This is a genomic window from Citrobacter sp. MGH 55, assembly GCF_016906145.1.
GTDB classification, from domain to species: Bacteria; Pseudomonadota; Gammaproteobacteria; order Enterobacterales; family Enterobacteriaceae; genus Citrobacter_A; species Citrobacter_A amalonaticus.
Window position 1 is genome coordinate 248,744 of the sequence record NZ_CP070239.1, and the last position, 57,671, is coordinate 306,414.

The window sequence follows — 57,671 nt, forward strand, 5'->3', positions numbered from 1 at the left end:
ACGCAGCTCTTTTGGCACTTCGAAGACAATATTCTCTTCGCGGCCTTCCAGCGGAACCGCTTCGCCACCGCCGAGTTCCTGTAGGCGAGCGATGACGTTTTGCACCAGAATATCCGGCGCTGACGCGCCTGCAGTCACGCCCACGCATTTCGCCTCTTTCACCCAGGCTTCCTGGATATCGGTCGCATCGTCAATCAGAAACGCCGCTTTCCCCATCCGCTGCGCCAGTTCAGCCAGACGGTTGGAGTTCGATGAGTTTTTTGAGCCCACCACCAGCACAACATCCGCCTGCTCCGCCAGCGCGCGCACCGCTTCCTGACGGTTGGTAGTGGCGTAGCAAATGTCATCTTTACGCGGTCCGACGATTTTCGGGAAGCGCTGACGCAGTGCGTCAATCACGTCTGAGGTATCGTCCACGGAGAGCGTGGTCTGGGTCATAAAGGAGAGCTTGCCTTCGTTTTTCACCTTGAGCGAAAAAACATCTTCCGGCGATTCAACCAGGTACATGCCCCCTGCCGGGTTGCTGTACTGCCCCATTGTGCCTTCCACTTCAGGGTGTCCGGCGTGACCAATCAGGATCGACTCTTCGCCACGACGACTGGCGCGCGCCACTTCCATATGCACTTTGGTTACCAGCGGACAGGTCGCATCAAAGACGGTAAGGTCACGGCCTTTCGCTTCGTTGCGCACCGCCTGAGAGACGCCGTGCGCGGAGAAGATCAGGATTGCGCCGTCTGGCACTTCGCTGATCTGCTCGATGAAAATCGCTCCGCGTTCGCGCAGGCTGTCGACCACGTAGCGGTTATGTACCACTTCATGACGAACGTAAATCGGCGCGCCGTAGATGGCCAGCGCGTTTTCAACAATGCTGATAGCGCGGTCTACACCAGCGCAAAAACCGCGCGGGTTGGCCAACAGGATCTGCATGTTACGCCTCCAGTGCCGGATCGACTTCCAGCACTTCAATATCAAAATGAACGGTATGCCCGGCCAGCGGATGGTTAAAATCGACGGTGATGGAGTCACCGTTGATTTCGCGGATCACACCAGGCATCTCACTGCCGTCCATTGCGGTAAAGAGCATAATAGCCCCGATTTCAGGTTCGCCGGCGTCCATAAATTCGCGGCGCGAGAAATACTGAATCAGGTCAGGCGTCGTGATGCCAAACGCGGCATCCGGCTCCAGGGAAAAAGTGGTTTTATCGCCGTCTTTCAGTCCGAGAAGATGTTGCTCCAGTCCTTCAGACAGAGAGCCATCCCCCAGGCGAAAAAGCGCGGGCTTGCCGTTATTACGGGTTGACTCTGCGGTGGAGCCATCGTCGAGTTTTAAGGTGAAGTGCACCAGCACCGCACTGTTACTCTGTACTGATTTAGACATGCAGGTTGCTCACTTGTTGTGACTCACCAGTTAGCCCGATGGCACTTGCACTTATCGGGCCTACAAGGATCGCGCTATTTTATAGGCCGGATAAGGCGATTACGCCACCATCCGGCACTGTATTACGCCTGCTTTTTCGGCAGGAATCCTTCCAGGACAATCATTGCGGCGCCGATACAGATCGCACTATCGGCGAGGTTAAACGTAGCAAAATGCCAGTCCCCGACGTAGAAATCGATCATATCGACCACGAAACCATGCCACAGGCGGTCGAACAGGTTCCCCAGCGCGCCGCCAATGATTAGCGCATACGCGATATTATTCAGCTTTTGCGCCGCGCTGGAGCGATACATCATCACCGCCAGAATGACACAGATACCGATCGCGATACCGGCAAAGAACCAGCGCTGCCAGCCGCCGCTATCAGCGAGGAAGCTAAACGCCGCACCATAGTTACGCGCATAATGCAGATTAAGCGACGGGAACAGCGGCACCGTATCCCCCAGAGCAAAATTCTGGAGGATCAGGTACTTGCTGCCCAAATCGATAATCAGCACGACTACCACCAGCCACAGCCAGCGTAGCCCTGTTGAACAAAGAGGCTTACTCATCAGGCAAACTTACGTTTTTCGCCATCACCGGCGATGTTGCTGACACAGCGTCCGCAAATTTCTGCGTGTTCCGCTACCTTGCCGACATCCGTCGTGTAATGCCAGCAACGCGGGCACTTATCACCTTCGGCTTTACTCAGGGCGATTTTCAGCCCTTTGAGCAGTTCGCTCTGCTGCGCATCTGCAGGAGCCCCGGCATAGTCAGCGACTTTCGCCCCGGAGGTCAACAGGACAAATCGTAATTCATCGCCCAGTGCGGTCAGCTTCGCAGCCAGTTCAGGTTCGGCATACAGGGTGACTGCCGCTTCCAGGGAACCGCCCACTTTCTTATCCGCACGCGCCTGTTCGATCACTTTGTTCACTTCGCCACGCACTTTCAGCAGCTCGTCCCAGAAGCTATCGTTCATCGCTTCGCTGTCCGCCAGACCAAACAGGCCTTCGTACCACTCACCGGTGAAGACATACTGCTCACGAGAACCCGGCAGGTAGCCCCAGATTTCATCTGCGGTGAAGGACATGATCGGCGCCATCCAGCGTACCAGCGCTTCCGCGATATGGTACAGCGCGGTCTGACAGCTGCGACGCGCCCGGCTTTCCGCTTTCGCGGTGTACTGACGGTCTTTGATGATGTCGAGATAGAACGACCCCATTTCGACGGAGCAGAAACGCATCAGGCGCTGTACCACTTCGTGGAAATCGTAGGCTTCGTACGCTTTCAGAATGTCTTCCTGCGCCGCTTTCGCGCAGCCCACCGCCCATCTGTCCAGTACCACCATCTCTTCCGGTTTCACCATGTCTTTCGCCGGATCAAACCCGTTCAGGTTCGCCAGCAGGAAGCGCGCGGTGTTACGGATACGACGATAGCTGTCGGCAGCACGTTTGAGGATCTCATCCGATACCGCCATTTCACCAGTGTAGTCGGTTGATGCCACCCACAGACGCAGAATGTCAGCGCCCAGTTTGTTCATCACATCCTGTGGCGAAACGGTGTTACCGATAGACTTGGACATCTTGCGGCCCTGACCATCGACGGTAAAACCGTGCGTCAGTACCTGGCGATACGGCGCTTTGCCTTTCATCGCGGTGGAGATCATCAGAGACGACATGAACCAGCCACGATGCTGGTCGGAGCCTTCCAGATACATATCCGCGGCATGACCGGCGAACTCCGGGCGGACATCCACGACGGAGGAGTGCGTTGAACCAGAGTCAAACCAGACGTCCAGGGTATCCGGCACTTTCACGTACTGATCGGCTTCGTCACCCAGAATGTCTTTCGGGTCGAGATCCCACCAGGCCTGAATACCGTCAACTTCAACGCGTTTTGCCACTTCTTCCATCAGTTCGATGGCGCGCGGGTGCAGCTCTTCAGTGTCTTTGTGAACGAACAGAGACATCGGCACGCCCCAGGTACGCTGACGAGAAATACACCAGTCAGGACGGTTCGCTACCATCGATTCGATACGCGCCTGGCCCCAGTCCGGGATCCACTGCACGCCTTTGATCTCTTTCAGAGACTGCTCGCGCAGACCTTTCTGATCCATGCTGATGAACCACTGCGGGGTTGCACGGAAGATGATAGGTGATTTGTGACGCCAGCAGCACGGATAGCTGTGCTGCATTTTCTCAACGTGCAGCAGCGCGCCTTTTTCGGTCAGCAGCGCAACCACAATATCGTTCGCTTTAAAGACGTTCACACCGTCCAGTGTCGGATAAGTACCCGGCAGATAAGCACCGTCCGGACCTACCGGGTTAGCAACTTCCAGACCGTATTTCTGGCCGATGACATAGTCATCCGGACCATGGCCTGGCGCGGTATGTACCGCGCCCGTACCGGCATCCAGCGTCACGTGATCGCCGAGGATCGCCGGAACGTCGAAGCCCATAAACGGATGGGTAAAGCGCAACAGTTCAAGCTCCGCCCCTTTTACGGTGGCGAGAACGGTATAGCCTGTCGCGCCAATGCGCTGCATCACGCTTTCAACCAGATCTTTTGCCAGGATCACCGCCTGACCGTCGATTTGTACCAGCGCGTAGTCAAAGTCCGGCGCCACGGAAATCGCGCGGTTTGCCGGCAGCGTCCACGGTGTGGTGGTCCAGATGACCAACGAGATTGGCCCGTTGACATTCGCCACGCCAAATTTTGCCTTCACCGCGTCCTGATCCGCAGCAACAAAGGCCACGTCGATCGACGGAGAGGTTTTGTCGTAGTATTCCACTTCCGCTTCTGCCAGCGCAGAACGGCAATCTACGCACCAGTGCACCGGCTTCGCGCCTTTATGCAGATGACCATTGCCGATGATTTTGCCCAGCGCGCGGATGATGTTGGCTTCCGTTTTGAAGTCCATCGTCAGATACGGATGCGACCAGTCGCCGAGCACGCCCAGACGGATAAAGTCTTTACGTTGCCCGTCAACCTGAGTTGCTGCGTACTCACGGCACTTCGCACGGAACTCCGCCGCGGTGAATTTTTCGCCCGGCTTGCCGAATTCCTGCTCCACTTTCAGTTCGATCGGCAGACCGTGACAGTCCCAACCCGGAACGTAAGGCGAGTCATATCCCGCGAGTCCTTTGGACTTCACGATAATGTCTTTCAGAATCTTGTTAACCGAGTGACCAATATGAATGCTGCCATTCGCATAAGGAGGGCCATCATGCAGAATGAAGGTTTTTTTGCCTTTTTTGGCCGCACGAATGATGCCGTACAGGTCATCATCAGTCCAACGCGCCAGCATTCCCGGTTCACGCTTGGCGAGATCGCCGCGCATCGGGAACCCTGTTTCCGGCAAATTCAGGGTTGATTTATAGTCACTCATCAGATTCTCGGTTCCGTATTGATTACCCAGGCCTTTAAGCCGGTTTTGATAGCCCAAAAAAATCACGGGCAGTTAATTCATCTCGCGCAATCTGCGCTTTGAGTTCATCCAGCGAAGCAAATCGCTGTTCATTGCGTATTTTTTTACGCAGCACTACATCTATATGGCGACCATAGAGGTCCATTGCAACATCCAGCAGATGCACTTCCAGTTGCTGGCGCACGCCCGAAACCGTCGGACGGGTCCCGATGTTCGCCACGCCGGGCAATGGCTTCTCGCCAAGCCCCATCACTTCTACCGCATAGACCCCTTTTACCGGGGAAACCTGACGACGCAGCGGTAAGTTTGCCGTCGGGAAACCAATGGTGCGCCCGAGTTCATCACCGTGTACAACACGGCCTGAAATGGTAAACGGATGGCCCAACAGGCTTTCGGCGAGGGCCAGGTTGTCCTGTGCCAGCGCCTGACGCACGGCGGTACTGCTGATACGCACGCCGCCTTCGCAGAAGGTTTGGGTGCTGGTAATATCGAAACCATATTCCACACCCGCCTTCTGTAATAACAAGAAATCGCCTTCGCGACCAGCGCCAAAGCGGAAATCATCCCCCACCGCGAGAAATTGCACCCCAAGACGATTCACCAGCAGTTCGCTGATAAAGGTCTGTGCCGTCAGGGCGGCGAAACGGCGGTCAAAGCGCACGCACAGCACGTAATCGACGCCGCATTGCGCGAGATAACGCAATTTTTCACGCAGGCGGGTCAGCCGCGCAGGGGCTTTGTCTGTCGCAAACAGTTCGAGCGGCTGCGGCTCAAAAATCATCACCATCACCGGTAAGCCACGCCTGCGCCCTTCTTCCTGCAAACCTTGCAGCAGCGCACGATGACCACGATGCACGCCGTCGAAATTACCAATAGTCAGCACACACCCGTGTGGGGCCTGACTGAGATTATGTATGCCGCGTATCAGCTTCATGTCTGGCTCAAAACAGTGAAAATCGCCAAAGTATACCTTGTACGGCGGTCAAGGTTAACCGGCGATTGATGTGGCGAAACAGAAAGCAGATGGATTTCATTACCCTGAGGCAAATACCGACCACAAACTGACAAAGCAATTCAATTTTTATCGCTGAAAAGCTGTATTCACAGACCGCAAGCTGGTAGAATCCTGCGCCATCACTACGTAACGAGTGCCGCTAGATTAACGGCGCTTATTTGCACAAATCCATTGACAAAAGAAGGCTAAAAGGGCATATTCCTCGGCCTTTGAATTGTCCATATAGAACACATTTGGGAGTTGGACCTTGGCTAATATCAAATCAGCTAAGAAGCGCGCCGTTCAGTCTGAAAAGGCTCGTAAGCACAACGCAAGCCGTCGCTCTATGATGCGTACTTTCATCAAGAAAGTATACGCAGCTATCGAAGCTGGCGACAAAGCTACTGCACTGAAAGCATTTAACGAAATGCAACCAATCGTGGACCGTCAGGCTGCTAAAGGTCTGATCCACAAAAACAAAGCTGCACGTCATAAAGCTAACCTGACTGCACAGATCAACAAACTGGCTTAATCGCCTGTTGATTGTTGCTTTGTGAAAAAACCCGCGCAAGCGGGTTTTTTTATGTCTGGACTATTTGTTCTGGGGCGTAAATAACGCCGAATAGTTCGTATTACAGATACGCTGTACCGCCGGATGCTGAATCATCCTCTCGGCAAAGATGGCATGGTATTCCTCCATCACATTCTCCACGCGACCAATTTCAACCACCGAATCGTCTGCGTAAAAGTCATGCGCATAGAGCGTCGGGGCCACGAAAATCGCGTTGTGCGTTGCGCCAAAGGCTTTCATCAATGCGGCGTCATCGAACTCTCCCAGAATCTCGACCTTCAGCCCCTGGGAATTAATCCAGTTCAGCAACTTGCGTCCTAACATCGAACGCCGGCCGGGGATCAGCAAACGTCGCTCTTCCAGACAGGCCGGGAAGGATTTTTCCGGTAACGGCTGGGTACACCAGAAGCTCACGCTACACTCGCCAATCTTCACCGAAAACAGCCCTTCCTGTTGCGTCGAGTCAATCGGGCAATCCGAGATAATCATATCCAGCTTATGCTGGCTGAGCTGTTCCAGCAGCATTTCGTGGGTTGATTCAAAACAGCGCAGGTGGATCTGTTCCCCTTCAACGACGGCGGCATCCAGTACGTTGCTGACCAATCGCTTCGACAGCGCATCCGCCACCCCCACATCAAATAACAGATTGGACTCTTTGCGGTAGTTCACGATATCCAGCATCTCCTGGCTGAGAGTAAACATTTTATCCGCATAGCGAAAAACCAGCTCACCAAGCTCGCTGGGCTCCAGACCTCGCCCCTTACGCTTGAAGAGTTTGCCCTGCAGGCGTTCCTCAAGCGCTTTAATCTGTCCGGTGATAGTTTGCGGCGTTAAATAAAGCGCTTCCGCCGCACCGACCACGGACCCCTCCTTATAGACGTGCCAAAAGTAATAGAGATGGTTGTAATTAATGTGGGACATACACTCTCTCTGATAAATATCACAAAGGGGGAGCCGAACGAGGCTCCCCTGCTAACTCGCCCAATCAGACTGACGGGCGTAAACGTGCGCGCAGCAAGCTGTAGCCAATCACCGCTGACAGCAAGGAGCCAATCAGGATCCCCAGCTTCGCCCAGTTAATCAGCTCCGGATCCACGCTGCCAAAGGCCAGGCTGGCGATAAAGATCGACATCGTAAAACCAATGCCGCACAGGATGCCGACCGCCATGATTTGCGGGAATGAGGTTCCTTCCGGCAGTTGCGCCAGCTTCAGACGCAGCGCCAACCAACAGAACAGGCTGATCCCCAGCGGCTTACCTACCAGCAGGCCCGCAATAATGCCGAGCGGCAGAATGGACGTCAGTCCGTCCATCGTCACGCCCTGCAATGAAACGCCCGCATTGGCAAAAGCAAACAGCGGCAGGATCAGATACGCCACCCACGGATGCAGAACATGTTCCAGACGCTTTGCCGGGGAACGCCCGTGTTTCTCTTTCAATGGAATGAAAAAGCCGACGATCACCCCTGCCAGCGTCGCATGGACGCCGGATTTCAGCACCGCGGTCCACAGTATTGCGCCAATGAGGATGTACACCCCCGTGCGCCGGACGCCGCACAGATTCAGAATCGCCAGCAATGCTATGGCAAACGCCGCAACGCCCAGCGAAACCATCGACAGATCGTTGGTATAAAACAGAGCAATAATGACTATCGCGCCGAGATCGTCGATGATCGCCAGCGCCATCAGGAAAATTTTCAGCGCCAACGGCACCCGACTGCCGAGCAGCGCCAGAACGCCCAGCGCAAACGCAATATCCGTGGCGGCCGGGATCGCCCAGCCTTCGCGAGTGATCGGATCGGCATAGTTAAAGGCCAGGTACAGCAGCGCCGGGACAATCATTCCGCCGATGGCGGCAATCACCGGGAAAGCCGCCTGACGCAAACTCGCCAGTGAGCCCTGCATCAGCTCACGCTTAACCTCAAGGCCAATCAACAGGAAAAACACCGCCATCAGGGCGTCATTGATCCATAACAGCATGTTTTTATTGATCTCAAGCGCACCAACGCGCAGTTGGACAGGCGTCTCGAGAAAGGCGTGGTACCATCCACTGGTTACACCCATGTTGGCCATCAGCATGGCCAGTGCGGCGGCGATGATAAGAATGATGCCCCCAGAGGCATCACTGCTGAAGAAACGATGCAGATGTTTCACTTTTTATTCTCTCTATAAGGTGAATACTTCGTAATTACTATCATACTCCCCACAACTCATCGTTAAAATTAGATTATATATGGTTAAACGATCGGTTTTTTCGAGTAAATTGTATCATGAAGTATGACGGAATCAGCGATCGTACTGTTCGTTGCACAGACGATTGAAGGTGTAGCGGAGGTAGTCCAGCGTGGCGGTGACATTGGCTGGGGACATACGATTAAGCTGCGGTAGAAAAGGATGATTATTGACGTATTGAATGAACGCCGTTGCGCCAGCAAGCGTGGCATAGCGCAACATGCTCGTTTTCTTAGTACCGGTGAGATTACATATCGCCAGTGCATAATCCCGGGTAGAAAACGTGCGCCAGACATTGTTACGAATACCGCCACTCTGAAACATTCGGTATGGGATGTCGTTTTGCCGCGGTGAACACCCTCTTTCTCTCACAAAGGAAATATGGCAACGGCCTTGCTGAACATGCTGCAAATTCGCCATCAGGCATCCACCAAAGATAAAACATTCCTGTTCTATGTAGTGTTGAACGTTGAGGGAACGTTCATCCGTCAACGCTTTCACTAACTCAAAATGTCGGTAAGCAGGCAGAACCGGTTTGACCAACATCCCTGGATCGTTTTTATGCAGCGACGCGGGGCCATAGTCCACATCGAATAAGATATTGCGGCGCATGATGATCAGCTCTTTACGCTGGACGAGATGCGTTAATGTGCCGGGTGCGAGGCGCTCTTCATAATAAGATGTGTACCGGTATTCGTCTTCTACAGGCAGCGTTGAATAATTCGTGGTGACGGCAATCACCCTGCCACTGTTCTCCTCTGCCGTGACCAGAACATACAAACAGCCGTCGCCGCCGTTAAACTTTACCCGAAAAGCACGGGTACTCATGATTAAATCCAATTTTTGGAAAATATACGCACGTTCCACCTGATTCGACTGGCGGGATAATTTTTGTAATAGCCGGTTCAGGCCCGTGCTATCGAGCGTTAACGAGGTACGAATATCTGCCAGCGAGTGTCCTTCTTGAATAAGCCTGGCGAGCGCTTCCTGGCGAGGATCGGTTTTATCCCCGACGGGAGAAATAAAAGTTTTATGGCACTGGAGACAATAGAGCCGCGGAGCTCCCTGAGCGGAAAAGCCATACTTCTTTAATGTGGCCCCTCCACAGCCCGGGCAAACTTTAATCAGACCTGACCATAGCTGATTAGCCGATTGGCGAAAAAGGTTCAGCGAACGTTCAGAAATCAGAGGGAACAAAAATCCACACGCACGACACAGGACATATTTCCCCTGCACCGAATAGTCAGGGCTATTCAACACGCCGAGGTTTTTACAGCCTGACGTTTTGCATGCATCGACATTAATACGTGAAAACATATTCACTCCCTGCGAGTATCGCCTTCAAGCGAATAACGATTTTATCTCTGAAGGTGAAATACCTTTTTCATAGAGCGCTTTCATTGATTTCATTGCGGGTGCGGTGTGGGCAAAAAAGGCCTGGTAGCCCGCGCACAGGTAGTTTTGTGCAAAAGAGCCGAAGTCGGTCGGCAAAAAGCGGTGTTTAGGACAGCCACCGTGACAGGCAAACTGCCACGGACAGGAATGGCACTCCTGCGCCATGGTTCGACGCTTCTCATCGCCAAACCGCATATTTTGCTCACTGTTATTCATCGCACGCAGTGTCGTGTTCTTAATATTTCCCAACGCGTACTGCGGATAAACAAAGTGATCGCAGTTATAGACATCACCGTTCATTTCCATTGCAAAAGCACTGCCACACGTTGGAGAAAATACGCATACCTGCGGCGGCAACCCACACCAGGCCGCCAGCGTCTGCTCAAATAACTGTATACCGATATCGCCAATATCCTGACGGAGCCAGATATCAAAAATGGCATTAAGAAACTGGCCAAATGCCAGGGATTCAACAGACCATGGCATCACTGCGGCTTGCTTATCCGCAGGCGTCGCCAGCATCGAATTATTACTGGCAGACCTTCGTTCGACCAGTGGAATAAACTGCATATAGCGACTCCCGATACTTTTCAGAAACTGATAGACCAGGAGTGGATGGTGCATATTCGTGCCGTTCACCACCGTGAGCGTATTAAATTCAACATCATGGCGCACCAGACATTGAAGCGCCCGGACAACGTTAGCATGCGTCGATTTGCCGGCACGCGTCACCCGCCATTCATCATGCAATGCAGCATCACCATCAATAGAGATGCCGACCAGAAAATCCTGTTGCCTGAAAAAACGCGCCCATGCATCGTCGATCAAAATGCCGTTCGTCTGAAAGGTATTAATGATTGTTTTTCCGGCCGCATAACGCTGCTGGAGTTCAACGGCCCGCCGATAAAACGCAATCCCCATCAGCGTAGGCTCTCCTCCCTGCCACGCAAAAATAACGTCATCCACATCCTGTGCGGCGATATGCTGTTTGACGAATAATTCAAGTATCTCATCTGACATTCTGTAATGACTTTTTCTATCGGGATAGAGCTTCTCTTTCTCCAGATAAAAACAGTATTTACAGTCCAGATTGCAGACCGATCCTGTTGGTTTCACCATGACCTGACAGCTTTTTCTTTGCATCACCAGACCCATTAATAAAAGGACCTGATTCAGCACGATGTACTGAATCAGGCGGGCAGCGCCCTAAGTGGCATACTTACTGTTCTTATTATTCGTCCATTAACTCCAGGTAACCGGTGTCGGTTTATCACCGCGAGCCTTCATTAAAGAATCGTTATCAATGTTCTGTTTATATTTCAGGAATTCGCCATACATTCTTTTTTCGATTTCAGGCTGTTTACCCAACTGATTAAGCGTCTCGGAACGATCCTTTTTCAGGTTATAGAGATACTTGGGTTTATTTTCACGATCGATGATCATTTTCCAGTCGCCATCCCGAATCGCCCATTCATCGGTCGGATCATCCTGTAACGGCATATCAATACCAAAGATCATCGGTTTTTCGCGTTTTAAGGTTTTATGCGCCAGTACGGGAGCCAGGGATTGCCCGTCATAAGTACGATCGGTTGGCAGTTTAAAATTCATCATGCTTGCCAGCGTCGGCAGCCAGTCAAGACCGTAAGCCGGTGTATCCGTGACCATTCCCTGTGGAAGATGATTGCCATACTTAATGATTGCCGGAACACGAATCCCACCTTCCCACAGGTTATCTTTACGGCCACGTAACCCATCCGTCTCACCCGCGAGATTCAGTTCATATATTTTACGCGCCTCACGCGTCACCGGGCCGTTATCGCTGGTAAAAATCACAATGGTGTTCTCTTCTTCACCCATTGCTTTTATCTTATCCAGCACTTTACCGACCTGGGCATCCAGGTAACTGATGTTCGCGTAATATTCTCCCGTGCCGCGCCAGGGTTTATCCGCCCAGTCACCGTAGAACTCCTCCGGATGCTGTTTCTGATAAGCGCTCATATATTGCGAATACATATCGAGGTATTTTTTCGGAGAAGCCAACGGGCTGTGGACCTCCGTAAAGGCGACATACAAGAAAAACGGATTATCATCTTTTTTGTTATCCAGCCAGTTAACCGCTTCTGAACTGACCAGTTCACCGCTGTAAGTTTCCGCTCGACCAATGGGTTTGCCATTACGCAAAAATCCGGTCGGATACACCATGCCGTTACGCGGTCGTTCTTTTGCATTATCTAACGTGGAATCTGTCACGAACCCCGCCGCATTCACCAGACTGTAGTCAAAGCCCATATCTTTTGCCTGCGGCTGATCGGTACGCTCACCTCCCGCATTGAGGTGTAATTTCCCCATCATCGCCGTGTCATAACCCTGCTGCTTTAACAAGTTGGCAATCGTCAGTTCGTTACGGCCCAGTGCGACATTTTTTCCTTCCGGGATCCAGGAGCGGATCCCGGTGCGAAATGGCATTCGTCCGGTTAATAACCCGGCCCGAGAAGGAGAACACAACGGAGCGGGTGCATAGTAGTCGGTGAATTTCACCCCGTCCTGCGCCAGTTTGTCGATATTAGGGGTTTTTACGATTTGATGCCCATAAGTGGCTAGATCACCATAGCCCAGATCATCAGCCATAATAATGACCAGATTAGGCCGTTTACCCAACGCCGCCTGCGCGGTTTGCAATGTGCTTCCGGCACATAACGCCAGACCAATCATACTGGCAACGATTGTTCTTTTCATTTCAACTCCTTTGCCTTTTATTAAAATTCATATCCGACCATATAAATCATCTGGTCACCGAAACCGTCGTAACCTAATTTATTTTCGAAATAACGCCAGGTGACTGTCGCCTTCCAGCAGGGATAGAATTTCCATGCCAGCGTCAGGCCGCCATTAATGCCATAGTCACCATATTGCTGTTCCGCGTAAGCGTTATTGCGATCGAATTCAATTTCATTCCAGTTTGAGAGAACGAATTTCTCCTCAAGAAGCGTAAAATTATAGGCCGCAGTCCATCCCAGCACATAACCGTTCCAGCCACTGGTTTGCCCGTATTTCTGCGAAACATAATCGCCAGATTGATTATGTAATCCAATATACGGTTTAAAGAACCCCCAATTACCTGTCCAGCCGAGATAGCCCAGGCCATAAAACATATCAAGGTCATCGCCCCAGGTGTTTTCCCACTGACCATAAAGTTTGCCGAAGAAGGTATAGTTGGAATCAAACAGGCGGACATGGGTCATGGCTGATACCGTATGGTTACGCCCGGCAACAGAGTGATTTAAGACATTGCTTTCATAAAATGAATAAAACTCAGCCTCTTTAAAATTGATACCGAAATCTGCTGTCGCTTTCCAGACTTCGCCACGATGAACATTGACAAACCCGCTATTCCAGTCAGCATAACCCGCATTAATTGAACCGAACGCATTTTTATATTCCAGCGCCTGTGCGGAGTGGCTAAAAAGAGAAGGCGCAGCCAGCACCAGACTGGTTAATAATACGTTTTTTATCCGAGGCATTTAATCTATTCCTCATAGCTATATTTTATTCCGCAGTAAAACCCCTTTACCACGGCGACAAATACTAACTGAACAGAATCGAAGAAGAGTGATGTAAATCTCACATCAGAAGAGTTAAAGCCTGCCAAAAACAAGGTGTCAAAAAATGTTGTTTTAGAGATGCTAAGTCCATCACTTTTAATAAAGACTCATCTATTATTTTATTCTGGTGCCGTATACCTGTTTATTCAGCTTGTTATAAAAATCACATTCATTTTTATAAACAGTGGGTCCAGATAATAAAAAACCGGTATCCCCTCACAGGGAATACCGGTTTTTACTCAATGAGAACGTCGTTAGCCAGTGATTAGCGGGTCAAATCGTCAAAGAACTTTTTCACACCGTCAAAGAAACTCTTGGAGCGCGGGCTGTTATTTTCGCCGGTTGGGCCGCCAAAGCTTTCCTGCAGGTCTTTCAGCAGTTGTTTCTGCTTCTCGTTCAGACCGACCGGTGTTTCGACCACGACGCGGCACAACAAATCGCCCTGCGCGCCACCACGGACTGACTTCACGCCTTTGCCACGCATGCGGAACAGTTTTCCGGTCTGCGTTTCGCTGGGCACTTTCAGCTTCACGCGGCCATCCAGCGTCGGAACTTCAATCTCACCGCCAAGTGCAGCCATCGCAAAGTTAATCGGCACTTCACAGTACAGGTTGTTACCTTCACGTTCGAAGATCGGGTGCTGTTTCACCTGAACCTGAACGTACAGGTCCCCTGCCGGTGCGCCGTGCTCGCCAGCTTCACCTTCGCCTGAAAGACGAATGCGGTCGCCGGTATCCACGCCAGCCGGGATTTTAACCGACAGCGTTTTGCTCTTCTCGACGCGACCATGGCCGTGGCACTTGTTGCACGGATCTTTGATCAGCGTACCGCGTCCCTGACAGTGCGGACAGGTTTGCTGAACCGCGAAGAACCCCTGGCGCATCTGCACCTGACCGGAACCATGACAGGTCGGACAAGTCTGCGGCTGAGTCCCCGCTTTCGCGCCACTGCCGTGGCAAACATCACACTCTTCCAGCGTCGGAATGCGGATCTCTTTGGTCACGCCACGTACGGCTTCTTCCAGGGTGAGATCCATGTTGTAACGTAAATCGGCCCCACGCGCAGCACGTTGACGACCCCGACCACCGCCAAAGATATCGCCAAAAACGTCACCAAAGATATCGCTGAAGTCAGCGCCGCCGCCAAAACCGCCGCCGCCACCCATACCGCCTTGCTCAAACGCAGCATGTCCGTACTGGTCGTAAGCGGCGCGTTTTTGCGAGTCGGTCAGGACTTCATACGCTTCTTTGATCTCTTTAAACTTGGCTTCGGCCTCTTTATCACCCTGATTACGGTCCGGGTGAAATTTCATGGCCAGGCGCTTGTAGGCCTTTTTGATTTCACGCTCTTCCGCTGATTTGGAAACGCCTAAAATCTCGTAATAGTCTTGCTTAGCCATCTCTTTTTATCTGCCCTTAACATGCGTGCACGGGCGGAGAGGAAACCTCTTCGCCCGTGCCAGTAATTACCCGTTCAAAGGGCGATTATTTTTTGTCTTTCACTTCTTCAAACTCAGCGTCGACAACATCATCATCTTTCGCGTTGTTTGTGGAAGCGTCAGCGGAACCTGCCTGCTGCTGTGCGTGCTGCTGTTGAGCGATTTCCATCAGTTTCTGGGAAACCTGCGCCAGCTCCTGCATCTTCGCTTCGATAGCCGCTTTGTCTTCACCTTTCAGCGCCGTTTCCAGTGCGCTCAGTGCAGACTCGATAGCGGTTTTGTCGTCAGCTGGCAGTTGTTCGCCGGCTTCCTCAACCTGCTTGCGAGTGCTGTGCAACAGATGGTCACCCTGGTTGCGGGTCTGAACCAGCTCTTCGAACTTACGGTCAGACTCGGCGTTCGCTTCCGCTTCGCGAACCATTTTCTGAATTTCTTCTTCATTCAGGCCAGAAGACGCCTTGATGGTGATCTTCTGCTCTTTACCGCTGTTTTTGTCTTTCGCGGAAACGTGCAGGATACCGTCAGCATCGATATCGAAGGTCACTTCGATCTGCGGCATGCCGCGCGGTGCCGGGTTGATCCCATCCAGGTTGAACTGACCCAGAGATTTGTTATCAGACGCACGTTTACGTTCACCCTGCAGCACATGGATGGTTACCGCAGACTGGTTGTCTTCCGCAGTAGAGAACACCTGGCTGTGCTTGGTTGGGATAGTGGTGTTTTTGGAGATCAGCGCCGTCATCACACCACCCATGGTTTCGATACCCAGAGACAGCGGGGTAACGTCCAGCAGCAGTACGTCTTTCACATCACCGGTCAATACACCACCCTGAACGGCAGCACCGATCGCCACGGCTTCGTCCGGGTTCACGTCTTTACGCGGTTCTTTACCAAAGAACTCAGCTACTTTCTTCTGCACCATTGGCATACGCGTCTGACCACCCACGAGGATAACGTCGTTGATATCAGATACGGACAGGCCAGCGTCCTGCAGAGCGACTTTCAGCGGCTCGATGGAACGGTTCACCAGATCTTCGACCAGGCTTTCCAGTTTCGCGCGAGTCACTTTGATATTCATGTGTTTCGGACCGGTGGCATCTGCAGTGATGTACGGCAGGTTCACGTCGGTCTGCTGCGCAGAAGAAAGCTCAATTTTCGCTTTTTCTGCCGCTTCTTTCAGGCGCTGCATGGCCAGCGGATCGTTACGCAGGTCAATGCCCTGATCTTTCTTAAATTCTTCAACCAGATAGTTGATCATACGGCTGTCGAAGTCTTCACCACCCAGGTGGGTATCACCGTTGGTTGCCAGAACTTCGAAGGTTTTTTCGCCGTCAACTTCGTCGATTTCGATAATAGAGATATCGAAAGTACCACCACCGAGGTCGTAAACCGCGATAGTACGGTTACCGACTTCTTTATCCAGACCGTATGCCAGCGCAGCGGCAGTCGGTTCGTTGATGATACGTTTCACTTCCAGACCTGCGATACGACCGGCGTCTTTGGTTGCCTGACGCTGAGCATCGTTAAAGTAAGCAGGTACAGTGATAACCGCTTCCGTTACCGGTTCACCCAGGTAATCTTCAGCCGTTTTCTTCATTTTCTTCAGCACTTCAGCCGAGATCTGCGGCGGTGCCATTTTCTGACCTTTCACATCCAGCCATGCATCGCCGTTGTCGGCGCCAATGATTTTGTACGGCATGATGGAAACATCACGTTGAACTTCTTCGTCCTGGAAGCGGCGGCCAATCAGGCGTTTAATCGCAAACAGGGTGTTTTGCGGGTTTGTCACTGCCTGACGTTTAGCCGGCTGACCAACCAGAGTTTCACCATCCTGGGTATAAGCAATGATAGAAGGCGTGGTGCGATCGCCCTCGGCGTTCTCCAGCACACGTGCAGTAGTGCCGTCCATAATCGCTACACAAGAGTTGGTAGTACCCAGGTCGATACCAATAATTTTACCCATCTAAACGTCTCCACTAAAAATTCGGTCAACATGTGGTTGTGAGTCTGTAATAAGGGCGAAACGTGCGGTTTCAACTACCCTGATTCGTTTTTTTTCAGACTCACCACTGCGGTTGACTACTAAGTGGGGTCGTAACCCACTTCATCAAGGGGGGAATGAAAAAAATTTTTGCTTTTGTTGAAATAAATCGCCTGGATGATGTGTGATGGCGATCACGGCAGAAATTCACTCTTTTCCCCCGATGAGATCATAGACAGCCCCTTCTCTCCTGATTATTATGCCGCGCCCCGAACGGCGTCATGTTTTAGCGGGGATAACTATTTCACCATTCAATTAATGATGATCTTGAGGATTTATGGGCAACACTAAGTTGGCTAACCCGGCACCGCTGGGCCTGATGGGCTTCGGCATGACCACCATTCTGCTTAACCTGCATAACGCGGGTTTCTTCGCTCTTGACGGTATTATTCTCGCGATGGGAATTTTCTACGGCGGTATCGCGCAAATTTTTGCTGGCCTGCTGGAATACAAAAAAGGGAATACCTTCGGTTTGACCGCTTTCACCTCTTACGGCTCGTTCTGGCTTACGCTGGTCGCGATCCTGCTGATGCCGAAAATGGGTCTGACAGAAGCGCCGAATGCCCAGTTCCTTGGCGCCTACCTGGGCCTGTGGGGCGTATTCACACTGTTTATGTTCTTCGGTACGCTGACGGGCGCACGCATGTTGCAGTTCGTGTTCCTGAGCCTGACGGTTCTGTTCGCTCTGTTGGCTGTGGGTAACATCGCGGGTAACGAAGCCGTGATCCACTTTGCCGGCTGGGTTGGCTTAGTGTGTGGCGCCAGCGCCATTTACCTGGCGATGGGCGAAGTGCTGAACGAACAGTTTGGCCGTACCATTCTGCCGATTGGTGAAAAACACTGATTCATCAGTATCCCCCCGCTAAGGGGGGATCATTATTACGGCTGTTGTAGCTCAGCCTGCATTTCCGTATCGCGATAATACATGTCCTGTCGCAACCAAATTCCCAGTCCCAATCCCACCAGCGACAACGCCAGCACATACCAGCCTGGAGCCATCGGCGAGACGCTCATCAGCAATGTGACGACAATCGGCGTCAGCCCACCGAAAATGGCATAAGAAACATTGTAGGAAAATGAAATGCCGGTAAAGCGGACTTCCGCAGGAAACGCGCGCACCATCACGTATGGCACTGCGCCCACCACTCCCACACACAGCCCCACCAGCCCATAAAGCAGGAACAGATATTGCGGATGTGTGCCCGCCAGGTGGTAGAACAACCCGCTCGAACAAGCCAATAACAGGCTGCCAACAATAAAGGTTTTGCTGGCGCCAACGCGGTCGACAATATAGCCCGCCAACAGGCAACCCACGCAAAGCATAATGGTCGCCACGCTGTTTGCCTGCAACGTCAGGGCTGGGGCCAATCCGTACTGTTTTTGCAGCCAGACCGGCGACATCAAAATCACCACCACAATCCCTGCGGAGAGCAGCCAGGTCAGAAGCATGGAGATCACCACTGCCTTCTGATGTTTCACTACGACCGACTTCACCGGCAGTTCCTGCGCCAGCCTCTTACGCTGCTGCATCTCCAGAAAGATCGGCGTTTCCTGTAACCAACGGCGTAAATACATCGCCACCAGCCCAAAAATCCCACCCAACAAGAACGGAATTCGCCAGCCATAGTCATGCACAGCCTGTTGCGTTAAAAGGGTATTCACCTGAGTGGCCACTACGGAACCCAGCAGGATCCCCACCGTCAGACCCGCCGTTAGCGTTCCGCAGGCAATGCCGATACGACGTTCGGGAACGTGCTCGGCCACAAACACCCATGCACCCGGAACTTCACCGCCAATCGCCGCCCCCTGCAAAATACGCATCAGCAGCAACAATAGCGGCGCAATAATTCCCATAGAGGCGTACGTTGGCAGCAGACCAATCGCCAGCGTGGGAACCGCCATCAACAAAATGCTCAGGGTGAACATCTTTTTGCGCCCGACCAGATCGCCAAAGTGCGCCATGATGATGCCGCCTAACGGACGCGCCAGATATCCGGCAGCGAAGATGCCAAAGGTTTGAACCTGACGTAGCCATTCGGGAATATCAGCGGGGAAAAACAACTCCCCTACCACTGCAGCGAAAAAGACAAAGATAATAAAATCATAAAACTCAAGCGCGCCGCCAAGGGCGGCCAGCGTCAGCGTTTTGTAATCCTGGCGATTAAGGGGGCGTGTATGTTGTGACATAGCGAACCATAAGTCTGAGGAGCGTTGTTATGAACGATACATGTAAAGTAAAACTTACTATATCGTAAACAAATCAACACGCCACTTTCACCGCCGCTTATCTTACAAAAAGACTAATTTCAGGCGTTTATTTCACGTCTTGCGCTTTTCGGGCGAAAAGATGCTACGATTTCCGGCGCGGTTTCCACATACGGCCCATCGAGAAGCTGTATACAATACGGTACACTTGCGAAGATACCCGCCACAACGACATTCCCTTCGGCATCCTTCACGCCTTCCAGAGTCTCTTTAATGGATTTCGGCTGGCCCGGTAAATTGAGGATTAACGCCTGCTTGCGAATCACCCCGACCTGGCGCGACAGGATCGCCGTCGGTACAAAGTGCAGGCTAATCTGCCGCATCTGTTCGCCAAAACCAGGCATCTGGCGATCGGCAACTGCGAGGGTCGCATCCGGCGTCACATCACGACGCGCAGGACCGGTGCCGCCGGTGGTCAGCACCAGATGGCAACTCATCTCGTCCACCAGCTCACACAGCGTTTGTTCGATGATGGCCTGCTCGTCAGGAATCAAGCGTGTCTGCACCTCAAAAGGGGTGGTCAGCGCCGTCGATAGCCACTCTTCCAGCGCCGGAATACCTTTATCCTGATAGACACCGCTGGAGGCGCGGTCAGAAATGGAAACTAAGCCAATACGTAAGGTGTTCATGATTATTCCATTTAAACAGTCTCGTTAAACAGAATGATACACTGCGAAGGGAAGGACAGACAGGGTTGAGAAGAGGTAGCGTGACCGGCGTACCGGTCACGCATCAATGATTACAGCAGGTCGCCGATCATTTTTTCCAGTTTTTCCTGGTCAACAGCAAACTTACGGATACCGTCCGCCAGCTTGTCTACCGCCATGGGATCCTGGTTGTGCTGCCACAGGAACTCAGACTCGGTGATGCGTTCCGGACGCGCTTTCACTTCGCCAGAGAAGGACAGTTTACGCTCGATAGCCCCTTCGCTTTCCGCCAGCTCTTTCAGCAGCGCCGGTGCGATGGTCAGGCGATCGCAGCCAGCCAGCTCAAGAATTTCACCGATGTTACGGAAGCTTGCGCCCATCACTACGGTCTCATAGCCGTGCTGTTTGTAGTATTCGTAGATCTCCGTTACGGAAACCACGCCCGGATCTTCCGCCGGCGCATACTCTTTCTTGTCGGTATTGGATTTATACCAGTCAAGAATACGGCCCACGAACGGAGAGATCAGGAATACGCCCGCTTCAGCACAAGCTCGCGCCTGCGCAAAGGAGAACAGCAGCGTCAGGTTACAGTTGATGCCTTCTTTTTCCAGCTGCTCAGCAGCGCGGATGCCCTGCCAGGTTGAAGCCAGTTTGATCAGAATGCGATCGTTACTGATGCCTGCGTCGTTATACAGCTTGATGATGCGTTTCGCTTTGGCGATAGAGGCATCGGTGTCATAAGACAGGCGAGCATCCACTTCCGTGGAGATACGACCCGGGACCAGTTTCAGGATCTCCAGACCGATGTTTACGGCCAGTTTGTCGGTAGCGTCAACAATCTGCTGTGCGCGGTCATTGCTCTGCTGCTTAGCCCACGTCACGGCGTCATCAATCAGCTTACGGTATTCCGGGATCTGCGCTGCGTTAAGAATGAGAGAAGGGTTGGTTGTGGCATCCTGCGGCTGATACAGCTTCATTGCCGCGATGTCTCCGGTGTCGGCCACCACGGTGGTGAACTGACGAAGGGAGGTCAATTTGTCCGTCATGATAGTGTTTCTCTTTAAACAGCTTGTTAGGGGGATGTAACCGGTCTGCCCTGATGATAACACGACGTTGTGACAGCGCAACCGCAGACAATGCGCTTATCCCCATGAGGGCATCTGCGGACAATTTCTGGTCCGGGCTTGATGTGACGCGCCATTCCGGTACACAACCTCATGTATACTACTCGGCCGCTATCAATTGTCCGGCAGCGTATATACTATTCGACAATTGGTAACGCTTACACAGGGTTGTTACAGCGTACCGGCAGCAACAAGAGGGATGTTAATGCCTGATTTTTTCACGTTCATTAATGATGTGCTCTGGGGATCGGTAATGATCTACCTGCTCTTCGGAGCAGGGTGTTGGTTTACCTGGCGCACAGGCTTCGTCCAGTTTCGCTATATCCGCCAGGTTGGCAGAAGTCTGAAAAACAGCATTAACCCGCAGCCGGGAGGGTTAACCTCTTTTCAGTCACTCTGCACCGGCCTTGCCGCCCGTATCGGTAGTGGTAACCTGGCGGGTGTGGCGCTGGCCATTACCGCAGGTGGACCAGGTGCGGTGTTTTGGATGTGGAGCGCCGCCATCATTGGGATGGCGACCTCATTTGCTGAATGTGCCCTCGCACAACTCTACAAAGAACGCGATCGCCACGGTCAGTTTCGCGGCGGCCCCGCCTGGTATATGGCACGTGGTTTAGGCATGCGCTGGATGGGCGTGTTATTCGCCATCTTTTTGCTGATCGCCTACGGCCTGGTGTTCAACAGCGTGCAGGCCAACTCCGTCTCCCGTGCTCTCAAATTCGCGTTTGATTTCCCTCCGGTTGCTACCGGTATTGTCATGGCGATTGCCGCCCTGTTGGTTATCGTCCGCGGGATCAAAGGCGTGGCGCGGATGATGCAGTGGTTTGTCCCTGTGATGGCGTTGATGTGGGTGGTCACCAGCCTGGTGGTTTGTCTGATCAACATCGACCAACTGCCGGACATCATCATTTCTATCGTCAAAAGCGCGTTTGGCTGGCAAGAAGCGGCGGGCGGCGTGGCGGGGTATACGCTGAGTCAGGCGATCACCAGCGGTTTTCAACGCAGTATGTTCTCCAATGAAGCCGGAATGGGCTCAACGCCTAACGCTGCTGCCGCAGCAGCATCCTGGCCGCCGCACCCTGCGGCACAGGGGATCGTGCAGATGATCGGCATTTTTATCGATACGCTGATCGTCTGTAGCGCAACGGCAATGTTGGTTTTACTGGCCGGTAACGACGCCACCTATGCGCCGATGGAAGGGATCCAACTGGTGCAGAAAGCGATGAATACACTGGTCGGAGAGTGGGGCGCGGCATTCGTCGCAGTCATTGTGATTCTGTTTGCCTTCAGCTCTATTGTGGTTAACTACATCTATGCGGAAAACAATCTGTACTTTCTGAAGCTGGACAATAAGCGCTTCATCTGGGCTTTACGCATTACCTCCTGTTCAACCGTCGTGGTCGGCACCTTGCTCAGCTCCCCGCTGCTGTGGCAACTGGCGGATATCATCATGGCCTGCATGGCGATCACTAACCTGACGGCAATATTGTTGCTCTCTCCGGTGGTGCGTACCCTGGCCAGCGACTACTTGCGTCAGCGTAAACTCGGCGTTCGCCCAGTGTTTGATCCACTGCGTTACCCGGACATCGGACAGCAACTGGCACCAGATGCCTGGGACGACATACCGCGAGACTAATCGCAACTATCGATCAACTCAGTCGTGTTTTTTGCTACAGTCGCAGTAAATTTCCTGCAAGGACTGGATATGCTGATTCTGATTTCACCTGCAAAAACGCTCGACTACCAGAGCCCGCTGGCAACAACGCGCCATACGCTACCTGAATTACTGGATCACTCGCAGCAACTGATTCATGTGGCGCGTAAACTTTCAGCCCCGCAAATCGGCAAGCTGATGAACATCAGCGACAAACTCGCCGATCTAAACGCCACCCGTTTTCATGACTGGCAGCCGGACTTCACGCCAGAAAACGCGCGTCAGGCCATTCTGGCTTTCAAAGGCGATGTTTATACCGGACTACAGGCCGAAAACTTCAGTGAAGCCGATTTCGATTTTGCCCAGCAGCATTTGCGTATGCTCTCAGGTTTATATGGCGTGCTGCGCCCGCTGGATCTGATGCAACCTTATCGTCTGGAAATGGGTATCCGTCTGGAGAACGCCAAAGGGAAGGATCTGTATCAGTTCTGGGGCGATATCATCACGGATAAGCTTAATGAAGCGCTCGCCGCACAGGGCGACCAGGTGGTGATTAACCTGGCATCGGATGAATACTTCCGCGCCGTGAAACCGAAGAAACTGAATGCCGAGCTGATTAAACCTGTCTTCCTCGACGAGAAAAACGGTAAGTTCAAAGTCATCAGTTTCTACGCCAAAAAGGCGCGCGGCCTGATGAGCCGCTACATCATTGAAAACCGCCTGACGACGCCTGAACAGCTCACCGGCTTTAACAGCGAAGGTTACTTCTTTGATGACGCCGCGTCTGGCAACGGCGAACTGGTGTTTAAGCGTCACGAGCAGTAATGCGCATTTCGCCGGATGGCGGCTACGCCTTATCCGGATTTCTCATCTCCACCGCCTGACAGGCCCGGTAAGCGATAGCGCCACCGGGCAGACGGTTTAGCGCGTCATCATCAGCTTACGCAGGGCGGCAAAATCCGCCGGCAGATGTTGCGAAAGCAGCGGTAGATCCGCACGTTCTGCCAGTTCTTTCGGCAGATCCAGCGTTTCATTGAGGATCGCTTCCACGCTCTCTTTAAACTTCGCCGGGTGCGCAGTGCCGAGGAACAGACCGTACTCGCCCGGATTGAGCTGATCACGCAGGGCGCGGTAGGCCACGGCGGCATGAGGCTCAGAAGTGTAGCCCTTCGCTTTCAGTTCGCGCATCGTTTCCTGTGTGGTTTCATCATCTACAGCCGCATAACCCAGCTCATTCAGACGCCAGATTTTACGGCGGAACAACTCCTCAACGCGCGGCCAGTTGTTCGGCTGACTCACATCCATCGCGTTAGACAACGTCGCCTGGGTCGCTTTTGGCGCCCACTGCCCGTCCTGCAGGAAGCGTGGCACCGTGTCGTTAACGTTGGTGGCAGCGATAAAACGCTTCACCGGCAGGCCGAGAGATTTCGCCAGCAGGCCCGCCGTCAGGTCGCCAAAGTTACCGCTTGGAACAGAAACCACCAGCTGATTCCGCGCCTCCTGCGGCAATTGGGCAACGGCTTCAAAGTAGTAGCAAATCTGTGCCAGCAGGCGGCTGATGTTGATGGAGTTCGCCGAGTTCAACCCCAGCGCCACTTTCAGTTCTTCATCATCAAACGCCTGTTTGACCAGCGCCTGGCAGGCATCAAAATCACCATCGATGGCGACAGTTTCAATGTTACCGCCCAGCGTGCAGAACAGTTTTTCCTGCAACGGACTGATTTTACCGTTCGGATAGAGGATCACCACGCGCACGTTCGGCAGACCATAAAACGCATGCGCCACGGCCGCGCCGGTATCACCAGAGGTTGCCGTCAGAATGGTCACCGGTTTTTCGCCACTGATGTGGGTCAACATCTGCGCCATAAAACGACCGCCGAAATCTTTAAACGCCAGCGTCGGGCCATGGAACAGCTCCAGACAGCCGACATCCCCTTCCACCTGAGCAACCGGCGCCGGGAAAGCAAAGGCTGCGCGCACACGTTCTTCGAGGATCTCCTGCGGGATTTCATCGCCGATGAATGCCGAGAGGATCTTTGTGCTACGGCTGACGAAGTCCTGGTTCAGCATCTCATCCACTTCTGTCAGGTTGAATTCCGGCAGATCGTGCGGGAAAAACAGCCCCTGATTCTTGCCCAACCCCTGCGTGACGGCCTGTGCAAAACTAACCTGTTCGTTGTGATCTTTAAGATTGTAGAGTTTCATCAATTATCCCAGTACTCGTGCGCCCGCCGTGTCCAGCCGGCAAATATGAACAAAGCCTTCCTGATTTTGCAGGTAGTGACTGCCCAGCCAGTCCGCCACACGCTGCGCGGTCTCCGTTTTATCGCAGAGCGCAAACAACGTCGGCCCTGAACCGGAAATACCGCTGGTCAGCGCGCCAATTTCCGCGACGGCCTGACGCGCCTGAGCAAAACCAGGCAACAGACGTTCGCGATACGGTTCGGCAATCACATCCTTCATCAGTTTCGCCGCAAGCCCAGGCTGACGGGAATAGCAGGCGTGAATAAACCCGGCCAGGTGACGCCCGTGGGCAATGCAATCCTGGCGACGATACTGCGCAGGCAGGATCGCCCGCGCTTCTGCCGTGGAGACTTTAATGCCAGGATAGGCCAGTACCCACAGCCACTCATCAAAGCCTGGTACCTGCTGGCTGATAATGCCGTTTTCTTCAATCATCAACTGCATACCACCGAGAAAACATGGCGCGACGTTATCGTAGTGAATGCTGCCGGAGATACGCCCTTCCAGCTCGCCCATTATTGCCAGCAGACGCGTGTCATTGAGCGGCTTGCCGCAGTACTCATTCATCGCGACCAGTGCCGCCACCACCGAGCAGGCGCTGGAACCTAATCCGGAGCCGATCGGCATATTCTTTTCCAGGGTCATCGCCACCGGAATTTGCTTACCCAGTTCCTGACAAAAACGTTCCCAGCACTGGTAAACAATATTTTCTCGCGGTTCTGGCGGTAGCTTGTCGGCAAAGCGGCCCAGATTATTCAGGCTGAAACTGTCCGCCGCCTCAACCGACACTACGTCGCCCAGCAGTGAGCCATCAACGGGCGTCACCGCCGCCCCAAGCACATCAAATCCAACGCTCATATTGGCACTGGAAGCCGGGGCATAAACTTTAACCATGTTAGACTCCTAGCTTCCATGAGAGAGTACGCAGCAGGTCAGCAAACACCCCTGCCGCCGTGACGTCGTTACCCGCACCATAACCGCGCAGAACCAGCGGTAGCGGCTGATAGTAGTGGCTGTAGAACGCCAGCGCGTTTTCGCCGTTTTTCACTTTGTACAACGGATCGTTACCGTCCACTTCAGAAATCTTCACCCGACAGACGCCGTCTTCTTCGATGTTGCCAACATAGCGCAATACTTTGCCCTCATCACGGGCTTTTGCCACCCGAGCGGCAAAGGCATCGTCAAGCTGCGGCAGATTCGCCATAAACGCGTCAACGTCGCCTGAATCATCAAACGCTTTCGGCAGCACCGGTTCAATGACGATGTCTGACAGTTCCAGCTCGCGCCCGGTTTCACGGGCGAGGATCAGCAGCTTACGCGCCACGTCCATTCCCGAAAGATCGTCACGCGGATCGGGTTCGGTGTACCCCATTTCACGCGCGATACGAGTCGCTTCAGAGAGGCTCATACCCTCGTCGAGCTTACCGAAAATAAATGACAGCGAACCGGACAGGATGCCGGAGAACTTCAGCAATTCATCGCCCGCATTCAACAGGTTTTGCAGGTTTTCGATCACCGGCAGACCGGCACCCACGTTAGTGTCATAGAGGAATTTGCGCCGTGACTTCGCGGCAGCGAAGCGCAGCTGATGGTAGTAATCCATTGACGAGGTATTCGCCTTTTTGTTCGGCGTAACCACATGGAATCCTTCACGCAGGAAGTCCGCGTATTGATCGGCCACCGCCTGACTGGATGTACAATCCACAATCACCGGGTTCAGCAGGTGATATTCCTTCACCAGACGGATTAAGCGACCAAGATTGAACGGCTCTTTCGCTTCAGCCAGTTCAGCCTGCCAGTTTTCCAGGTTCAGGCCATGCACATGGGTCAACAGCGCTCTCGAGTTCGCCACACCGCACACGCGCAGATCGATATGTTTTTTCTTCAGCCAGGTTTGCTGGCGCTTAAGCTGCTCCAGTAACGCGCCGCCTACCCCGCCAACGCCAATGACAAACACTTCAATTACCTGATCGGTATTGAACAGCATCTGATGGGTGACGCGTACGCCCGTCGTGGCATCGTCGTTATTGACCACGACCGAAATGGAACGCTCGGAAGAGCCCTGCGCGATAGCCACGATATTGATATTCGCGCGCGCCAGTGCGGCAAAGAATTTCGCCGAAATACCCCGCAGTGTCCGCATGCCATCCCCAACGACGGAGATAATCGCCAGTCGTTCAGTGACCGCCAGCGGTTCCAGCACGCCCTCTTTCAGTTCGAGATAGAATTCATCCTGCAAGGCACGCTGCGCGCGCGCGCAGTCGGCCTGCGGCACGCAGAAGCTGATGCTGTACTCAGAGGATGACTGGGTAATCAGTACCACGGAAATGCCTGCGCGGGACATCACCGCAAACACGCGCGCCGCCATCCCCACCATCCCTTTCATGCCAGGACCGGAGACGTTGAACATCGCCATATTATTAAGGTTGGAAATCCCCTTCACTGGCAGATCGTCTTCATCGCGGCTGGCGCCGATCAGCGTGCCTGCCGCCTGCGGGTTACCGGTATTTTTGATGAGGCAAGGGATCTGGAACTGCGCGATGGGGGTAATGGTACGAGGGTGAAGCACTTTTGCGCCGAAATAGGAGAGCTCCATCGCTTCCTGATAAGACATCGATTTCAGCAACCTGGCGTCAGGTACCTGGCGCGGGTCACAGGTATATACACCGTCGACATCTGTCCAGATCTCGCAACAGTCGGCGCGTAAGCAGGCCGCCAGAACCGCCGCGGAGTAATCGGAGCCATTGCGCCCCAGCACCACCAGTTCACCCTTCTCATTACCGGCGGTGAATCCGGCCATCAGCACCATGTGATCGGCGGGAATACGTCCGGCGGCGATGCGGCGAGTCGATTCGGCGATATCGACAGTAGATTCGAGGTAGTGCCCCACCGCCAGCAGTTTTTCGACCGGGTCAATAACGGTAACGTGGTGGCCGCGGGCTTCCAGTAACCCCGCCATGATGGCGATCGACATCTTTTCGCCACGGCAGATGAGTGCAGCGTTAATGCTGTCCGGACACTGTCCGAGCAAGCTGATCCCATGCAGCACATGTTTGATTTGGGCAAATTCCTGCTCAACAAACACTTTCAACTGCGCCAGCGGAAAGCCCGGCTGGGCGTCGGCGAGTCCGGTCAGAAGTTCGGCAAAAATACGTTCGGCATCACTGATATTGGGTAATGCGTCCTGACCTCCGATGGTTTTTTCAATCATCGCCACCAGATGGTTGGTAATTTTAGCGGGGGCAGAAAGAACGGTCGCTACCTGCCCCTGCCTGGCATTGCTTTCCAGAATATCGGCAACCCGCAGAAAACGTTCTGCATTTGCCACTGATGTACCGCCGAACTTCAACACTCGCATGGTTGTTACCTCGTTACCTTTGGTCGAAAAAAAAGCCCGCACTGTTCAGGTGCGGGCTTTTTTCTGTGTTTCCTGTACGCGTCAGCCCGCACCGTTACCTGTGGTAATGGTGATGGTTGTGGTAATGGTGGTGCTGATGCGTTTCATGGATGTTGTGTACTCTGTCATTATTTACCCTAAATAATTCGTCTTGCAGGAAGGCGGCAATTGCGTGAAGCCCCTGGCGCATAGAAAACGATGTGACTGGGGTGAACAAAAATCGCCAACGCAGATGCAACTCGAAGTATGACGGGTAATCTGTCTGTGCTGTATGTCTATATTGGTTAAAGTATATGGTGAGCTAAGTCAATAAATATTTGATTTACTCACCTGACGAAACTTGTTCATGAGCTGCTGGCGAAAGGTTTATTTTCAACCAAACCCGCAGGAAAACCCCTCTTGAAATCAGCAGTTATCACCATAAATACAACTAAAGGAAAATTATTATTTTGTGACTTTTTTTTCGATATCATGGACCAGGCGGTGCAACATTGCCGTGTCTCGCTGCCCTAATTGCCCCAGACGCTGTTGCAGCCAGTCGACCAGTTTGCTGTCATCTGCAACCTCCAGAGTGGCCAACAGGCTCATGATGCGTGAGCGTAATGCCTGTAACTGAAATTCATCAGATGAATCGACTTCTTTAGCAGGTTGTTGCATTAAATTTGTTAATTGATAGCAGTAGACCATCACCGCCTGCCCCAGATTCAATGAAGGATAATCTGCAACCATTGGCACGCCGGTCAGAACATCCGCCAGTGCCAGTTCATCGTTGGTCAGTCCGGAATCTTCACGACCAAAAACCAGCGCGGTGTGATTCATCCAGGCCGATTTTTCTTCCAGCAGCGGAACCAGTTCCGCCGGCGTCGCGTAGTAGTGAAATTTTGCCCGACTGCGAGCCGTGGTGGCGACGGTAAAATCGACATCGACAAGCGCGTCCGCAAGCGTCGGAAAAACAGTAATATTATCAATAATATCGCTGGAGCCATGCGCCACCCAGCGCGTGGCGGGTTCAAGATGCGCCTGACTGTCAACGATACGCAACTGAGTGAATCCCATGGTTTTCATGGCGCGAGCCGCAGCACCAATGTTTTCCGCTCTGGCGGGAGCGACGAGGATAATAGTAATGCGCATTTTTTACTCTTTATGCCTGTCCGCGGGCAATTGTGTGAACTATGTCAAGATATTACGCGGAGCGAATTTACAAAATTTTAACCAAAATCAGTGGAAAACCGTTTCACCTTTCATAAAAGGCGCTAAACTGTTTCCTTACTTTACTAATGTTTTTTATGTTAACAGAAACAGTATATCCTTCTGTTTATCAGAGATAATTTGATTTAAAATGAATCTCATTCATAGGATTCGCCGTGTTAATTAGTTATCCTGTGCAACTAGTTGGATTATTGCAATTTTGTGATGAAAGCTAGCATTTAGATACGATGATTTCATCAAACTGTTAACGTGCTACAATTGAACTTGATATATGTCAACGAAGCGTAGTTTTATTGGGTGTCCGGTACGTCTTAGCCTGTTATGTTGCTGTTAAAATGGTTAGGATGACAGCCGTTTTTGACACTGTCGGGTCCAGAGGGAAACTACCCACGACCAAGCTAATGATGTTGTTGACGTTGATGGAAAGTGCATCAAGAACGCAATTACGTACTTTAGTCATGTTACGCCGATCATGTTAATTTGCGACATGCATCAGGCAGGTCAGGGACTTTTGTACTTCCTGTTTCGATTTAGTTGGCAATTTAGGTAGCAAACATGCAGACCCCGCACATTCTTATCGTTGAAGACGAGTTGGTAACACGCAACACGTTAAAAAGTATTTTCGAAGCGGAAGGCTATGATGTATTCGAAGCGACTGATGGCGCGGAAATGCATCAAATCCTCTCTGAATATGACATCAACCTGGTGATCATGGATATCAACCTGCCAGGCAAAAACGGTCTTCTGCTGGCGCGTGAACTGCGCGAGCAGGCTAACGTTGCGCTGATGTTCCTGACTGGCCGCGATAACGAAGTCGATAAAATCCTCGGCCTCGAAATCGGTGCAGACGATTACATCACCAAGCCGTTTAACCCGCGCGAACTGACTATCCGTGCCCGCAACCTTCTGTCTCGTACCATGAACCTGGGTACCGTCAGCGAAGAACGTCGTAGCGTTGAAAGCTACAAGTTCAACGGTTGGGAACTGGACATCAACAGCCGTTCTCTGATCGGGCCTGATGGCGAACAGTACAAACTGCCGCGCAGTGAGTTCCGTGCCATGCTTCACTTCTGCGAGAACCCAGGCAAGATCCAGTCCCGTGCTGAGCTGCTGAAGAAAATGACTGGTCGTGAGCTGAAACCTCATGACCGTACCGTTGACGTGACCATCCGCCGTATTCGTAAGCATTTCGAATCCACGCCGGATACGCCGGAAATTATCGCGACTATTCACGGTGAAGGTTACCGTTTTTGTGGCGATCTGCAGGATTAATCGGGTTACCACCATCAAAAAAACGGCGCTCAATGCGCCGTTTTTCTTATCTGCTTATTGCTGAATTTACTTCCACACGCGTAGCGCATCGTCCACGGGTGCGGACGGTTTCGGCGCCGTTGGTGTAGGTGTCGGTTTCGCACGAGAGAATGCATACCAGTCAAGATGCCGCGTCAGGAACCTCACACTCCCCAGCGCCAACAGCAGCACACTCGTCCCCAACAGCAGCGCGCTGTCTTCCGAGCGCAACAGTACCCACATCACACCATCCAACGCTAACAATGCCAGAGTGAAAACCACGCTGCTACGCCAGCCCTGTAGCACTGCCTGGAGATAAACCCCGTTCATCAGCGCGCCCACCAGGCTTGCGACAATCCATGCTAGGGTGAAACCTATATGTTCTGAGAGCGCCAGCAACAGCAAATAAAACATCACCAACGACAGCCCCACCAGCAGATACTGCATCGGGTGTAATTTTTTACCCGTCAACGTTTCGAACACAAAGAAAGCCATAAATGTCAGTGTAATCAGCAAAATGGCATATTTCGTCGCCCGATCCGTCAGTTGATACTGATCGGCAGGAGTGGCAACCGCGACGCTAAACGACGGCAAGTTATACCACCCGTCTTTTCGCGCATCCACAAACCGCTCGCCCAGGTTAGTGGCAAACCAACTGCTTTGCCACTGTGCCTGAAACCCTGACTCGCTGATTTCGCGCTTGTCGGGTAGAAAATCACCGAGGAAGTTGGGATGCGGCCAGTTGCTGGTGAGCGTCATTTGGCTGCTACGTCCTACCGGAACCACCGAGAACGCGCCGGTTCCGCTTAAATTGAGTGACATCGCCAGGTTCACATCGCGCATCGCCCATTGCGCATCCGGAAGCGGAATGTGGAGCCCTTCTCCGCGGTCTGTTAGCCCCGTCCCCGGTTCGACGGCAAGCGCCATTCCATTCACCTTCGGTGCTTTCACCACGCCAATCCCTCGCGCATCACCCACGCCCACCACGATAAACGGTTTCCCAAGGGTTATGTTGGGCCGGTTCAGTTCACTCAGTCGTGCAACATCAAACTCCGCTTTCAAGGTAACATCGGTATGCCAGACCTGCCCTTCGTAGATGCCCACTTTTCGCGGTTCGACGTTCTGGTTCCCCTCCACCATCAACGACTCCGGCAGCCAGAAGTGGATAAAACTGCGTCTGTGCTGCACCTCTTTTTCGTTTTCCAGCACGGTGTATAACTCGGTCACAGGTACGGCAATGAGCGGGCCGACCACTTTTTGCGGTCCGCTGGTACTCTGCCGAATCGCATCCTCTACCGCATCACGATAATCAGCACGTTCCACAATAATCTGCCGGACCATCATCAGGGGGATCAGCAGCAACACAATCGCGCCACCTAAGGTGACGATTTTCCAGAACAGGGGGGATTTCAACATAGCGTTCTCCTTATGCAATACTCGCAGAGTACGCACGCTATGTGGGGGGAATTTGAAGTTATGTGAAGTGACGGTGAAGTGTAAGCGTGGCCTCGACGCCGCCCTCAGGCCGGTTACGTAATTTTGCACTCCCCTTCAGCAGTCGCGCCACTTCGCGAACGAATGCCAGTCCCAGACCGCTGCTTTTGAGGCCATTCTCACGCGGCAAGGAGTAAAAGCGCTCGAAAATACGGGCCAGGGCAAAATCAGGAATACCTGTACCCGTATCGGTCACCGTCAGCGTCACCGTCTCTGCATGCGCTTGTGCGCTGAGGGTGATCGCTCCGCCTGCCGGGGTGAAATCAATGGCATTGTCCAGCAAGTTGCCCAACGCCTGCTCCAGCAGCGCCGGCTCCGCAGAGACGCTTAACGCCGAGGGGACAATCTCCAGCGATATCGCCTTCGTCGCCAGTTGAATCGCGCGCGCGTCGCTGATTTGCGCAAACAGTGCATCGACCGCTACCGGGGAGAGGGCAATATCCTGACGGTTTTCCAGTCGCGCCTGGCGCAGCAAGGTTTCAACCAGCGCCTGCATTCGCGCATTTTGGCTGAGAATATTGTCGGTAAAGCGCTTAACAATGTCCGGAGGCGGATTTTCCCGCAGAATTTCCGCCGCGCCGCGAATGGCCGCCAACGGACTCTTTAGCTCGTGGGTGAGCGCGTATACGTACTGTTCAATGTAATTCTTGCCTTCCAGCTTCAGACGCATGCTCTCCAGCGCCTGCGCCAGTTTGCGCAACTCACTGCTGCCCAGTTCAGGCAGCGGCATCGGCTGGTTTTCGGTCACGGAATCCGCATAGCGCGTCAGGCGGGCAATCGAACGGTTTATCCACCAGACCATCCCGGCGCCAATCACCAGCGCAATGCCAAGCAGAATCGCGCTGGCCCAAAGGATCCGGCGCTCGCTGCGTTTAATCACCGGTGCCATCGCGGCATTGGGTTTTCCCACGCTGAGCACGCCGATGATCTTTCCGTTGTCGACAACCGGCGCAGCAACATACATGACCGAGCTTTCCGGATCGGCGGGATCCTGCGGCGTACTGCGCGCGCCATACTGTCCACGCAGCGTTAGCCAGACATCGTTCCAGCGAGAGTAATCCTGCCCGACCGCTTTATTGACGGAATCAAACACCACTTTGCCCTGCGCATCCGTCATGTAAACATGGTACTCATTGCGGACTTTATTGATTCCGCTGATGTTGGCGCGAAAAGGACGGTTATGCAGTTGCGTAAACGCCTGCGCCAGTTGGCCATGCGCCGGGTTACCCGACAGGAGATCGTCACGCGCCAGCGCCGCCAGCAGCGTGGCAGTATCGATCAGCGTCCCTTCCGTTGCGCGCCGTACGCCAGGTTTAATCTCCTGTACAAAAATAGAAAGAACAAACCACGCAGCAACAGCGACAATCAGGAAATAGCCCAACAGCAAACGCATGCCAATGCGCATCAGAGGCTCCTCAGGCTGTAACCCATCCCACGATGCGTGTTGATCGGCGAAAGCGTCGGGTTGATCGCGCGCAGTTTGGCGCGCAGCGTTTTGATGTGCGTATCGACCGTCCGGTCGTATGTATCCTGCGCATCGGCCCAGACGATATCCATCAGTTGCTGGCGCGAATAGACACGCCCTGGAGATAACAGCAGCGTTTTCAGCAGCAAAAACTCATAGCGCGTGAGTGACAGGGGCGTGCCAAACCAGGCCACTTCAGCCGCCGGTTCATTCAGCTCAAAATGGCCGGTTTTGACGACAGGCGACGGTGTGGAAAACTTCTTCACCCGACGTAGCAGCGTGCGGACTCTGGCGCAGACTTCCCGCGGTGAAAACGGTTTGGCGACGTAATCGTCGGCACCGATTTCCAGACCCAGCAAGCGATCCACCTCATCGCTACGCGCCGTCAGAAAGAGGATTGGTAACGCCGGATGGTACTCAAGCAATCGCCGGCACAGCTCAAAACCGCTGATATCCGGCAATCCGACATCGAGAATCGCCACATCCGGACACTGATGACGCGCTTTCTCCAGCGCGGGCAACCCGCGCTCAAAGGCTTCCACGCTAAACCCTTCCTGCTGGAGCATATAAATCAGGGTATCCGCAATACCCTGCTCATCTTCCACCAACCAGACCGACACCTGCTGCATAATGCTTCCCTGTTATTCGCGCCACGGCATGATAGGTACCGCGCTAATGGCATTTTTCGGCGACCCATCGACCACCTTGTCGGAATAGGCCAGATAAGCCAGCGCGTTGCGTTTGGCATCATAGAAGCGCACGACCTGTAATGATTTGAAGACCAACGAAGTGCGTTTCTTGAAGACCACTTCGCCCTGCGCTTTACCGTTCTTGATTCTGTCGCTCAGTTCTACCGGTCCTACCTGCTGGCAGGAGATGGCGGCATCAGAAGTATCTTCCGCCAGCCCCAGCCCGCCTTTAATGCCACCGGTTTTGGCACGGCTGACGTAGCAGGTCACGTTTTTAACATCGGGATCGTCAAACGCCTCCACGACGATTTTATGATCCGGCCCAAAGATCTTAAACACCGTATCGACGGAACCGATCTGCTCAGCAGATGCCAGCGGCGCCAGCATAAGCAACAGAGTGGACAGAACTAAACTCTTGTATTTCATATTGTTACCATTCTTTAAAATGACGCTGCGCAATTATTCAGCATTGTAAAAGAAACTGTTTACAGATCACAGGATTACAATAATCACGTTTTATTAGATTCAAAAAAAGCATTAATGCGCAAAAAAAACACTGAATGCTAAAACAACAAAAAATGCTATTATCCAATAATCTGATGTCAGGTGTTTGTAGTTGAAAGGATGAGGATATTTTATGGATCAGGCCGGCATTATTCGCGACCTATTAATCTGGCTGGAAGGTCATCTGGATCAGCCGCTGTCGCTTGACAATGTGGCGGCAAAAGCGGGTTATTCCAAGTGGCATCTGCAGAGAATGTTTAAGGACGTGACGGGTCATGCGATTGGCGCGTATATCCGCGCACGCCGCTTATCGAAATCTGCCGTTGCGCTTCGCCTGACGGCTCGCCCGATTCTGGATATTGCCCTGCAGTACCGCTTCGACTCTCAACAAACATTCACCCGCGCCTTTAAGAAACAGTTTTCCCAGACGCCTGCACTGTATCGTCGTTCACCGGAATGGAGCGCATTCGGTATTCGCCCGCCTCTGCGTCTGGGCGAATTTGCCATGCCTGAGCATAAATTTGTCACTCTGGAAGATATGCAACTGCTGGGTGTCACCCAGAGTTACTCCTGTTCGCTGGAGCAAATTTCCGATTTCCGCCACGAAATGCGCTATCAGTTCTGGCACGATTTCCTCGGCCACGCGCCAACTATTCCGCCTGTACTCTATGGCCTGAACGAAACGCATCCCAGCCATGAAAAAGATGATGAGCAGGAAGTGTTCTACACCACCGCGCTGCCGCAGGATCAGGCCAACGGCTACGTACAGTCGGCACAGCCGGTGCTGTTGCAGGGCGGCGAGTATGTGATGTTTACTTACGAAGGGCTGGGAACGGGCGTTCAGGAGTTCATCCTGACGGTCTATGGTACCTGCATGCCGCTCCTGAACCTGACGCGCCGCAAGGGCCAGGATATCGAGCGGTACTACCCGGCTGAAGATGCCAAAGCCGGTGACCGCCCCATTAACCTGCGCTGCGAATTCCTGATTCCGATTCGCCGTTAACGCTGTAGCTCATCCAGTGCAGGGGCATCCAGATGCGAAATGTCCCCTGCCGTTTCGACCACCCATCCCGGCGCCAGCCACAGACTTTCCTGATAATCCACCCGCGAAATCGAGCAGTTACGCAGGCGTAAGCGGCGTTCAGCGTAGGCAGGAAGTCCCAGAATCGTACTGACCAGACAGCCCAGCGCAATGCCATGACTGACCAACAGCGGACGACTCCCCTGCGGCAAATCCAGGCACGCAGTGAGCGCGCCATGAACGCGATCGCTTAACTCCTGCATCGACTCCCCTTCGGGAATCCGTCCGTCGACGGTGCCGTTGACTAACTGACGACGCCAGTTCTCTTCTTCTTCAGTCAGGGTATCAATATGACGTTTTTCCAGCACGCCCATGTGCAGCTCGCGCAGGCGAGCATCTAAGGTGATATAACAGCCACAGGCCTGGGCGATGATTTCAGCGGTGCGGCGGGTACGTCCCAAATCGCTACTAATGACGTGGGTGATGCCGAGACTTTTCGCGCGGTCACCTACCTGCATAGCTTGTTGCTCACCTTTAGCGGTCAGCGGACTGTCGGACTGGCCTTGAATGCGTCGCTCGGCGTTCCACTGCGTTTCACCGTGGCGAACAAGGTATACCTGTAACATGCTATTTTTCCGTATACTGCAAAGAGTTTTTATAAAATCGAGCTTAATTATGCACCATGTTGTCTCAGCAACCACCAATCCCGCCAAAATTCAGGCAATTCTGCAGGCATTTAACGAGATCTTCGGTGAAGGATCCTGCCATATTGAGTCTGTGGACGTCGATAGCGGCGTACCGGAACAACCCTTCGGAAGTCCTGAAACGCGTGCTGGCGCACGGAATCGGGTCGAAAACGCCCGTCGTGCGCGCCCCGATGCCGACTTCTGGGTAGCCATCGAAGCGGGTATTGATGAAGATGCGACCTTCAGTTGGGTGGTTGTCGAAAACGCCACCCAGCGTGGCGAAGCGCGTTCTGCGACGCTGCCGCTGCCTGCGGTGATCCTTGAAAAAGTGCGCGAGGGTGAAGCGCTGGGTCCGGTAATGTCACACTACACGGGTATTGATAAGATTGGCCGAAAAGAAGGGGCGATTGGCGTGTTTACCGCCGGGAAACTGACGCGCGCCAGCGTTTACCACCAGGCCGTGATTCTGGCGCTCAGCCCGTTTCATAACGCGATTTATCGTTGAGTTCGTAAGCCGGATAAGACGAAATTGTCATCCGGCGATAGTGCGGTTGCAAGCCTGATGGCGCTACGCTTATCAGGCCTACGAAATCACTTTTCAGGCGTTTTTCAACAATATGGTTTCCAGCCACTGCCGCAGTTCGACGGGCGCCGATTTCAGGCTGTTAGAGCCGCGGGTAATCGTCGCAATCCCCGCGCCCAGCTCGTTTTTAAGCTCGCGCTGGCTCATTTCGCCACGTAATAACTCTTCGATAATGCGTACACGCGTCCCCAGCGCTTCGCGCTCATCCGGGGTCAGCATCAGTTGCAACAGCGGTAAGTGCAGATCCTCTGCATAAGACTGGCGGAGCAACTCCACAAAACGAAGCCACTCCTGATTACGTTGTTCGGCCATCGCCGATGAATAAGGGGAATGCTGGGTCATGTTATGCCGCCCTGTTGTACTCATACACGAGTACAAATCATAACATAACCCACCAGATTAATAACGTCTCTGCCACTCAGAATCGCTCATCAGGGTGTCTTTCTGCCCCATGAAATAACGATAGTAAGCGTCGTAGGCCAGCACGTTCTTCACATAGCCACGCGTTTCCGAGAAGGGAATACTCTCGACAAACGCCACGGCGTCGATCCGTCCCGCGCTGTTGCCAAGCCAGGTGCGCACGCGCCCTGGTCCGGCATTGTAAGCTGCTGACGAGAAGATCCGATTATTGCCAAACTGCTGATAGACGTACTGCAGGTAGCTGGTGCCGATATTGATATTGGTTTCCGGATCCAGTAACTGATTCTGACTGCTGTAACCCGGAATAGAGAACATCTTCACCGTGTGCGTCGCGGTGCCTGGCATAATCTGCATCAGCCCGCTGGCGCCGACCGGCGATTTCACCTTCGGATTCCAGGCGCTCTCCTGACGCGCGATCGCCATCGCATAGCTTTGCGGAATATCTTTGCCACGGGTATAGCGGGTAAAGAGATCCTGATACGCCAGCGGGAAGCGCTCCTCCAGATGATCCCAGAGTTTACCGGCGATCGTCGCCTGCACGCTCAGATCCCACCACTGATTGTTGAAGGCATAACGCGCCAGCTGCGCCTGCTCCGTCTTCGTCCGGCTGGTGACCAGGTTTGCCCACTCGCTGCGGGCGGTGTTATCCATATTCCAGTACATCAGTTCGCGAACGCGGGCCATTTCGGGTCCCTGAGTTAACGCGTTATTCACATTATCGGGCGCTTTATCAATTTTCAGTACGTATTCTTCCCCCAGGCGCTGCGCCGCCGCCATCGGGTAGAAACCGCGCTGCTGCATCAGCGCATGCAGGATCTCTTTTGCTTCCGCTTCCCGTCCTCGTTCCAGCAGCAAATCGGCCTGCCAGTAGCGCCATTCGTCCTTCTCTTTCGCTTCCATCGGCAGACGCGCCAGCCAGGTATTCAGGCCACGGCGATCGCCGGTCCCGAGCGCCATGCGCACCCGACGCTCCACCAGCGTGGTGGACTGCGAGCGCATAATCGCGTCGTCTCGCCATTTCGCCTGCTCGTCGGTGACGTCGTTGCCCATTAATCGCCAGGCGACGATATCGCGCAGCTCCTGGGTTTGATCCTCATTCAACTGCTGCGCCTGTACCAGTGACGGAATCATCAGACGCGCGTTTTCCGCATCCTGACGAGCGACGCTGGCAAAGGCCACAGCGGCCATCTGACGAGTGAAATCGGTCGCGCCGGTGGTGCGCGCAAAGGTCATGACGCTGTTCGGGTTGTTCGCCAGTGAGATAATCGCTGACGCGATAGTCTGGTACTCCACCGGCATCTGCCCGGCCAGTACCGTCACCAGTCCAGTGTTGCCCGCTTTCATCGCCAGGCGAATGCGCTCCAGGTAAGAAAGCGGATCCTGGGTGCCAGATGCACGCCAGACGCTGAACAGTTTGTCACAGGCATTAGGTTGGCTTTTACCGGTCAACCACAGCTCTTTCGCCCCCTGCCAGGCTTCTTCCGTTTGCCCGGTATTCCACTTCGCGTAATAGTAATTGCACTGCGCCTCGGTGGTTCTCGGCTTCTCCGGGCTAAACGCTAATAGCCCGCGCCAGTCTTCACGCCGCGCCAGTTCGTTAACGAAACGCGATTCCAGCGTACGCGCTGGCGGCAGGGTTGGGTTGGCACGGACAAAGTTAGTCACCGTGACGGTCGGCTGATTCATCAGATCATCGGTGATTTGCCGATATTCCAGATAGGGATACAGGGGGTAATTCTTCAGGCCCGGCATCATCTGCTCCACGACATCCATCTGTCGGTTATCCCAGGCCTGCTTAATCTGTGCGTAACGGTTACGCTGCTCATCCAGTGAATCGGCTCGCGCTGCCTGACTTAACGTCACCAGGCACACACCGGCGGCAATAAGACGCCAGGTAAATCGTTGGGCTTTGTCCACAAGCTCTTCCTCTAAATATGATACGTCGCTGCAGCCTCATGCCGCCTAATGATTTCATGCTAACCAGTCATTGGCATTTACGCCACGTCGCGGACACTTTTTTACTTTTACTGCGAGTGAGATCTGCTGGCTGGGATTGAGAGGGGAAAAAGGCTACACTTCGCCTTTGAATACATCTATACCCTAAATAATTCGAGTTGCAGGAAGGCGGCAAGGGAGTGAACTCCCCAGGAGCTTACATAAGTAAGTGACTGGGGTGAACGAGTGCAGCCAACGCACATGCAGCTTGAAGTATGACGGGTATATTCATCACGATAAATACAGAGGCGAGTCCAACGTGGCCCAATTCGTTTATACCATGCATCGTGTCGGCAAAGTCGTTCCGCCGAAACGTCATATTCTTAAAAACATCTCGCTGAGCTTCTTCCCTGGCGCAAAAATCGGCGTACTGGGCCTTAACGGTGCCGGTAAGTCCACCCTGCTGCGCATCATGGCGGGCATTGATACAGATATTGAAGGCGAAGCCCGCCCGCAGCCTGGCATCAAAATTGGTTACCTGCCGCAGGAACCTCAGCTTAATCCTGAACACACCGTACGCGAGTCTGTTGAAGAAGCAGTGGCGGAAGTGGTCAACGCACTGAAAGGTCTGGATGAGGTTTATGCGAAATACGCAGAGCCAGATGCCGACTTCGATAAACTGGCCGCGCAACAGGGCAAGTTCGAAGAGATCATTCAGGCGCACGACGGTCATAACCTGAACGTGCAACTGGAGCGTGCGGCCGACGCCCTGCGTCTGCCAGACTGGGACGCCAAAATCGCGACCCTCTCCGGGGGTGAACGTCGCCGTGTCGCACTGTGCCGTCTGCTGTTAGAAAAACCTGACATGCTGCTGCTTGACGAACCGACCAACCACCTGGATGCGGAATCCGTGGCCTGGCTGGAACGCTTCCTGCACGACTTCGAAGGCACCGTGGTGGCGATTACCCACGACCGTTACTTCCTCGACAACGTCGCAGGCTGGATCCTTGAACTTGACCGCGGCGAAGGTATTCCGTGGGAAGGTAACTACTCCTCCTGGCTGGAGCAGAAAGATCAGCGTCTGGCGCAGGAAGCCTCTCAGGAAGCGGCACGCCGTAAATCTATCGAGAAAGAACTGGAGTGGGTTCGTCAGGGCGCGAAAGGCCGTCAGTCTAAGGGTAAAGCCCGTCTGGCACGCTTTGAAGAGCTGAACAGCACGGAATACCAGAAACGTAACGAAACCAACGAACTGTTTATTCCACCAGGACCGCGTCTGGGCGATAAAGTCATTGAAGTCAGCCACCTGCGTAAATCCTACGGCGACCGCGTGCTGATTGACGATCTGAGCTTCTCTGTACCGAAAGGCGCCATCGTCGGCATCATCGGTCCGAACGGCGCGGGTAAATCCACCTTGTTCCGTATGATGTCCGGTCAGGAACAGCCAGACAGCGGCAACATCACGCTGGGTGAAACCGTTAAGCTGGCCTCCGTCGATCAGTTCCGTGACGCCATGGATAACAGCAAAACCGTGTGGGAAGAAGTGTCCGGTGGGCTGGATATCATGAAGATCGGCAACACCGAAATGCCAAGTCGCGCCTATGTTGGCCGCTTTAACTTCAAAGGCACCGACCAGGGCAAACGCGTCGGCGAGCTGTCCGGTGGTGAGCGCGGTCGTCTGCACCTGGCGAAGCTGCTGCAGGTTGGCGGTAACGTTCTGCTGCTTGATGAACCAACCAACGACCTGGATATCGAAACCCTGCGCGCGCTGGAAAACGCCCTGCTGGAGTTCCCGGGTTGCGCAATGGTTATCTCGCACGACCGTTGGTTCCTTGACCGTATCGCCACCCACATTCTGGACTACCAGGATGAAGGGAAAGTGGAGTTCTTCGAAGGTAACTTCACCGAATACGAAGAGTACAAGAAACGCACGCTGGGCGCTGACGCGCTGGAACCAAAGCGTATCAAGTACAAACGTATCGCGAAGTAATCAGCAAAATTGCCGGATGGTGGCGCACATGCCTCATCCGGCCTGGAAGGTTATTGCGCTTTGGCGGTTGCCGCAGGTTGTTGACCCGCCGCAGGTTCCAGCTGGAACACCACATCGACCTGATCATCAAACTGAATCGCCGCCTGCTCGTACGTTTCCTGCGCTGACACCGGTGCCGCGTCCGCTTTCATCATCCGCACCATCGGGCTTGGCTGATAGTTCGAGACATGGTAGCGCACGCTGTAAACCGGACCCAGTTTGCTGTTAAAACCGGCCGCCAGTTCCTGCGCCTGGTGAATTGCATCATCAATCGCCGCTTTACGCGCTTTGTCTTTATAAGCATCCGGTTGCGCCACACCCAACGAAACGGAACGAATTTCGTTCAGCCCCGCTTTCAGCGCGCCGTCCAGCAGTGGGTTGAGTTTATCTAACTGACGCAGCGTCACTTCGACAGTACGCACCGCACGATACCCTTTCAGAACGCTTTTGCCGTTCTGATAATCGTAATCCGGTTGGGTGCGCAGGTTCGCCGAGCTAATGTCTTTTTTCGCGATCTGATTTTGCTCAAGGAAAGAAAGGTATTGCGCAACGCGCTCATCAGCCTGTTTCTTCGCCGTCGCAGCGTCTTTCGCCGCAACATTAACCTCGATTGCCAGCGTGGCAATATCAGGTGCAGCGTCCACGCTTGCCGTCCCGGAAGTCACGATGTGCGGTCCGTCAGGCAATTCGCCTGCCTGCACCGACATTGCACTGAATCCCACTAATGCCGCCAGGGCCATCACTTTGAACTTCACTGTCGCTCCTCCATGTTACGTGAGTTGCCCCAAATTTCAGGGCGCATGCAGGCAAGCTTAGCGCGAAATAGTGTGTTGTCCATCAGACAACGCTTAGAGCGCTAATGGACTGGCTCTTAATTGAACAAGGCGTGAACATGCGCAACGCCTTCTTTTGCCAGTTGAAAAGCGATAAACCACATCACCAGCCCCACCAGCGTATTAATAATCCGCTGCGCTTTAGCCGTGCGCAGTCGCGGCGCGAGCCACGCCGCCAGCAGCGCCAGGCCGAAGAACCACAGAAAGGAGGCACTGACGGTGCCGAGCGCGAACCAGCGTTTGGGTTCGACATCCAGTTGTCCACCCAGACTGCCCAGCACCACGAATGTATCCAGGTAGACGTGCGGATTCAGCCATGTCACCGCCAGCATGGTGGCGATGATCTTCCAGCGTCCCTGCTTCATCACTTCCGCGCTGGCCAGTTCCAGATTGCTACTCATTGCCGTCTTTAAAGCGCCAAAACCGTACCACAGCAAAAAAGCCACTCCGCCCCAGGTGACCAGCGCCAACAACCACGGCGACTGCATCAGTAATGCGCTACCGCCAAAAATCCCGGCGCAAATCAGCAACAGATCGCTGATGGCGCACAGGAGCGCAATCATGATGTGATACTGACGACGTATCCCCTGATTCATCACAAACGCATTCTGTGGGCCGAGCGGAAGTATCATGGCTGCGCCAAGCGCAAGCCCTTGAAAATAATACGATATCACGGTAATCATCCTGAGTGTTGTCTCTATAGCGCAGACTATAGCGCGGGATGATTATTAGCGGAAATGGATAATATTAATCGTATATTAGGGAAATTAATGAAGAGGGGATTTTGCCGGATGCTGCGATGCGCATCCGGCATAGCATTATTCTGCCGTGACTTCTTTCACGCGTTTGAAATTCACGTCCATCTGCGGATACGGGAAGCTGATTCCAGCGGCATCAAATTCACGCTTAATCCGCTCCAGTACGTCCCAGTACACGTTTTGCAGATCGCCGCTGTTGCTCCAGACGCGCACCACAAAGTTAATCGACGACGCGCCCAACTCATTCAGACGAACCGTCATTTCACGATCTTTCAGAATGCGATCGTCTGATTCGATAATCCCGGTGAGGATCTGTTTCACCTTATCGATATCAGAGTCGTAAGCGACGCTGATAATAAATTCATTACGGCGTACCGGCTCACGGGAAAAGTTGATGATATTGCCGGCAATGATTTTACCGTTCGGGATGACGACAATTTTACCGTCCACGGTGCGCATGGTGGTGGAGAAAATCTGCACATTCAGCACCGTCCCGGCAACGCCGCCCAGATCCACATACTCACCCGCACGGAACGGACGGAACATGACCAGCAGAACGCCTGCGGCAAGGTTAGACAACGATCCCTGCAACGCCAGACCGACCGCTAAACCGGCGGCACCGAGCACCGCAATCACCGACGCCGTCTGTACCCCTACCCGACCCAGTGCGGCAATCAGCGTGAAGGCAATAATTCCGTAGCGCACCAGCGCGGAAAGAAAGTCTGCCACGGTAGCATCGATATGCCGCGCCACCATCAGGCGGTTAACCGTATTCGACACCAGACGCGCCACGATCATCCCGACAATCACAATGGCCACTGCCGCCACGATGTTGACGGCATAGCTCAACAGCAATTCCTGGTTGCGGACCAGCCAGCTCCCCGCACCGTTGATGCTGTCGACAACATTCAAATCTTCCATTACATATTCCTTGGTCATCACAAATCAGAGCAAATGAGATCAATCTCACGAAAACACCCCGTTAAAGGTAAACAATAATGGGTGAATATGCCATTTTCGTTATGTTTCAATTCTGGATATCACGGCTATTGCCGTTCTGCAGGACGATCCACCATCCGCAAAAATCCCCCCACCAGCCCATGTTTTTGTTTAAAAATTGCGGCAATTTCGCTGACCACTTTTCCACTTCCGGCATTCTTCCAGGCGATAGAAAGCGGTGACGGCTGGCGAGGATTCACCACCGAACGAGCCACCAGTGCGCCGGATTCTACGTAAGGGCGACACAGACGTTCCGGTAAAAAACCGACGCCCAGGCCACTTAAGTGACAGGCCAGCTTGGTGCTGAGATCCGGAACCTTAATCTCCTTTTGTCCGCTCAGCAGCCAGGCCACACGACGGGTGAGCGTGCGCGACGTATCTTCAATATTGATGGCGGGGTAGCGACGCAGCATGTCGTCCGATAATACCGTTGCCGGATGACTGGCCAACGGGTGATTCTGCGCGACCACAAACTGCCAGCTAATGTCCCCCAGTGGCAGCAGTGAAATGTTGTTTGACAACGATTCGGAACCGGTCACGCCAATCGCCAGTTGATAGTCGTCATACAGCAGCGAATCCCACACGCCCATATAGACCTGGCGGGAGATCTGGAAACGGGTGAAGGGAAATTGTTGATGCAGCCACGTCAGTAAATCAGCGGTCGTCTGCGGCTGATAGAGCAAATTATTGATAACAATATTAACCTGACGCTCAACGCCCGCATTAATCTGCTGTAACTCATCAGGCATGGCGTCCAGCCAGTTAAGCCACTGGCGACAATGTTCGAGCAGATGCTGTCCCGCCAACGTCAGGCTGACGGAACGCGTGGTTCGTAAAAAGAGCTGCGTACCCACCTGCTCTTCCAGCGTTTTGATGCGGTAACTGATTGCCGCAGGCGTTTTATGCAGTGAGCTGGCCGCACGGGAAAAACTCTCCGTCTCAGCTACCCGAATAAATGTACGTATTGTTTCCTGATCGAGCATGCTTTCCCCTTGAGTCAGCCATCAGCCATCAGCCATCAGCCATCAGCCATCAGCCATCAGCCATCAGCAACCAGCGTTGCGCCAGCACAATCCCTAACACCATGTCAGCGCCGGAGGTGTGCCCCACCGCGAGCAGACGACGAAGTGCGTGGCCTGCGTCACGCCCGGTTTGCAAGCTGCGCATCACCCCCAACACCGGCGTCGAAAATTCGCCCACTCTGGCACTATTAAGATAGCTACAGCTTACCGACGTTGTCAGCTGCGCAAGTTGATCCGCCGGGGGTAAAAAAAGGTGAACCGGTATCCCGGCTGCAATAAAGACCGCCAGCATTCCCGTAAGCATATCATCACCGCTGGGCGTGAGTCCGGGACCTCGTCCAATCAGCCAGCGCCAGTCTGGCACGGCACCATTCGCCCAACGCTCCAGCCCGGCGACGATCTGCGGGTAACACGCCACGGTATCGAGTGGCTGGTTGAGCGCACCTCCCAGACCGGTTTGCTGAACACAGGAAGACAGATCGAGCAGTGCGATAGCAGAAGGAGTCAGTTGCAGCCTGAGCTGGCGCTGAGGGCGAAGGGTCACCCCCTGCCCGGTCAGCAGATCCCCGGTTTTGCACAAGCGCGAAACCGTCGTCAGGCGGGAGAACTGTGCACGACTCAACAGCACGCCGGTCGGCCCCATGCCTTTACCGTAGCGGTATAACGTCAGTAATTCGCCGTTGGCATGGCTGAAATTGATCGCCTGTGAGAAGCGACTGTGCAGCGTCCATTCACCCTCTGGAAGTCGATAAAGCCCGGCGCAGGCCAGGGCATTGAGAATGAACATAGGTTACTCCGAAATGCCGGATCGCGGCGCCACCTTATCCAGCCCACGAGTGACACCGATCCGTAGGCCCGGTGAGCGTTAGCGCCACCGGGCATTTCTGTTACGCCGTGATGTGATGCTCTTCCGCCAGCGCTTCCAACGCTTTTTCAAAGCACAGCAGCGGTGCACGTACGGTCCCCGCACCAACCTGGCCGATTCCGGCTTCGCGGTGAGCGATACCGGTGTTGATCAGCGGCGTAATCCCCGTTTCCACGACACGACGGATATCCAGCCCCAGACACGCCCCTTTGAAATCCCAGGACGGGATCTGGAACAAAGGGTTGTTGGCGAGGTAGATTTCCGCCATCTCCTCAGAGGTTTCCAGCGCGGCCCCCATACCGCCCGCACCGACGAAACGCGTCACGCCAGGTGCAGCAATCATGGCTGCGCCACCAATGCCCAGCGTCTCGGTAATGGCGCTATCACCGATATCCGGGTTAGCGTCAGCCTGACTGTAGCCGGTAAAGAACAAGCCCTGCGGCGTATTCACTGGCGCGGTAAACCAACGGTCGCCGGTGCCGCTGACGCGAATCCCGAACTCACGTCCGTTGCGCGTCATTGCGGTCACCACCGAACCGGCTTTAATCACTGCCGCCGCATCCATCACCGCTTTGCTGTAGGCCATCGCCAGGTTAAGGAAGAACTGATCGGTCACGCTCAGGAATTGCAGCACCTCAATGATTTCGGCTTTCGGACGATCAAGACCGGCGATCACAGGGGATAGCGTGCGCAGCAGTAACGACGAGGCCGCGATATTACGCTGATGGAATTCGTCCCCCATCGTAATCGCCTGAGCCATCATCGCCGTCAGATCCACGCCGTTCTCCATGCGCGACAAGGCCTCCTGTAACACCGGTGCCAGCGTATCGCGCATCCAGCGCAGACGCGTCTGCACATCCTCACCGTAGGCGCCGAAACGCATGACTTTGCCGATCCCTTCGTTCAGGTTGCAACAGGACTGATTGCCATGCACCACGTCACGTACGACCAGCACTGGCATGTTTGCAGAGGTGATGCCGCCCATCGGGCCGACGGCGCCAACATGGTGGCACGGGATAAATTCCACTTCGCCTTGATTCAGGAGACTGACAGCTTCCTCTTCACTGGCCGCCCACCCCTCAAACAGCGATGCGCCGATACAGGCACCTCGCATGGGTCCCGTCATCGCTTCCCAGGCAATCGGCGGGCCGGCGTGCAGCAATTTACGCCCGGAGGACAATTCAACCACCGCCTCTTTCGCAGGACGGACAGCAACCCAATGTGGGCGGGCGGCTTTGATGCGTTCAATAATGGCGTCGTTGGCCTGTGCAATTGATGAATACATATCGGTACCTCTGAATTAATGTAACTGCTTGAGTAAACTGGCGAGACGCGCATTGCCACCGGCAATCGGCGCCCACTGATAATGCACAACCGGCGTGCCGCTGCTTTGCAGATCCAGCGCGAAACTGCGCAGTCCGGCATTGATCACCTGTACGCCATCCAGCAAGGGATTAGGTTCAACGGATGGGCGAGAGTCCTGATGATGTGTCAGACTGATGGCGAGCAACACGGCCTCTTCCAGGGTTTCCACCACGGCGATGCCTGCATCACGCAGGATGTCGGTTTGTCCACTGCGTCCCTGTGGGTCGGCATCGGTTCCGGTGAGGGTGGCGATGGTGACCAGCGGCGCGTTTCGCGTTGCGCGAACCTGCTCGACAGCCTCAACAACGGCGCCCGCCGGATCAGCACAGGCGCCATAGCCCAGCACCACATCCAGCAGCAGCACGCCCACGTCCGGCATCGCTGCCAGCTTTTCGATTTCAATACTGCGAGTTGTCGGGTCAATCATCGGGTGTGGTCTGCCCAACGTGTAGCTGTCATCTCCCAGATCGACAATGCGATGGCCCTGCGCGTCGAGCATGACGCCAGCAGCGTGGCTTTCACTCACTGGCACACCCAGCCCGGCCGAAAGCAACATCGCCGCTTCAGCCGCGAGCGTTCCGCCGGCATACAGCCCATAAATGCCTTTGCCAGCCACCTCGGGTTGAATCAGGCGCTGCTGAGCCACTCGCATCAGCAACACGGCCAGTTGGGCGGCATCTGAGAGCGAATTCGCCAGCCAGACATTCCCCTCACGGCGTTGTTCCGGCTTATTCCCGAGAAAGAGCGCGACCACCGGTTTACCGACCTTTTGCATCGCATTGATAATGCGGGTTCTGACCTGCGGCGACGGCGGTTTAGAGACAAACGCGATCACCCGCGTGGCATCATCAGCAGCCAGCATCTCCAGCGCCGTTAACGCACTGATGCCTCCCACTTCCGCACTCAGATCGCGTCCCCCCAAACCGATGGCATGGCTGATCCCCTGTTGGTGCAGCGCAATCTGAGAGGTGACCTCCTGAATGCCCGTTCCGGACGCCCCGATTACACCAATTCCACCGTCGGGCAACACGTTCGCGAATGCCAGTGGGCTACCGGCAATCATCGCCGTCCCGCAGTCCGGCCCCATCACAATCAGCCCTTTTTCGCGGGCCAACGTTTTCAGCTCAACTTCCTGCTCAAGCGGTACGTTATCGGAAAACATCATCACGTTTTTACCGGCCAACAGCCCCTCTTTCGCTACGGAGGTCGCATACTCCCCGGCAACCGAAACCAGCAGCAGATTAGCCTGCGGTAATTTCTGGCACGCGCTCTCCCAGCGACGCGCCTTCAGCAGTTGCTGTGAACCGCCCGAGGCGCTGGCAATTGCGCTTAACTCTTTTTCCAGCTGTTCGCGGATTAATTCGAGGATCTCCGGTTGCTCGTCATGCGTTCGTACCGCCACACAAATATCGTTCGGTGTAGCCTCGACAAAATCGTCATGCCAGAAGCCCGTAGAATCCAGCATCGCTTTATTCGCTGGCGTTCCCATCATGACGGAAACCTGGTCAACTTCCGGTCGCTCACTTAATTTCCGGGAAATGATCATCAGGCTGACGGAGTCCTGAAAGCTTCCCTTTTTAATAAAGGCGTAAATCATTACCGCTACCTCTTATGTACGTTTTTCTTTCAAAAACAGCATCGCAACCAATCCAATCGCTAACAGAATGGCTGACACATAAAAACTGGATGCCAGGCTGCCCGTAATATCGCGCGCCGCGCCAGCAATAATGGGAGCAAGAATAGAAGAGCTCATGCCGATAAAATTAAATAAGCCAAACGCGGTGCTGTAATTATTTTCATCAACGCTATCGGCAACCAGCGCAACCAGCACGGGATCCAGTGCCAGTTTGCCGACGAGACCGTAAATACACAGGGCGACAATCACGCCAGTCATGTTTGGCATCCAGACAATGGACAGCATGCTGATGATCGCCACCGGGACGAGGAACATAATTAACGGTTTGCGCTTACCTAATTTGTCAGACAGGCTGGAGAATAACAGCGCGCCGGGGATTGAAATCCAGGCGACCAGCGAAGAAATAAACCCGGTTTCGCTACCGGCAATACCACGTTCATTTTGCAGATAATAGGGAAGCCAGGTCAGAATAACGAAGAAACCAAACAGGCTACAGAACACCATGATATAGGTCAGAACGAGGTTGCGGTTTTTCAAGAGATCGCTGAATTTGCCTTTTTTTACCGGCTGTCCGTCGGTATCTACAGTGCGTTTCTTTTCTTTCACAAACAGCCAGATCGCAATCCCCACCAGTACTGAAGGAACCGCCATCGCGTAGAACGGCATCTGCCATGAATGGCCCTGATCGTACACCAGCCAGCTTGAGGTCATCAGTCCCAGCGCAATACCGAAGGCCATGCCGCTATTGATGATTGCGCTGCCGAGCGAGCGATATTTTTTAGGGATTTGCTCGGAAGAAAGGCCGTACTGTGGACCGTAATAGGTCCCTTCTCCCGCGCCCGTGACAACGCGGGCAAACAGCAGCGTGTACCAACTTTTTGCCCAACCGGTAACGGCCGTGAAAACGCCAAAGAGAATAAACCCAGGCACCAGCACTTTTTTCTTACCGATTTTATCACCCAGTATTCCGGCCGGGACCTGTAATAACGCATAAGAAAAATAAAACACAGAATTAAGAATGCCTAATTGCGTTCCACTTAGGCCAAACTCTTTTTCCAGTTCACCCATCACCGGGTTCAATACCGTCCGGTCGGCGTACATGAAAATCCACCCCAGCCAGAACAGGAAAATGGTCACCCACCAGGCCGGTATTCCTTTTTTCTTCGTGACCTCAGTCACTTCACATGATTCAGACATAAGCAATCTCCCGGTAATATTTACCGTTGAACACCTCATATTATCTGACGATTGATGAGGCTTGATGTTTTAACTCTGCTCACCATATCGGGCCGCGACATCATTTCGTTTGAGCAAAGTCACACAAAATCCATTGTTATAAATTCCTGGGAACTGACCGCAACATTATTAAAAAAAGTCTAACAATCATTTTTTAAATATTTTAAACAAAGTAATTAAAAACAATCCTAATTAACGCGTTATTTTTATCAGTCAATAAGCTGTCGAATAAGTCACATTATAAAAAAACCGGAACGTTATTTTGACCACGAGATATTTTGCACATTGAGGTCATAATGAAAAAGAAACTAGTCATTGCACTGGGTGGGAATGCATTATTACAGCGCGGAGAGATATTGAGTGCGGAAAACCAACAACGCAGCATTCAGGTTTTTGCGCAACGGGTAGCGACGCTGGCTCGCGATTTTCAACTGGTGATTGTTCACGGAAACGGGCCTCAGGTCGGGTTGCTGGCGTTGCAGAACGCGGCCTACACGGAATCACCCGCCTGGCCGCTTGATATACTGGTGGCTGAAAGCCAGGGAATGATTGGCGCCGCCATCGCCCAGGCGCTGACGCAAAATACGGGGGGTTGCCCCGTGACCACGCTGATGACACGTGTAGAAGTAGACCCGCAGGATGAGGCGTTTGCCACTCCGGGTAAGTACATAGGGCCCGTCTATCAACCGGATCAACAAGCTGAACTGGAACAACGCTATGGCTGGACGATGAAGGCGGATGGACAATACATTCGACGGGTCGTTCCCTCACCGATACCGCAAAACATCCTCGACGGCGAGGCCATCCAGATGCTGATGGAAGCAGGGCATACGGTGATTTGCTGTGGCGGTGGCGGCGTTCCGGTGGTAGCTCAGGGTAACGGATACGTGGGTACTGAAGCGGTGATCGACAAAGATCTGACAGCTGCGGTGTTGGCGAATACCATCAACGCCGATCATCTGCTGATCCTGACCGATGCCGATGCCGTCTATGAACACTGGGGTACTCCACAGGCGCGCGCGTTACGACATGTCACAACCGAAGAGTTGGCGCCGTTTGCGGCACCGGATGGCGCAATGGGACCAAAAGCGGCGGCGGTGATCCAGTTTGTTAAGCAAACCGGGCGTTCGGCGTTTATTGGCGCGCTGAAAGATGCACCGCAGATACTCACAGGCGAGAAAGGTACCTGCGTGACGCAGTAACCCCCTGCCGTTTGGCATTGTCGGATGGCGAGATTCTCCGGCAACCACGCAAAAAAGGCTTCCCGAAGGAAGCCTTTTTACAATCAGCAGGCTACATTACAGAACGTCAATTGCGTTCAGTTCTTTGAAAGCCTGTTCCAGACGCGTGATCATGGAAGTCTGGCCAGCACGCAGCCATACGCGCGGATCGTAGTATTTCTTGTTCGGCTGATCTTCGCCTTTCGGGTTGCCCAACTGACCCTGCAGATACGCTTCATTCGCTTTGTAGTAGTTCAGAACACCTTCCCAGGTCGCCCATTGGGTATCGGTATCGATGTTCATTTTGACTACACCGTAGCTTACGGAATCTTTGATTTCCTGAGCGGTAGAACCGGAACCACCGTGGAAGACGAAGTTCAGGCTGTTGTGCGGCAGGTTGTGTTTCTTAGAAACATAGTCCTGAGAGTCGCGCAGGATGGTCGGGGTCAGAACCACGTTACCCGGCTTGTAAACGCCGTGTACGTTACCGAAAGAAGCCGCGATAGTGAAACGCGGGCTGATTTTGCTCAGCTCGGTGTACGCGTAATCCACATCTTCCGGCTGGGTGTACAGGGCAGAAGCGTCCATGTGGCTGTTGTCCACACCATCTTCTTCACCACCGGTGCAACCCAGTTCGATTTCCAGGGTCATGCCCATTTTGGACATGCGCGCCAGGTATTTGGAGCAGATTTCGATATTCTCTTCCAGTGACTCTTCAGACAGGTCGATCATATGAGAAGAGAACAGCGGTTTACCGGTCGCCGCGAAGTGTTTTTCACCTGCGTCCAGCAGACCGTCGATCCACGGCAGCAGTTTCTTCGCGCAGTGGTCAGTGTGCAGGATAACCGGAACACCGTAGTGCTCAGCCATCTGATGTACGTGGTGCGCACCAGAGATCGCGCCCAGGATTGCCGCACCCTGAGGAACGTCAGTTTTCACGCCTTTACCCGCGATGAACGCAGCGCCACCGTTGGAGAACTGTACGATAACCGGCGCTTTAACTTTTGCAGCGGTTTCCAGAACGGCGTTGATAGAGTCGGTACCGACGCAGTTAACTGCTGGCAGAGCGAAGTTGTTTTCTTTTGCTACCTGGAAAACTTTCTGTACGTCATCACCGGTGATAACGCCAGGTTTTACGAAATCAAAAATTTTAGACATGTTACGAGTCCTGTATCTTCGGCCTTGGAAAGGGGTGCGTGCCACTTAAGCGCGCTGAAAATTGGGCAGGTTTCCCTGCCCATGAGTGTCTTACTTCTTAGCGCGCTCTTCGAGCATCGCTACGGCAGGCAGAACTTTACCTTCCACGAATTCGAGGAATGCGCCACCGCCAGTGGAGATGTAGGAGATTTTGTCAGCAATACCGAACAGGTCAATAGCCGCCAGCGTGTCACCGCCGCCTGCGATAGAGAACGCGTCGCTGTCAGCAATTGCGTTAGCTACGATTTCAGTTCCTTTACGGAAGTTCGGGAATTCAAACACGCCAACCGGGCCGTTCCACAGAATGGTTTTTGCATTCTTCAGGATTTCAGCCAGCTGTTGTGCAGAAGCGTCGCCGATATCCAGGATCTGCTCGTCTTCTTTCACGTCGTTGACGGATTTCAGCGTGGCGGCAGCGCTTTCAGAGAACTCGGTCGCGACGCGAACGTCAGTCGGAACCGGGATATCGCACGTGGTCAGCAGACGTTTGGCTTCGTCAACCAGATCGGCTTCGTACAGGGATTTGCCCACATTGTGGCCCTGAGCGGCAACGAAGGTGTTCGCGATGCCGCCGCCAACGATCAGCTGATCAGCGATTTTGGACAGGGAATCCAGAACGGTCAGTTTGGTGGAAACTTTAGAACCGCCCACGATAGCGACCATCGGACGAGCCGGCTCTTTCAGCGCTTTACCCAGCGCATCCAGTTCTGCAGCCAGCAGCGGACCGGCACATGCGACGTCAGCAAATTTGCCGATACCGTGAGTGGAAGCCTGTGCACGGTGAGCCGTACCAAATGCGTCCATCACGAACACATCACACAGCGCAGCGTATTTTTTGGACAGCGCTTCGTCGTCTTTCTTCTCGCCTTTGTTGAAGCGAACGTTTTCCAGCACCACCAGTTCACCGGCAGCGACTTCAACGCCGTCGAGGTAATCTTTTACCAGGCGAACCGGGTTAGACAGTTTGTCTTTCAGGTAATTAACAACCGGCAGCAGAGAGAATTCTTCGTTGTACTCGCCTTCGGTAGGACGACCCAGGTGGGAAGTCACCATCACTTTAGCGCCTTGTTTCAGGGCCAGTTCGATGGTCGGCAGAGAAGCACGGATACGCGCATCGCTGGTCACTTTCCCTTCTTTAACTGGTACGTTCAGATCCGCACGGATAAAAACACGTTTACCAGCAAGATCCAAATCGGTCATCTTGATTACAGACATGGTGAATCCTCTCGTTGATTCTTGATAAAGTTTTGCAGACGCCCTTGCGCCCTACCTGAAACCTTTTGCAGCCATCGCTAACGTGGTGTCGAGCATTCTGTTAGCAAAGCCCCATTCATTGTCACACCAGACCAGTGTCTTAATAAGGTGCGCGCCACTGACCCGCGTTTGTGTACCATCAACAATGGCGCTATGCGGGTCGTGATTAAAATCGACGGAGACCAACGGTAATTCCGTATAGTCAACTATATCATGAAATGCACCTTGTGCCGCTTTTTGCAGCAACTGGTTGACTTCATTGGCTTTTACTGGCTTCATCACCGTAACGCTTAAGTCGATTGCCGTGACGTTTATCGTCGGTACCCGCACCGCAATCGCTTCAAAACGATCGTTAAACTGCGGGAAAATTCGGGTGATACCTGCCGCCAGTTTGGTATCGACCGGAATGATCGACTGACTCGCCGCGCGCGTCCGACGCAGGTCAGAATGGTACGCATCAATCACCTGCTGGTCGTGCATCGCGGAGTGAATGGTCGTCACCGTACCGGACTCTATGCCATAGGCATCATCCAATAATTTGATAATGGGAATAATACAATTCGTGGTACACGAAGCATTGGAGACGATGCGGTGGTCCGCGCGCAGTTGATCCTGATTGACGCCAAATACCACGGTGGCGTCGAGATCGTTGCTGCCAGGATGTGAAAAGAGCACTTTCTTCGCGCCAGCGGCGATATGCGCCTCGCCGTGTTCGCGGTTCCCGTAGACGCCCGTACAGTCCAGTACGATATCAACGCCGAGCTCGCGCCACGGAAGCGCCTCAAGCGAAGACTCATGCAGAATGCGAATCGCGTCGTCGCCAACTATGAGCTGCTCACGCTCCTGGCGAACGTCCCATGCAAAACGTCCATGGCTGGTGTCATATTTCAACAAATGCGCCATGCCTGAAGCATCCGCCAGTTCATTGATTGCCACCACGGTGATTTCCGCCCGACGTCCGGATTCATATAAAGCACGAACCACATTACGTCCGATGCGACCGAAGCCATTAATCGCTACGCGTACGGTCATAGATCTCCTGCAAGGCTATCCCGATTCAGATGTGGCTGACAGAGTAATCCAGCGCATCGTTCAGGGAAACCTTACCTGTCGCAAACTGCGACTGATTGATTATTTGTCGAACATTTAATCGACTGAAACGCTTCAGCTAGAATAAGCGAAACGGGGAATAAAAGGAATGATTGTCCAGACGATTAAGCCAGCTATATGACCTGCATCACATTTTACCCGCTACGAACGGGGGTAATTATTCCAGTAAGCCGTAATAATCATCACGTCTTAGCTGGAATAATTTATCATCAGGCGAGACGGTATTCCCCAGTGGCATTCATCTCCAGTAGCAGACTAGCAGGACGACTCTCGCGCAGCACTCGCTCAACATTCGGTCCGTCTGTGCGTTCGTAAAACGCCTCGGCATCGGCTGGCGATAATCCTCCAGCCAGCTTGCGCCCCACCAGTCGCGCACGCAGGGCCTCCGCTGGCGCGCGAATAAACAGGGAAAAATCGCAGAACGCCGCCAGCGCCCGCCATCTCTCGTCATCCCGCAGCAGCCAGTTCCCTTCCACAATGACAATCGGCGCGCTCACCACAATCGCGTCTTCGACCGGATCGTGCTTTTGCCGATCATATTGCGGCCAGGTCCCTTCGCCTTCTCTAATCTGTCGCAGATTCTGCGCCAGTTTTTCAACGTCAAACGTCTCTGGTGCCCCTTTGTACGCACGCAGATGGTGCGTGTCCAGCCAGTCATTGTAATGATGGAAACCATCCATCGGGAGCGTCTGGATCGCCGGCAAAGAGGGTTCCTGACGAGAAAGCCACTCCCAGAACGTGGTCAGTGTGGATTTTCCGGTCCCGGGCGGCGCACTCAGAAACACAACGGTGCGTCGTCTGGCGTTCGCGGAATGGACGTTTGCCAGTCGCTGTAATAACGGCTTATGAACGTTCTCTATCTCATCATCATGATAATGGGCTTCAACCCGCAACCCGTTGACCATCAGTCCGATTTTCACGGTGTTAATTCCTTTAAAATTGACGTTACCGCCAGCGTCATTGCCGTCTTGACCATTCCGGAAAAACGCACCTCAGACCACGCCGCAAAGTCGGCAAATTTCATCGACTCCAGCGCACTATATAAGGTCGTATTGCGGGTAATACTGTTGACGTTGCTGATAAAATCCCAGGTGATGTCATCGGCAAATCCCGGGATCTCATCCCGTTCGCTGACGTACTGATAAAACTGCGAAAAATGCGTAATATCGGCATAAAGCCATTTATCCATTTTTCCCAGCGCATAAATCAGGCGCAGCGCAACGTCAATATCATCAAGCGGCCCACTCTGGGCAAGTAACGGCTTCACTGCATATTCCACAATCTCTTCATCGTTATCGACAAATAGCGACGGCAGAAAGCGCTTAATGCCCTGTAGCAAAATGGAATGTGCCGTCGTCATAAACGAAAGTAAGTTATTTTGAGCATCCAGTTGCTCCAGCACATCGTCTTCTGTCAGCGTCGTCATTTGTTTCCCGATCAATCACCATGAATGCAGAGAGTCTATTATATTACACGTTCGATCCGCGCCGCCGATCAGTAAAGTTTGCGTACGCACCCCCTTTGCAACCTGTTGGATCCCATTCACAAGATCGCCGCCGGTCACTCCGGTCGCGCTGAAGAGAACGTCATGTCCCGCTACCAGTTCATCGAGCGTATAGATCCGATTGACCTCGACGCCCATTTCCGCGCAGCGCTGGCGCTCCAGGGCGGCGATAAGACGATGCTCTTCGGTGTCGCCTTTCGCTTCACAAAAATCGATCAGCTCGGCCTGCATATCCCCCCCCAACGCTTTCACCGCACAGGCGGAAATCACGCCTTCTGGTGCACCGCCAATGGTATACATCAGGTCATAAGGGTTATCCTGTAAACAGGCCAGAACACTGGCGGCCACATCACCATCAGACAGGGCAAAGACTTTCACCCCCAACTGCGTGGCTTCGGCAATCGCTGGCTGAAGCCGCGGTTTATCCAGCGTGGCCATGCGCAGTCGGTCCAGCGGTTTGCCCAGCGCTTTCGCCACCTGACGCAGATTATCCGCCAGGGGCCGCGCCAGGTTAATCACCCCTTTCGCCTGCCGGTTAACAACCAGCTTTTTCATGTACATATCAGGGGCATGTAACAAGCTTCCCCGCGGCGCAAACGCCATCACCGCCAGCGCATTGCTCTGCCCCATCGCAACCATCCGGGTGCCTTCAATAGGATCGACCGCGATATCAACCTCTGGCCCGCTGCCGCTGCCAACCTCTTCGCCAATCCACAGCATCGGCGCGTGATCAATCTCGCCCTCACCAATGACGATGCGCCCGCGAATAGCGATGTCATTCAAGGCCGTGCGCATCGCACTCACTGCCAGTCCATCTATTTTGTTCTTATCGCCGCAGCCGGTTTGCGGCCAGGCAGCCAGCGCTGCCTGCTCCGTGATGCGAAACAGCGGCCATGCCAACGAC

52 protein-coding genes, 1 pseudogene and 1 other annotated feature (1 of these 54 cut by a window edge) are annotated in these 57,671 nt (G+C 53.6%); of the genes and pseudogenes, 9 read left to right on the forward strand and 44 right to left on the reverse strand.

What is annotated here, in order from left to right; all coding sequences use genetic code 11:
• The 6 genes and pseudogenes from ispH to JTI98_RS21060 form a co-directional block, all read right to left on the reverse strand.
• A partial coding sequence (ispH, locus tag JTI98_RS01040; RefSeq protein WP_216081828.1) for a 4-hydroxy-3-methylbut-2-enyl diphosphate reductase occupies positions 1 to 927 on the reverse strand: 927 nt, incomplete at its 3' end.
• 1 nt (position 928) lies between these two features.
• Complete coding sequence (fkpB, locus tag JTI98_RS01045) at positions 929 to 1,378, reverse strand: FKBP-type peptidyl-prolyl cis-trans isomerase (RefSeq protein WP_042998001.1); 450 nt, start codon at positions 1,376 to 1,378, stop codon at positions 929 to 931.
• Between the two features lie 122 nt (positions 1,379 to 1,500).
• On the reverse strand, positions 1,501 to 1,989 hold the full coding sequence (gene lspA, locus JTI98_RS01050; RefSeq protein ID WP_216081829.1) for a signal peptidase II: 489 nt from the start codon (positions 1,987 to 1,989) through the stop codon (positions 1,501 to 1,503).
• Positions 1,989 to 4,805, reverse strand: a complete 2,817-nt coding sequence (ileS, locus tag JTI98_RS01055) for an isoleucine--tRNA ligase (RefSeq protein WP_044256032.1) — start codon at positions 4,803 to 4,805, stop codon at positions 1,989 to 1,991. The genes lspA and ileS overlap by 1 nt, the downstream gene beginning before the upstream one ends.
• 34 nt (positions 4,806 to 4,839) lie before the next feature.
• A complete protein-coding gene (ribF, locus tag JTI98_RS01060) occupies positions 4,840 to 5,778 on the reverse strand; it encodes a bifunctional riboflavin kinase/FAD synthetase (RefSeq protein WP_042998003.1) in 939 nt (312 codons plus the stop codon).
• Between the two features lie 7 nt (positions 5,779 to 5,785).
• A pseudogene (locus tag JTI98_RS21060) lies at positions 5,786 to 5,998 on the reverse strand (DUF2575 domain-containing protein); the annotation flags it as partial.
• A 108-nt stretch (positions 5,999 to 6,106) separates the two neighbouring features.
• Here JTI98_RS21060 and rpsT point away from each other — a divergent pair.
• The gene (gene rpsT / locus JTI98_RS01065) at positions 6,107 to 6,370 is read left to right on the forward strand and encodes a 30S ribosomal protein S20 (RefSeq protein WP_003018940.1); all 264 of its coding nucleotides are present in this window, start codon (positions 6,107 to 6,109) and stop codon (positions 6,368 to 6,370) included.
• 60 nt (positions 6,371 to 6,430) lie between these two features.
• Here rpsT and nhaR read toward each other — a convergent pair whose 3' ends face one another.
• From nhaR to dnaK, 8 genes are all read right to left on the reverse strand, one after another.
• Complete coding sequence (gene nhaR / locus JTI98_RS01070; RefSeq protein ID WP_042998004.1) at positions 6,431 to 7,330, reverse strand: transcriptional activator NhaR; 900 nt, start codon at positions 7,328 to 7,330, stop codon at positions 6,431 to 6,433.
• Positions 7,331 to 7,394: 64 nt separating this feature from the next.
• Positions 7,395 to 8,561, reverse strand: coding sequence for a Na+/H+ antiporter NhaA (gene nhaA, locus JTI98_RS01075; protein ID WP_042998005.1), 1,167 nt, complete (start codon positions 8,559 to 8,561; stop codon positions 7,395 to 7,397).
• A gap of 132 nt (positions 8,562 to 8,693) precedes the next feature.
• Entirely contained in the window at positions 8,694 to 9,956 is a 1,263-nt protein-coding gene (locus tag JTI98_RS01080) for a hypothetical protein (RefSeq protein WP_046401618.1), read from the reverse strand.
• A 24-nt stretch (positions 9,957 to 9,980) separates the two neighbouring features.
• Positions 9,981 to 11,180, reverse strand: coding sequence for an anaerobic sulfatase maturase (locus tag JTI98_RS01085; RefSeq protein WP_216082218.1), 1,200 nt, complete (start codon positions 11,178 to 11,180; stop codon positions 9,981 to 9,983).
• A 96-nt stretch (positions 11,181 to 11,276) separates the two neighbouring features.
• Positions 11,277 to 12,770: a sulfatase gene (locus JTI98_RS01090; RefSeq protein WP_216081830.1), complete on the reverse strand. Its 1,494-nt coding sequence runs from the start codon at positions 12,768 to 12,770 to the stop codon at positions 11,277 to 11,279.
• Positions 12,771 to 12,790: 20 nt separating this feature from the next.
• Positions 12,791 to 13,555, reverse strand: a complete 765-nt coding sequence (locus JTI98_RS01095) for an outer membrane protein OmpK (protein WP_042998008.1) — start codon at positions 13,553 to 13,555, stop codon at positions 12,791 to 12,793.
• A gap of 346 nt (positions 13,556 to 13,901) precedes the next feature.
• Complete coding sequence (gene dnaJ, locus JTI98_RS01100) at positions 13,902 to 15,035, reverse strand: molecular chaperone DnaJ (RefSeq protein WP_042998009.1); 1,134 nt, start codon at positions 15,033 to 15,035, stop codon at positions 13,902 to 13,904.
• Positions 15,036 to 15,120: 85 nt separating this feature from the next.
• On the reverse strand, positions 15,121 to 17,037 hold the full coding sequence (gene dnaK / locus JTI98_RS01105) for a molecular chaperone DnaK (protein WP_042998010.1): 1,917 nt from the start codon (positions 17,035 to 17,037) through the stop codon (positions 15,121 to 15,123).
• Positions 17,038 to 17,392: 355 nt separating this feature from the next.
• Between dnaK and satP the strand changes: the two genes are divergently transcribed.
• A complete protein-coding gene (gene satP, locus JTI98_RS01110) occupies positions 17,393 to 17,959 on the forward strand; it encodes an acetate uptake transporter (RefSeq protein ID WP_042998011.1) in 567 nt (188 codons plus the stop codon).
• A gap of 35 nt (positions 17,960 to 17,994) precedes the next feature.
• Here satP and JTI98_RS01115 read toward each other — a convergent pair whose 3' ends face one another.
• The 3 genes from JTI98_RS01115 to tal all read right to left on the reverse strand — a co-directional run bounded on the left by JTI98_RS01115 (position 17,995) and on the right by tal (position 21,073).
• On the reverse strand, positions 17,995 to 19,302 hold the full coding sequence (locus JTI98_RS01115; RefSeq protein ID WP_044327786.1) for an MFS transporter: 1,308 nt from the start codon (positions 19,300 to 19,302) through the stop codon (positions 17,995 to 17,997).
• A gap of 119 nt (positions 19,303 to 19,421) precedes the next feature.
• Positions 19,422 to 20,009: a molybdopterin adenylyltransferase gene (mog, locus tag JTI98_RS01120; RefSeq protein ID WP_054176427.1), complete on the reverse strand. Its 588-nt coding sequence runs from the start codon at positions 20,007 to 20,009 to the stop codon at positions 19,422 to 19,424.
• 110 nt (positions 20,010 to 20,119) lie between these two features.
• Positions 20,120 to 21,073 (reverse strand): transaldolase, encoded by a 954-nt coding sequence (gene tal / locus JTI98_RS01125; RefSeq protein WP_042998014.1) that lies wholly within the window; start codon positions 21,071 to 21,073, stop codon positions 20,120 to 20,122.
• Between the two features lie 283 nt (positions 21,074 to 21,356).
• On the opposite strand from tal, the gene JTI98_RS01130 reads away from it, so the two are divergent.
• Positions 21,357 to 22,787, forward strand: coding sequence for a sodium:alanine symporter family protein (locus JTI98_RS01130; RefSeq protein WP_216081831.1), 1,431 nt, complete (start codon positions 21,357 to 21,359; stop codon positions 22,785 to 22,787).
• 69 nt (positions 22,788 to 22,856) lie between these two features.
• Positions 22,857 to 23,630 carry a peroxide stress protein YaaA gene (gene yaaA, locus JTI98_RS01135; RefSeq protein ID WP_058587605.1) on the forward strand — a complete coding sequence of 258 codons (774 nt, stop codon included), beginning with the start codon at positions 22,857 to 22,859 and terminating at the stop codon, positions 23,628 to 23,630.
• A 96-nt stretch (positions 23,631 to 23,726) separates the two neighbouring features.
• Here yaaA and thrC read toward each other — a convergent pair whose 3' ends face one another.
• The 6 genes from thrC to yjjY form a co-directional block, all read right to left on the reverse strand.
• Positions 23,727 to 25,010: a threonine synthase gene (gene thrC, locus JTI98_RS01140; RefSeq protein ID WP_044255627.1), complete on the reverse strand. Its 1,284-nt coding sequence runs from the start codon at positions 25,008 to 25,010 to the stop codon at positions 23,727 to 23,729.
• Between the two features lie 3 nt (positions 25,011 to 25,013).
• Positions 25,014 to 25,943: a homoserine kinase gene (thrB, locus tag JTI98_RS01145; RefSeq protein ID WP_216081832.1), complete on the reverse strand. Its 930-nt coding sequence runs from the start codon at positions 25,941 to 25,943 to the stop codon at positions 25,014 to 25,016.
• 1 nt (position 25,944) lies between these two features.
• Complete coding sequence (gene thrA / locus JTI98_RS01150; protein WP_044328250.1) at positions 25,945 to 28,407, reverse strand: bifunctional aspartate kinase/homoserine dehydrogenase I; 2,463 nt, start codon at positions 28,405 to 28,407, stop codon at positions 25,945 to 25,947.
• A 25-nt stretch (positions 28,408 to 28,432) separates the two neighbouring features.
• Positions 28,433 to 28,553, reverse strand: a sequence feature (Thr leader region).
• Entirely contained in the window at positions 28,489 to 28,554 is a 66-nt protein-coding gene (thrL, locus tag JTI98_RS01155; protein WP_001386572.1) for a thr operon leader peptide, read from the reverse strand. (Overlaps the previous feature by 65 nt.)
• Positions 28,555 to 28,890: 336 nt before the next feature.
• Positions 28,891 to 29,577 (reverse strand): tRNA/rRNA methyltransferase, encoded by a 687-nt coding sequence (locus JTI98_RS01160; protein WP_044328252.1) that lies wholly within the window; start codon positions 29,575 to 29,577, stop codon positions 28,891 to 28,893.
• Between the two features lie 397 nt (positions 29,578 to 29,974).
• Positions 29,975 to 30,115, reverse strand: a complete 141-nt coding sequence (gene yjjY, locus JTI98_RS01165) for a protein YjjY (protein ID WP_042998021.1) — start codon at positions 30,113 to 30,115, stop codon at positions 29,975 to 29,977.
• 95 nt (positions 30,116 to 30,210) lie between these two features.
• On the opposite strand from yjjY, the gene arcA reads away from it, so the two are divergent.
• Positions 30,211 to 30,927, forward strand: coding sequence for a two-component system response regulator ArcA (arcA, locus tag JTI98_RS01170; RefSeq protein WP_001194359.1), 717 nt, complete (start codon positions 30,211 to 30,213; stop codon positions 30,925 to 30,927).
• Between the two features lie 66 nt (positions 30,928 to 30,993).
• Here arcA and creD read toward each other — a convergent pair whose 3' ends face one another.
• Genes creD through creA form a run of 4 tightly spaced genes read right to left on the reverse strand, consistent with a single transcriptional unit; the run spans position 30,994 to position 35,019 of the window.
• Positions 30,994 to 32,361 (reverse strand): cell envelope integrity protein CreD, encoded by a 1,368-nt coding sequence (gene creD, locus JTI98_RS01175; RefSeq protein ID WP_216081833.1) that lies wholly within the window; start codon positions 32,359 to 32,361, stop codon positions 30,994 to 30,996.
• Between the two features lie 58 nt (positions 32,362 to 32,419).
• Positions 32,420 to 33,844: a two-component system sensor histidine kinase CreC gene (gene creC / locus JTI98_RS01180; RefSeq protein ID WP_216081834.1), complete on the reverse strand. Its 1,425-nt coding sequence runs from the start codon at positions 33,842 to 33,844 to the stop codon at positions 32,420 to 32,422.
• Positions 33,844 to 34,533, reverse strand: a complete 690-nt coding sequence (gene creB / locus JTI98_RS01185; protein WP_042998024.1) for a two-component system response regulator CreB — start codon at positions 34,531 to 34,533, stop codon at positions 33,844 to 33,846. The genes creC and creB overlap by 1 nt, the downstream gene beginning before the upstream one ends.
• Before the next feature lie 12 nt (positions 34,534 to 34,545).
• Positions 34,546 to 35,019, reverse strand: coding sequence for a protein CreA (creA, locus tag JTI98_RS01190; protein ID WP_042998025.1), 474 nt, complete (start codon positions 35,017 to 35,019; stop codon positions 34,546 to 34,548).
• Positions 35,020 to 35,230: 211 nt separating this feature from the next.
• On the opposite strand from creA, the gene robA reads away from it, so the two are divergent.
• The gene (robA, locus tag JTI98_RS01195) at positions 35,231 to 36,100 is read left to right on the forward strand and encodes an MDR efflux pump AcrAB transcriptional activator RobA (RefSeq protein WP_044255635.1); all 870 of its coding nucleotides are present in this window, start codon (positions 35,231 to 35,233) and stop codon (positions 36,098 to 36,100) included.
• Here the strand turns inward: robA and gpmB are convergent.
• Entirely contained in the window at positions 36,097 to 36,744 is a 648-nt protein-coding gene (gene gpmB / locus JTI98_RS01200) for a 2,3-diphosphoglycerate-dependent phosphoglycerate mutase GpmB (protein WP_216081835.1), read from the reverse strand. The genes robA and gpmB overlap by 4 nt on opposite strands.
• Before the next feature lie 49 nt (positions 36,745 to 36,793).
• Here gpmB and yjjX point away from each other — a divergent pair, with 49 nt between their 5' ends.
• Positions 36,794 to 37,309: an inosine/xanthosine triphosphatase gene (gene yjjX / locus JTI98_RS01205; RefSeq protein WP_042998028.1), complete on the forward strand. Its 516-nt coding sequence runs from the start codon at positions 36,794 to 36,796 to the stop codon at positions 37,307 to 37,309.
• A 93-nt stretch (positions 37,310 to 37,402) separates the two neighbouring features.
• Here the strand turns inward: yjjX and trpR are convergent, their stop codons facing one another.
• Together trpR and sltY are read right to left on the reverse strand one after the other, a co-directional pair.
• The gene (trpR, locus tag JTI98_RS01210) at positions 37,403 to 37,729 is read right to left on the reverse strand and encodes a trp operon repressor (RefSeq protein ID WP_042998029.1); all 327 of its coding nucleotides are present in this window, start codon (positions 37,727 to 37,729) and stop codon (positions 37,403 to 37,405) included.
• A 57-nt stretch (positions 37,730 to 37,786) separates the two neighbouring features.
• Positions 37,787 to 39,724, reverse strand: coding sequence for a murein transglycosylase (gene sltY / locus JTI98_RS01215; protein WP_216081836.1), 1,938 nt, complete (start codon positions 39,722 to 39,724; stop codon positions 37,787 to 37,789).
• Between the two features lie 337 nt (positions 39,725 to 40,061).
• On the opposite strand from sltY, the gene ettA reads away from it, so the two are divergent.
• The gene (gene ettA, locus JTI98_RS01220; RefSeq protein WP_058587598.1) at positions 40,062 to 41,729 is read left to right on the forward strand and encodes an energy-dependent translational throttle protein EttA; all 1,668 of its coding nucleotides are present in this window, start codon (positions 40,062 to 40,064) and stop codon (positions 41,727 to 41,729) included.
• 50 nt (positions 41,730 to 41,779) lie between these two features.
• Here ettA and JTI98_RS01225 read toward each other — a convergent pair whose 3' ends face one another.
• The 8 genes from JTI98_RS01225 to JTI98_RS01260 form a co-directional block, all read right to left on the reverse strand.
• On the reverse strand, positions 41,780 to 42,523 hold the full coding sequence (locus JTI98_RS01225) for an oxidative stress defense protein (RefSeq protein ID WP_044328011.1): 744 nt from the start codon (positions 42,521 to 42,523) through the stop codon (positions 41,780 to 41,782).
• 116 nt (positions 42,524 to 42,639) lie between these two features.
• Positions 42,640 to 43,275 carry an arginine exporter ArgO gene (argO, locus tag JTI98_RS01230; protein ID WP_043001725.1) on the reverse strand — a complete coding sequence of 212 codons (636 nt, stop codon included), beginning with the start codon at positions 43,273 to 43,275 and terminating at the stop codon, positions 42,640 to 42,642.
• 144 nt (positions 43,276 to 43,419) lie between these two features.
• Positions 43,420 to 44,280 carry a small-conductance mechanosensitive channel MscS gene (locus JTI98_RS01235; protein WP_042998033.1) on the reverse strand — a complete coding sequence of 287 codons (861 nt, stop codon included), beginning with the start codon at positions 44,278 to 44,280 and terminating at the stop codon, positions 43,420 to 43,422.
• A gap of 125 nt (positions 44,281 to 44,405) precedes the next feature.
• Entirely contained in the window at positions 44,406 to 45,341 is a 936-nt protein-coding gene (gene allS / locus JTI98_RS01240) for an HTH-type transcriptional activator AllS (RefSeq protein ID WP_042998034.1), read from the reverse strand.
• A 49-nt stretch (positions 45,342 to 45,390) separates the two neighbouring features.
• Complete coding sequence (locus JTI98_RS01245) at positions 45,391 to 46,167, reverse strand: DUF2877 domain-containing protein (RefSeq protein ID WP_252869611.1); 777 nt, start codon at positions 46,165 to 46,167, stop codon at positions 45,391 to 45,393.
• Between the two features lie 100 nt (positions 46,168 to 46,267).
• Positions 46,268 to 47,530, reverse strand: a complete 1,263-nt coding sequence (locus tag JTI98_RS01250) for a DUF1116 domain-containing protein (protein ID WP_046401617.1) — start codon at positions 47,528 to 47,530, stop codon at positions 46,268 to 46,270.
• Between the two features lie 15 nt (positions 47,531 to 47,545).
• On the reverse strand, positions 47,546 to 49,207 hold the full coding sequence (locus JTI98_RS01255; protein WP_044328364.1) for an acyl-CoA synthetase FdrA: 1,662 nt from the start codon (positions 49,205 to 49,207) through the stop codon (positions 47,546 to 47,548).
• A gap of 12 nt (positions 49,208 to 49,219) precedes the next feature.
• Positions 49,220 to 50,443 carry an MFS transporter gene (locus JTI98_RS01260; RefSeq protein WP_216081837.1) on the reverse strand — a complete coding sequence of 408 codons (1,224 nt, stop codon included), beginning with the start codon at positions 50,441 to 50,443 and terminating at the stop codon, positions 49,220 to 49,222.
• Between the two features lie 335 nt (positions 50,444 to 50,778).
• On the opposite strand from JTI98_RS01260, the gene JTI98_RS01265 reads away from it, so the two are divergent.
• Positions 50,779 to 51,684, forward strand: coding sequence for a carbamate kinase (locus JTI98_RS01265; protein ID WP_058587595.1), 906 nt, complete (start codon positions 50,779 to 50,781; stop codon positions 51,682 to 51,684).
• 96 nt (positions 51,685 to 51,780) lie between these two features.
• Here JTI98_RS01265 and fbaA read toward each other — a convergent pair whose 3' ends face one another.
• The 6 genes from fbaA to glpX form a co-directional block, all read right to left on the reverse strand.
• A complete protein-coding gene (gene fbaA, locus JTI98_RS01270; protein WP_042998040.1) occupies positions 51,781 to 52,860 on the reverse strand; it encodes a class II fructose-bisphosphate aldolase in 1,080 nt (359 codons plus the stop codon).
• A gap of 90 nt (positions 52,861 to 52,950) precedes the next feature.
• Positions 52,951 to 54,114, reverse strand: a complete 1,164-nt coding sequence (pgk, locus tag JTI98_RS01275) for a phosphoglycerate kinase (RefSeq protein ID WP_042324055.1) — start codon at positions 54,112 to 54,114, stop codon at positions 52,951 to 52,953.
• 51 nt (positions 54,115 to 54,165) lie between these two features.
• Positions 54,166 to 55,185, reverse strand: a complete 1,020-nt coding sequence (gene epd, locus JTI98_RS01280; protein WP_042998041.1) for an erythrose-4-phosphate dehydrogenase — start codon at positions 55,183 to 55,185, stop codon at positions 54,166 to 54,168.
• A gap of 287 nt (positions 55,186 to 55,472) precedes the next feature.
• Positions 55,473 to 56,183 (reverse strand): nucleoside/nucleotide kinase family protein, encoded by a 711-nt coding sequence (locus JTI98_RS01285; protein WP_042998042.1) that lies wholly within the window; start codon positions 56,181 to 56,183, stop codon positions 55,473 to 55,475.
• Positions 56,180 to 56,689, reverse strand: coding sequence for an MltR family transcriptional regulator (locus tag JTI98_RS01290; RefSeq protein WP_042998043.1), 510 nt, complete (start codon positions 56,687 to 56,689; stop codon positions 56,180 to 56,182). Before JTI98_RS01290 ends, JTI98_RS01285 begins: the two co-directional genes overlap by 4 nt.
• Before the next feature lie 15 nt (positions 56,690 to 56,704).
• Positions 56,705 to 57,671 carry the 3' portion of a class II fructose-bisphosphatase gene (gene glpX / locus JTI98_RS01295; protein WP_216081838.1) on the reverse strand. 5 nt of this gene lie beyond the right edge of the window, so 967 of the gene's 972 nt are visible here — the last part of the coding sequence; its start codon lies beyond the right edge, outside the window — the gene reads right to left on this strand; its stop codon occupies positions 56,705 to 56,707.

Coding starts and splice junctions, on each gene's coding strand:
- fkpB (WP_042998001.1), bottom strand. CDS start 1,378: ATGTCTAAATCAGTACAGAGTAACAGTGCGGTGCTGGTGCACTTCACC.
- lspA (WP_216081829.1), bottom strand. CDS start 1,989: ATGAGTAAGCCTCTTTGTTCAACAGGGCTACGCTGGCTGTGGCTGGTG.
- ileS (WP_044256032.1), bottom strand. CDS start 4,805: ATGAGTGACTATAAATCAACCCTGAATTTGCCGGAAACAGGGTTCCCG.
- ribF (WP_042998003.1), bottom strand. CDS start 5,778: ATGAAGCTGATACGCGGCATACATAATCTCAGTCAGGCCCCACACGGG.
- nhaR (WP_042998004.1), bottom strand. CDS start 7,330: ATGTCCCACATTAATTACAACCATCTCTATTACTTTTGGCACGTCTAT.
- JTI98_RS01080 (WP_046401618.1), bottom strand. CDS start 9,956: ATGTTTTCACGTATTAATGTCGATGCATGCAAAACGTCAGGCTGTAAA.
- JTI98_RS01090 (WP_216081830.1), bottom strand. CDS start 12,770: ATGAAAAGAACAATCGTTGCCAGTATGATTGGTCTGGCGTTATGTGCC.
- JTI98_RS01095 (WP_042998008.1), bottom strand. CDS start 13,555: ATGCCTCGGATAAAAAACGTATTATTAACCAGTCTGGTGCTGGCTGCG.
- dnaJ (WP_042998009.1), bottom strand. CDS start 15,035: ATGGCTAAGCAAGACTATTACGAGATTTTAGGCGTTTCCAAATCAGCG.
- dnaK (WP_042998010.1), bottom strand. CDS start 17,037: ATGGGTAAAATTATTGGTATCGACCTGGGTACTACCAACTCTTGTGTA.
- satP (WP_042998011.1), top strand. CDS start 17,393: ATGGGCAACACTAAGTTGGCTAACCCGGCACCGCTGGGCCTGATGGGC.
- JTI98_RS01115 (WP_044327786.1), bottom strand. CDS start 19,302: ATGTCACAACATACACGCCCCCTTAATCGCCAGGATTACAAAACGCTG.
- mog (WP_054176427.1), bottom strand. CDS start 20,009: ATGAACACCTTACGTATTGGCTTAGTTTCCATTTCTGACCGCGCCTCC.
- tal (WP_042998014.1), bottom strand. CDS start 21,073: ATGACGGACAAATTGACCTCCCTTCGTCAGTTCACCACCGTGGTGGCC.
- JTI98_RS01130 (WP_216081831.1), top strand. CDS start 21,357: ATGCCTGATTTTTTCACGTTCATTAATGATGTGCTCTGGGGATCGGTA.
- yaaA (WP_058587605.1), top strand. CDS start 22,857: ATGCTGATTCTGATTTCACCTGCAAAAACGCTCGACTACCAGAGCCCG.
- thrC (WP_044255627.1), bottom strand. CDS start 25,010: ATGAAACTCTACAATCTTAAAGATCACAACGAACAGGTTAGTTTTGCA.
- thrB (WP_216081832.1), bottom strand. CDS start 25,943: ATGGTTAAAGTTTATGCCCCGGCTTCCAGTGCCAATATGAGCGTTGGA.
- thrA (WP_044328250.1), bottom strand. CDS start 28,407: ATGCGAGTGTTGAAGTTCGGCGGTACATCAGTGGCAAATGCAGAACGT.
- JTI98_RS01160 (WP_044328252.1), bottom strand. CDS start 29,577: ATGCGCATTACTATTATCCTCGTCGCTCCCGCCAGAGCGGAAAACATT.
- yjjY (WP_042998021.1), bottom strand. CDS start 30,115: ATGACTAAAGTACGTAATTGCGTTCTTGATGCACTTTCCATCAACGTC.
- arcA (WP_001194359.1), top strand. CDS start 30,211: ATGCAGACCCCGCACATTCTTATCGTTGAAGACGAGTTGGTAACACGC.
- creD (WP_216081833.1), bottom strand. CDS start 32,361: ATGTTGAAATCCCCCCTGTTCTGGAAAATCGTCACCTTAGGTGGCGCG.
- creC (WP_216081834.1), bottom strand. CDS start 33,844: ATGCGCATTGGCATGCGTTTGCTGTTGGGCTATTTCCTGATTGTCGCT.
- creB (WP_042998024.1), bottom strand. CDS start 34,533: ATGCAGCAGGTGTCGGTCTGGTTGGTGGAAGATGAGCAGGGTATTGCG.
- creA (WP_042998025.1), bottom strand. CDS start 35,019: ATGAAATACAAGAGTTTAGTTCTGTCCACTCTGTTGCTTATGCTGGCG.
- robA (WP_044255635.1), top strand. CDS start 35,231: ATGGATCAGGCCGGCATTATTCGCGACCTATTAATCTGGCTGGAAGGT.
- gpmB (WP_216081835.1), bottom strand. CDS start 36,744: ATGTTACAGGTATACCTTGTTCGCCACGGTGAAACGCAGTGGAACGCC.
- yjjX (WP_042998028.1), top strand. CDS start 36,794: ATGCACCATGTTGTCTCAGCAACCACCAATCCCGCCAAAATTCAGGCA.
- trpR (WP_042998029.1), bottom strand. CDS start 37,729: ATGACCCAGCATTCCCCTTATTCATCGGCGATGGCCGAACAACGTAAT.
- JTI98_RS01235 (WP_042998033.1), bottom strand. CDS start 44,280: ATGGAAGATTTGAATGTTGTCGACAGCATCAACGGTGCGGGGAGCTGG.
- allS (WP_042998034.1), bottom strand. CDS start 45,341: ATGCTCGATCAGGAAACAATACGTACATTTATTCGGGTAGCTGAGACG.
- JTI98_RS01245 (WP_252869611.1), bottom strand. CDS start 46,167: ATGTTCATTCTCAATGCCCTGGCCTGCGCCGGGCTTTATCGACTTCCA.
- JTI98_RS01250 (WP_046401617.1), bottom strand. CDS start 47,530: ATGTATTCATCAATTGCACAGGCCAACGACGCCATTATTGAACGCATC.
- JTI98_RS01255 (WP_044328364.1), bottom strand. CDS start 49,207: ATGATTTACGCCTTTATTAAAAAGGGAAGCTTTCAGGACTCCGTCAGC.
- JTI98_RS01260 (WP_216081837.1), bottom strand. CDS start 50,443: ATGTCTGAATCATGTGAAGTGACTGAGGTCACGAAGAAAAAAGGAATA.
- JTI98_RS01265 (WP_058587595.1), top strand. CDS start 50,779: ATGAAAAAGAAACTAGTCATTGCACTGGGTGGGAATGCATTATTACAG.
- fbaA (WP_042998040.1), bottom strand. CDS start 52,860: ATGTCTAAAATTTTTGATTTCGTAAAACCTGGCGTTATCACCGGTGAT.
- pgk (WP_042324055.1), bottom strand. CDS start 54,114: ATGTCTGTAATCAAGATGACCGATTTGGATCTTGCTGGTAAACGTGTT.
- epd (WP_042998041.1), bottom strand. CDS start 55,185: ATGACCGTACGCGTAGCGATTAATGGCTTCGGTCGCATCGGACGTAAT.
- JTI98_RS01290 (WP_042998043.1), bottom strand. CDS start 56,689: ATGACGACGCTGACAGAAGACGATGTGCTGGAGCAACTGGATGCTCAA.